Annotated in this window: 43 protein-coding genes (2 of these 43 running past the window's edge); 25 read left to right on the forward strand and 18 right to left on the reverse strand. The window is 66.1% G+C overall.

Annotated features, from left to right (window positions below; translation table 11 throughout):
• The 7 genes from AC13GI_RS14175 to AC13GI_RS14205 form a co-directional block, all read right to left on the reverse strand.
• On the reverse strand, positions 1-1,626 hold the 5' portion of the coding sequence (locus AC13GI_RS14175; protein ID WP_482996631.1) for a M13 family metallopeptidase. 381 nt of this gene lie to the left of the window's left edge; 1,626 of the gene's 2,007 nt are visible here — the first part of the coding sequence; it begins with the start codon at positions 1,624-1,626; its stop codon lies off the left edge, out of view.
• 308 nt (positions 1,627-1,934) lie between these two features.
• Positions 1,935-4,040 carry a M13 family metallopeptidase gene (locus AC13GI_RS14180; RefSeq protein WP_099819018.1) on the reverse strand — a complete coding sequence of 702 codons (2,106 nt, stop codon included), beginning with the start codon at positions 4,038-4,040 and terminating at the stop codon, positions 1,935-1,937.
• A 188-nt stretch (positions 4,041-4,228) separates the two neighbouring features.
• The gene (locus AC13GI_RS14185; protein WP_482996647.1) at positions 4,229-7,159 is read right to left on the reverse strand and encodes a TonB-dependent receptor domain-containing protein; all 2,931 of its coding nucleotides are present in this window, start codon (positions 7,157-7,159) and stop codon (positions 4,229-4,231) included.
• 532 nt (positions 7,160-7,691) lie between these two features.
• The gene (locus AC13GI_RS14190) at positions 7,692-10,544 is read right to left on the reverse strand and encodes a TonB-dependent receptor domain-containing protein (RefSeq protein WP_482996632.1); all 2,853 of its coding nucleotides are present in this window, start codon (positions 10,542-10,544) and stop codon (positions 7,692-7,694) included.
• 183 nt (positions 10,545-10,727) lie between these two features.
• The gene (locus tag AC13GI_RS14195; protein ID WP_482996648.1) at positions 10,728-12,761 is read right to left on the reverse strand and encodes an alpha/beta hydrolase family protein; all 2,034 of its coding nucleotides are present in this window, start codon (positions 12,759-12,761) and stop codon (positions 10,728-10,730) included.
• A 158-nt stretch (positions 12,762-12,919) separates the two neighbouring features.
• A complete protein-coding gene (locus AC13GI_RS14200; protein WP_380651405.1) occupies positions 12,920-15,727 on the reverse strand; it encodes a TonB-dependent receptor domain-containing protein in 2,808 nt (935 codons plus the stop codon).
• A 362-nt stretch (positions 15,728-16,089) separates the two neighbouring features.
• The gene (locus AC13GI_RS14205) at positions 16,090-18,885 is read right to left on the reverse strand and encodes a TonB-dependent receptor plug domain-containing protein (protein WP_380651402.1); all 2,796 of its coding nucleotides are present in this window, start codon (positions 18,883-18,885) and stop codon (positions 16,090-16,092) included.
• Between the two features lie 177 nt (positions 18,886-19,062).
• Between AC13GI_RS14205 and apbC the strand changes: the two genes are divergently transcribed.
• Complete coding sequence (gene apbC / locus AC13GI_RS14210) at positions 19,063-19,956, forward strand: iron-sulfur cluster carrier protein ApbC (RefSeq protein ID WP_257216136.1); 894 nt, start codon at positions 19,063-19,065, stop codon at positions 19,954-19,956.
• Between the two features lie 79 nt (positions 19,957-20,035).
• Positions 20,036-20,602 carry a dCTP deaminase gene (dcd, locus tag AC13GI_RS14215; protein WP_089236335.1) on the forward strand — a complete coding sequence of 189 codons (567 nt, stop codon included), beginning with the start codon at positions 20,036-20,038 and terminating at the stop codon, positions 20,600-20,602.
• Between the two features lie 65 nt (positions 20,603-20,667).
• On the opposite strand, the gene AC13GI_RS14220 is transcribed toward dcd, so the two are convergent.
• From AC13GI_RS14220 to AC13GI_RS14230, 3 genes are read right to left on the reverse strand one after another with little or no spacing between them, the layout of a single operon-like run.
• On the reverse strand, positions 20,668-20,835 hold the full coding sequence (locus AC13GI_RS14220; protein ID WP_025876120.1) for a LiaI-LiaF-like domain-containing protein: 168 nt from the start codon (positions 20,833-20,835) through the stop codon (positions 20,668-20,670).
• Positions 20,836-20,850: 15 nt separating this feature from the next.
• Positions 20,851-21,273 (reverse strand): HIT domain-containing protein, encoded by a 423-nt coding sequence (locus AC13GI_RS14225; RefSeq protein ID WP_032975033.1) that lies wholly within the window; start codon positions 21,271-21,273, stop codon positions 20,851-20,853.
• Positions 21,270-21,941 carry a dienelactone hydrolase family protein gene (locus tag AC13GI_RS14230; protein ID WP_482996633.1) on the reverse strand — a complete coding sequence of 224 codons (672 nt, stop codon included), beginning with the start codon at positions 21,939-21,941 and terminating at the stop codon, positions 21,270-21,272. Before AC13GI_RS14230 ends, AC13GI_RS14225 begins: the two co-directional genes overlap by 4 nt.
• A gap of 207 nt (positions 21,942-22,148) precedes the next feature.
• Here AC13GI_RS14230 and rimO point away from each other — a divergent pair, with 207 nt between their 5' ends.
• Together rimO and AC13GI_RS14240 are read left to right on the forward strand one after the other, a co-directional pair.
• On the forward strand, positions 22,149-23,510 hold the full coding sequence (gene rimO, locus AC13GI_RS14235) for a 30S ribosomal protein S12 methylthiotransferase RimO (RefSeq protein ID WP_099819025.1): 1,362 nt from the start codon (positions 22,149-22,151) through the stop codon (positions 23,508-23,510).
• Complete coding sequence (locus AC13GI_RS14240; RefSeq protein WP_099819026.1) at positions 23,507-24,325, forward strand: DUF3025 domain-containing protein; 819 nt, start codon at positions 23,507-23,509, stop codon at positions 24,323-24,325. The genes rimO and AC13GI_RS14240 overlap by 4 nt, the downstream gene beginning before the upstream one ends.
• A gap of 43 nt (positions 24,326-24,368) precedes the next feature.
• Here AC13GI_RS14240 and greB read toward each other — a convergent pair whose 3' ends face one another.
• Together greB and AC13GI_RS14250 are read right to left on the reverse strand one after the other, a co-directional pair.
• Positions 24,369-24,884, reverse strand: a complete 516-nt coding sequence (gene greB / locus AC13GI_RS14245; RefSeq protein ID WP_099819027.1) for a transcription elongation factor GreB — start codon at positions 24,882-24,884, stop codon at positions 24,369-24,371.
• Between the two features lie 78 nt (positions 24,885-24,962).
• Positions 24,963-26,468, reverse strand: a complete 1,506-nt coding sequence (locus AC13GI_RS14250) for a helicase HerA-like domain-containing protein (protein ID WP_099819028.1) — start codon at positions 26,466-26,468, stop codon at positions 24,963-24,965.
• Between the two features lie 122 nt (positions 26,469-26,590).
• Here AC13GI_RS14250 and AC13GI_RS14255 point away from each other — a divergent pair, with 122 nt between their 5' ends.
• Together AC13GI_RS14255 and AC13GI_RS14260 are read left to right on the forward strand one after the other, a co-directional pair.
• Entirely contained in the window at positions 26,591-28,201 is a 1,611-nt protein-coding gene (locus AC13GI_RS14255; protein WP_099819029.1) for a transglycosylase SLT domain-containing protein, read from the forward strand.
• 23 nt (positions 28,202-28,224) lie between these two features.
• Positions 28,225-28,572, forward strand: a complete 348-nt coding sequence (locus tag AC13GI_RS14260; protein ID WP_099819030.1) for a ribonuclease E inhibitor RraB — start codon at positions 28,225-28,227, stop codon at positions 28,570-28,572.
• Between the two features lie 122 nt (positions 28,573-28,694).
• On the opposite strand, the gene asd is transcribed toward AC13GI_RS14260, so the two are convergent.
• Both asd and AC13GI_RS14270 read right to left on the reverse strand, forming a co-directional pair.
• A complete protein-coding gene (asd, locus tag AC13GI_RS14265; protein ID WP_099819031.1) occupies positions 28,695-29,537 on the reverse strand; it encodes an archaetidylserine decarboxylase in 843 nt (280 codons plus the stop codon).
• Entirely contained in the window at positions 29,534-30,184 is a 651-nt protein-coding gene (locus tag AC13GI_RS14270; RefSeq protein ID WP_099819032.1) for an SCO family protein, read from the reverse strand. Before AC13GI_RS14270 ends, asd begins: the two co-directional genes overlap by 4 nt.
• Before the next feature lie 123 nt (positions 30,185-30,307).
• Between AC13GI_RS14270 and prmB the strand changes: the two genes are divergently transcribed.
• The 14 genes from prmB (at position 30,308) to AC13GI_RS14340 (ending at position 49,281) form a co-directional block, all read left to right on the forward strand.
• Positions 30,308-31,237 (forward strand): 50S ribosomal protein L3 N(5)-glutamine methyltransferase, encoded by a 930-nt coding sequence (prmB, locus tag AC13GI_RS14275; RefSeq protein ID WP_099819033.1) that lies wholly within the window; start codon positions 30,308-30,310, stop codon positions 31,235-31,237.
• A complete protein-coding gene (aroC, locus tag AC13GI_RS14280; protein ID WP_099819034.1) occupies positions 31,234-32,337 on the forward strand; it encodes a chorismate synthase in 1,104 nt (367 codons plus the stop codon). The genes prmB and aroC overlap by 4 nt, the downstream gene beginning before the upstream one ends.
• The gene (locus tag AC13GI_RS14285) at positions 32,330-33,367 is read left to right on the forward strand and encodes a 2-hydroxyacid dehydrogenase (protein ID WP_482996634.1); all 1,038 of its coding nucleotides are present in this window, start codon (positions 32,330-32,332) and stop codon (positions 33,365-33,367) included. The genes aroC and AC13GI_RS14285 overlap by 8 nt, the downstream gene beginning before the upstream one ends.
• Positions 33,368-33,458: 91 nt before the next feature.
• On the forward strand, positions 33,459-34,487 hold the full coding sequence (locus AC13GI_RS14290; protein ID WP_482996635.1) for an aspartate-semialdehyde dehydrogenase: 1,029 nt from the start codon (positions 33,459-33,461) through the stop codon (positions 34,485-34,487).
• Positions 34,488-34,617: 130 nt separating this feature from the next.
• Positions 34,618-36,594, forward strand: coding sequence for a FimV/HubP family polar landmark protein (locus tag AC13GI_RS14295; protein ID WP_482996636.1), 1,977 nt, complete (start codon positions 34,618-34,620; stop codon positions 36,592-36,594).
• Positions 36,591-36,950 (forward strand): VOC family protein, encoded by a 360-nt coding sequence (locus AC13GI_RS14300; protein ID WP_482996637.1) that lies wholly within the window; start codon positions 36,591-36,593, stop codon positions 36,948-36,950. The genes AC13GI_RS14295 and AC13GI_RS14300 overlap by 4 nt, the downstream gene beginning before the upstream one ends.
• A gap of 32 nt (positions 36,951-36,982) precedes the next feature.
• Positions 36,983-37,753, forward strand: a complete 771-nt coding sequence (gene truA, locus AC13GI_RS14305; RefSeq protein ID WP_099819039.1) for a tRNA pseudouridine(38-40) synthase TruA — start codon at positions 36,983-36,985, stop codon at positions 37,751-37,753.
• A complete protein-coding gene (locus tag AC13GI_RS14310; protein ID WP_025876155.1) occupies positions 37,750-38,406 on the forward strand; it encodes a phosphoribosylanthranilate isomerase in 657 nt (218 codons plus the stop codon). The genes truA and AC13GI_RS14310 overlap by 4 nt, the downstream gene beginning before the upstream one ends.
• Positions 38,407-38,574: 168 nt before the next feature.
• Positions 38,575-39,249: a DUF1449 family protein gene (locus tag AC13GI_RS14315; RefSeq protein ID WP_089236317.1), complete on the forward strand. Its 675-nt coding sequence runs from the start codon at positions 38,575-38,577 to the stop codon at positions 39,247-39,249.
• Positions 39,246-41,264, forward strand: coding sequence for a flotillin family protein (locus AC13GI_RS14320; RefSeq protein WP_482996638.1), 2,019 nt, complete (start codon positions 39,246-39,248; stop codon positions 41,262-41,264). Before AC13GI_RS14315 ends, AC13GI_RS14320 begins: the two co-directional genes overlap by 4 nt.
• Positions 41,265-41,346: 82 nt before the next feature.
• On the forward strand, positions 41,347-46,722 hold the full coding sequence (locus tag AC13GI_RS14325; RefSeq protein WP_099819041.1) for a DNA repair ATPase: 5,376 nt from the start codon (positions 41,347-41,349) through the stop codon (positions 46,720-46,722).
• 26 nt (positions 46,723-46,748) lie between these two features.
• Positions 46,749-47,426, forward strand: a complete 678-nt coding sequence (locus AC13GI_RS14330) for a cell division protein FtsY (RefSeq protein ID WP_099819042.1) — start codon at positions 46,749-46,751, stop codon at positions 47,424-47,426.
• Between the two features lie 43 nt (positions 47,427-47,469).
• A complete protein-coding gene (locus AC13GI_RS14335) occupies positions 47,470-48,579 on the forward strand; it encodes a toxic anion resistance protein (protein WP_099819043.1) in 1,110 nt (369 codons plus the stop codon).
• A gap of 6 nt (positions 48,580-48,585) precedes the next feature.
• Positions 48,586-49,281, forward strand: coding sequence for a hypothetical protein (locus AC13GI_RS14340; protein WP_482996639.1), 696 nt, complete (start codon positions 48,586-48,588; stop codon positions 49,279-49,281).
• 54 nt (positions 49,282-49,335) lie between these two features.
• Here AC13GI_RS14340 and AC13GI_RS14345 read toward each other — a convergent pair whose 3' ends face one another.
• The gene (locus AC13GI_RS14345; protein WP_482996640.1) at positions 49,336-50,223 is read right to left on the reverse strand and encodes a LysR family transcriptional regulator; all 888 of its coding nucleotides are present in this window, start codon (positions 50,221-50,223) and stop codon (positions 49,336-49,338) included.
• A 96-nt stretch (positions 50,224-50,319) separates the two neighbouring features.
• Here AC13GI_RS14345 and trpB point away from each other — a divergent pair, with 96 nt between their 5' ends.
• The 5 genes from trpB to glmM all read left to right on the forward strand — a co-directional run bounded on the left by trpB (position 50,320) and on the right by glmM (position 55,481).
• Complete coding sequence (gene trpB / locus AC13GI_RS14350; RefSeq protein ID WP_108264918.1) at positions 50,320-51,537, forward strand: tryptophan synthase subunit beta; 1,218 nt, start codon at positions 50,320-50,322, stop codon at positions 51,535-51,537.
• Positions 51,534-52,214: a hypothetical protein gene (locus AC13GI_RS14355; protein WP_482996641.1), complete on the forward strand. Its 681-nt coding sequence runs from the start codon at positions 51,534-51,536 to the stop codon at positions 52,212-52,214. Before trpB ends, AC13GI_RS14355 begins: the two co-directional genes overlap by 4 nt.
• A 1-nt stretch (position 52,215) precedes the next feature.
• Positions 52,216-53,025 carry a tryptophan synthase subunit alpha gene (gene trpA / locus AC13GI_RS14360; RefSeq protein ID WP_482996642.1) on the forward strand — a complete coding sequence of 270 codons (810 nt, stop codon included), beginning with the start codon at positions 52,216-52,218 and terminating at the stop codon, positions 53,023-53,025.
• 216 nt (positions 53,026-53,241) lie between these two features.
• Positions 53,242-54,117 carry an acetyl-CoA carboxylase, carboxyltransferase subunit beta gene (gene accD, locus AC13GI_RS14365; protein ID WP_025876176.1) on the forward strand — a complete coding sequence of 292 codons (876 nt, stop codon included), beginning with the start codon at positions 53,242-53,244 and terminating at the stop codon, positions 54,115-54,117.
• On the forward strand, positions 54,117-55,481 hold the full coding sequence (gene glmM, locus AC13GI_RS14370; protein WP_099819049.1) for a phosphoglucosamine mutase: 1,365 nt from the start codon (positions 54,117-54,119) through the stop codon (positions 55,479-55,481). Before accD ends, glmM begins: the two co-directional genes overlap by 1 nt.
• Before the next feature lie 72 nt (positions 55,482-55,553).
• Here the strand turns inward: glmM and galE are convergent, their stop codons facing one another.
• The 3 genes from galE to AC13GI_RS14385 all read right to left on the reverse strand — a co-directional run.
• Positions 55,554-56,561, reverse strand: a complete 1,008-nt coding sequence (gene galE, locus AC13GI_RS14375) for a UDP-glucose 4-epimerase GalE (RefSeq protein WP_482996643.1) — start codon at positions 56,559-56,561, stop codon at positions 55,554-55,556.
• Between the two features lie 70 nt (positions 56,562-56,631).
• Complete coding sequence (locus AC13GI_RS14380) at positions 56,632-57,489, reverse strand: polysaccharide deacetylase family protein (RefSeq protein ID WP_099819051.1); 858 nt, start codon at positions 57,487-57,489, stop codon at positions 56,632-56,634.
• On the reverse strand, positions 57,482-57,671 hold the end of the coding sequence (locus AC13GI_RS14385) for a glycosyltransferase family 4 protein (RefSeq protein WP_482996644.1). The gene runs 956 nt beyond the window's last position; only the last 190 of its 1,146 coding nucleotides appear in the window; the start codon falls outside the window, past its right edge; its stop codon occupies positions 57,482-57,484. The genes AC13GI_RS14380 and AC13GI_RS14385 overlap by 8 nt, the downstream gene beginning before the upstream one ends.

A 57,671-nucleotide genomic window follows, 5' to 3' on the forward strand; every position in this document is an offset into this window, starting at 1 on the left:
GAGCAGGGTCCAGGCAGTCTTGTCGGCCGGGGTCCACCAGCTGCGCAGTTCACCCTTGGCATCGACCAGCGCACCCTTGGCGTCGATCGCGCGGGTCAGCTCGTGGCCGACCAGACCACCGAAGCTGCCGAACTTGTCGGCGGCATCGGCCTTGGCGTTGAACACCGGACCCTGCAGGATCGCGGCGGTGACGATCAGCCGGTTCTGCGCCAGGTCATAGGCCAGCGACGGCTGCTGCGGCAGCACGTCCCAGCGGCGGTCGGCGTTGCCCTTGCCGATGCGCTTCATTTCCTCGCGGTGACGCCAGGTCGAAGCGATCAGCATGTTGCCGCCGAACGAACCACGGCCCATCGGCTGCACGCTGTAATCCAGGTCGCGCAGCGGGGTGCCGATCTCGATCTTCAGCGCGGCCAGCTTGGCCTGCGCTTCGGTCTTGGCCTCGGCGCTCATCCAGCTGTTGTTCTTGACCGCCTCGATCTGCACTTCGCGCACCTTGTCGACGATCCACGCCGCCTGGCGACGGTCTTCGGCAGACAGGTAACGCGCGGCGTATTCGCGGCCGACCATCGGGCCAGCGGCCACGTTGATCGCGTCCAGCACGCTTTCCCAGCGCTGCGGCGGCAGGGTCTCGCCACGCAGCACGCGGCCACGGAATTCGAACTCCGCATCGCGGTACGCCTTGGACAGGTAAGGTGCCATCGAGTCACCCACGCGCCAGCGCAGGTAGGCCTTCCACTGGTCCGGCTTGAGCTTGCTGACCATGCCGTCGAGCTGCTTGAACAGCGCCGGATCGGCCAGCGAGACCAGGTCATCGTTGACCCCCTGTGCCTTCAGGAATGCATCCAGCTGCAGGTTGCGGTAGCGGCTGTTGAGGTCCTTGGTGGAGATCGGCGCGTAGTTGTTGAACGGGTTGTTGATGCCCGCCAGCGACTGCGCGTTGCGGGCCAGTTCGGTTTCCAGCGCGATCACTGCCTGCGACTCGGCGTCCAGCTTGGCCGCCGGGGTGCCGGTCAGTGCCAGGATCTGCTTGACGTAGTTGCGGTAGCGGCCCATCAGCGCGACGGTGTCGGCGTCGGTGCGGGTGTAGAAGGCCGGGTCAGGCAGGCCCATGCCGCCCTGCATGAAGTAACCGATGTGGCGGTCCAGTGCCTTCAGGTCCACGTCCGGACCGAAGTTGAAGGCCACCGGGATGCCGACCTGGTGCAGCGCGGCGATCGAGGCGGGAATATCCTTGGCCTTCTTGATCGCGTTGATGCGGGTCAGCAACGGCGCGATCGGGTTGGAACCATCGGCCTCCACTGCAGCTTCGTCCAGGCCGCTGGCCCAGAAGTCGCCCAGCAGCTTCTGCACGTTGCCCTGCGGCGCCTTCATCGAGGCGTCCAGCAGTTCACGCTGCTGCTGACGGCTGCGGTCGACCAGCTGGCCCAACGCGGTGGCGGCGCCGATCTGCGGCACCGGGTTGGCCTTCAGCCAGCCCGCGTTGGTGGCATCGTAGAAATCGCTGCACTGCGCACTGACGGCCGGGGCGCGCGCGGCCTTCTTCTTGGCGGCGAACGCATCGTGGGTCGGAACCAGGGTCGCCAGGCTGATGCCCAGGGCGATGGCAAGCGGACGGAAGTTGGGCATGTAGAACGAATCCGTGATGGATTGAGGGCGGGCGAACTATAGCAAGCCGGGCATGGGCGCGGCATGCACGCATCACGGTGCATCCGCCGGGCATGGCCCGGCGCTACCGGGTGGGTGGCATGGGCGCGGCATGCACGCATCACGGTGGTTCTTCGCGCCATGCGCCGACCAAGGTCGGCCTCTACCAACGGCGCGGACCGGCAGGCCGCCAGTAGATCCACGCCACGCGTGGATGGTTGGCGCCGCAAAAAAACAAAGGCCCGGGAAATCCCGGGCCTTTGCAGGCAAACCGTGGCCTCAGCCGTGGCTTACCAGATCACCACCTGCGAGTCGCCGGTGCGCGACATCGGCGTACCCGGCTTGCACTGGAAGGCCGCGGTGAAGGTCGGCAGGTTCGACGGCGCACCGATGGCACGGAACTGCGCCGGCGCGTGCGGGTCGGTCGCCAGGCGGACCTTGGCGTTCTCCGGGGTGTACTTGGTGCGCCACACGGTGGCCCAGTTGAAGAAGAAGCGCTGATCGCGGGTGAAGCCATCGATCTTCGCGTCTTCCTTGCCGGCCGACGCCTTCTGCAGCGCGTCGTAGGCGGTGGCCAGGCCACCCAGGTCGGCGATGTTCTCGCCCAGGGTCAGATGGCCGTTCACGGCCTGGCCGTCGACCTTGTACTGGTCGAACTGCTTGACCAGCTTGCCGGTCAGGCCAGCGAAGTTCTTCGAATCGGCTTCGGTCCACCAGTTCTCGAAGTTGCCGGTCGGCCCGAAGCGGCTGCCCTGGTCGTCGTAACCGTGGGTCATTTCGTGGCCGATGACTGCACCGATGCCGCCGTAGTTCAGCGCGTCGTCGGCCTTCGGGTCGAAGAACGGCGGCTGCAGGATGGCGGCCGGGAACACGATCTCGTTCTGCAGCGGGTTGTAGTAGGCGTTGACCGTCTGCGGGGTCATGCCCCACTCGGTCTTGTCCACCGGCTTGCCGATCTTGGCCAGGTTGTACTGGTAGTTGAACGCAGTGGCCGCGCGTACGTTGCCCAGATAACTGTCACGGTTGGTCTGCAGGCCCGACCAGTCACGCCACTTGTCCGGGTAACCGATCTTCGGAGTGAAGGTTTCCCACTTGGCGATGGCCTTGGCCTTGGTCTCTTCGCTCATCCAGGACAGACCCTGGATGCGTTCCTTCAGCGAGGCGGCCAGGTTCTTCACCAGCTCTTCCATCTTCGCCTTGGCTTCCGGCGAGAAGGCGACCTTCACGTACAGCTGGCCGAAGGCTTCGCCGGCGTCGCTCTCGATGGTGCCCAGCACGCGCTTCCAGCGCGGCTTCTGTTCCTTCTGGCCATTGAGGGTCTTGCCGTAGAACTCGTAGTTCTCCTGCACGAAGGCATCAGCCAGGTACGGCGAAGCGCTGTCCACGGTGTGGAAGCGCAGGTAGGCGCGCCACACCGACGGATCGGTGTCGCCCAGCGCCTTGCTCACTTCCTGGTGGAAGGCCGGGATGGCCAGCGAGAACTTCTCCGGCGCGGCCACGTTCTGCGACTTGAAGAACTCGGTCCAGCTGAAGTTCGGGGTCAGCGCATCGGCCTCGGCCAGGCTGACCGGGTGGTAGTACAGCGAGACATCGCGCGACAGCTCGACGCTGGACTTGGATGCCTTGGCCAGGCGGGTCTCGAACTTGACGACTTCTTCAGCCTGCTTGGCGGCATCGGCAGCGGCCACGCCGGACAGCTCCAGCACCTTGGCCACGTGGGCCTGGTAGGCCTTCAGCTTGTCGGCCTTGGACGCGTCGGTATAGAAGGTCTTGTCCGGCAGGCCCAGGCCGCCCTGGCTGGCGTAAGCCATGTTCACGGCCGAGTTCTTGAAATCGGCTTCGGCGCCGAAGCCGAACAGCACGTTCTCGCCCTTGGCGGCGCTGCTGCGCAGGTAGTTGGCGATGGCGGCCTTGTCCTGCAGGCCATCGATCGCAGCCAGGTCGGCCTTCAGCGGCTCGATGCCCTGCGCGTTGACCTTGGCTTCGTCCATGCCGGTGGCCCACAGGTCGCCGACGATCTTCTCGATGCCGGCCGGGTTCTTGACCTGCGCGACCTGCTCGGCCAGCTGGTGCTGCACGGCCACCGAGCGCTCGTCGAGGATGGTGAAGGCGCCCCAGCTGGTGCGGTCGCCCGGAATCTCGTTGGCGGCCAGCCACTTGCCGTTGACGTAGTCGCCGAAGGCGGTGCAGGCGTCCAGGTTGCTGTCCAGATCGCTGGCCTGGAAGGCGTTGTAGGCCGGCAGCTTGCTCTCGTCGAGCTTGTAGGTGGTGGCGGCGTCGGCCGCGGCCGGCGTGGAGGCGGTGGCATCCTTTGCCGGGGTTTCGTTCTTGCCGCAGCCGACCAGCGCGGCCGAAACGGCCAGGGTCAGCAGCACGATCTTGGGAGTACGGGTCACTTGAATGGCCTCCAGGCCGAGTGAGTCAGGGAAGGGCCGGGGGAACGGCCGTGGGCCGAACGATACGCCGCCGGCCCACACTGCAAGGGTGTCGAAGGTCATGGCCGGGCGCAAGGGCCTTGCCGGTACCGGAAAAAGACAGACCCGGCAAAAGCCGGGTCTGTCGGGGTACTGCATGTGTTGCTGGATCAGAACTTGTAGGTAGCGCCCATGTACATGTAGCGGCCGATGTTGTCGTACATCGCCGAACCGACGTCGGAGCCGAAGTAGTTCACCGGCGGATCCTTGTCGAAGGCGTTGTCCACGCCCAGGTAGACGTCGATCTTGTCGCCCGGGAAGCGGTAGCCGAACTGGAAGTTGTGGTAGACGTACGAGCCGTTGCGGATCGGGCTGGTCTGGCCCGGGTTGGCCTGGTAGCTCTTCGGCTGCACGCGCAGGTTGCTGCTCACGTAGTTCAGGTCCCACGACGCACGCCACTGACCCAGCGAGTACTTGGTCTGCAGCGAACCGCGCCAGCGCGGGTCGGTCACCCAGGTGACGTTCTCGTCGTACTCGTTCGGGAAGTCCTGGAAGGCCCATTCACGCGACTGCAGCAGGCGGGTACCGACCAGGCGGATCACCGTGTCACCCTCGGCCAGCTTGAACCGGTAGTCCATCTCCAGGTCGACGCCGACGCGACGCGAGCGTGCCAGGTTTTCGTTCAGCGCAACCCAACGGCTGATCGAATGTTCCGGGAAGGTACGACCGCCCGCATCGGTCTTGCCACCGGCCGGTGCGCGCTCGATGAAGCCGCAGAAGCTGTTGTTGATGCCTCCCGGCGAGTCCACGCAACGCGTGGCGTTGGTCTGCGCCGAGACGGCACCGATGGCGTCCTTCAGGCTGATCCACCAGTAGTCCACGGACATGCCGAAGCCCTGCAGGAAGTCGGGCTGCCAGACCAGGCCATAGGTGAAGCTGCGTGCGCGCTCCGGCTTCAGGTTCGGGTTGCCGCCGCTGACACCCGGGCGGGTTGCAGTGTAGGTATCGACCCAGCCCACTGGCACGCCCAGCGCCGAGCAGTTGGCCTGGCGCAGGGCCGGATCAGCTGCCGTATTGGGGCGGTTGGAATTGGTAGCCAGGTAGTTGCAGGGATCGTTGACGGTGGCGAAGTTCTCGCTCTGCGGGTTGTACAGTTCGCCGATGCTCGGCGCACGCACCGCCTGCGACAGGGTGCCGCGGGCACGCAGGGACGGGATGATGGTCCAGTCCAGGCCGACCTTCCAGGTGGTGGTCTTGCCGATGCTGCTGTAATCGGACCAGCGACCGGCAGCGTCCATGGTCAGGTTGTAGATGCCCGGGATGTCGGCCAGCAACGGCACGGTGGCTTCGACGAACGCTTCGCGCACGTCGTACTTGCCCATGCGGTTGGGGATCGCGTTGAGGAAGGTCAGGCCCTGCGCTGCCAACGGATCGGTGATTTCACGGCTCTTCTCGCGGCGGTATTCCACGCCACCGGCCACGCCGACGTCGCCGGCCGGCAGGCTGAACAGCGAGGCGTTGGCCAGCGAGGCGCTGAACACCGACTGCTGCAGGCGCGAATAGTTGAACGAATCGACGTTCATCCAGTCGCGTGCCGCCTGGGTCACCGCGCCATTGCCGAACACCGAGAACGGCACGCAGCCTTCGCGGGCGAACTGCGAGTACACGCGGTTGCCGTTGTTGGGGTTGGTCGCGTTCGGGTTCAGCGTGGTGCGGCAGACGATCTGGCCGGTGGACGGATCGACCACGGTGTCCAGGCCGGCCTGCCAACGCTCGTTGATGCGGTTGTTGAGGTTCCAGCGCTTGACTTCGCTCTGGCCCCAGTTGCCGTACACGTCGTAGGTCCAGTTCTCGGTCAGGTTGCCCTCGACGCCGAGCACGAAGCGCTGGGTGTTGCGCTCCACGTGCTCGCCACGCTGGCCGGCATCGACGTTGAAGCGGCTCAGGGTCAACTGGCTGGCGCCGTTGGCGGCCATCAGCGCGCGCAGCTGCGGCGAAACGTAGGCGTTGTCGCGCTGGATGCGCAGGGTCTGGTCGAACGACGGCTGGGCCAGGAAGTCCGAGACGGTCTCGGTGTACTTGCCTTCGAAGTACAGGCGATGGTTGTCGGTCAGGTCGAAGTTGACGACCGCATTGACGCTCTTGCGGTCGAAGCCGGGCTGCAGATCGGCCACCGAATTGAGGTCGGCGAAGTCGCAGTTGACGCAGCTGGTGGTGCTCGGCATCACGCCGTCATAGCGCTGCGGGCGGTAGGTGCCGTCCGGATTGAACTGGTAGCGGTTGCCCCAGGTCGCCTTGTTGTTGGGCGAGAACGCACCCAGCGTGAAGGTGCCGCCGAAGGAGATCGAGTGGTTGCCGCCGGGGCCGCTCAGCACCGTCTGCGGATTGCTTTCGTTGGAGGGCTTGGTCGGGTCGTAGTTCGGGTTCGGCACCGACACCAGGAATTCGTTGCCGATCGCGCGGTCGCTGCGGACAAAGCGGTCCTGCTTGCTGTATTCCAGTGCGATCGCCGCGCTGCCGCGGCCATTGGCGAAGTCGGTACCGGCCGAGGCGCTGATGAAGGAGCGGTTGAAGCCGCCCTCACTGGCCATGCCGGTCTGGGCGCGCACTTCGGCACCGTCGAACGACTTCTTCATGATGAAGTTGACGACGCCGGCCACGGCATCGGCGCCATACACGGCCGAGGCACCACCGGTGATGACTTCAACGCGTTCGATCCACTCGACCGGGATCGTGTTGACGTCCACCGCCGAGGAGCCGGAGGTCGCGCCGACATGGCGGCGACCATTGACCAGCACCAGCGTACGCGAGGTGCCCATGCCGCGCAGGTCCATCAGGCCCACGCCGGCGGTGCCGATGAAGCGGGTGGAATTGCCCAGCGTGTAGGTCGGGCTCAGCGCCGGCAGGCGCGCCATCAGGTCGCCGATGTTGTTGGCGCCGGTGGCGCGGATTTCTTCGGCGGTAATGGCGGTGACCGGCGAGGGGGTCACGAAGCCGGTACGCGCGATGCGCGAGCCGGTCACGCTGACGCGGTCCAGGTCGATCGGGTTGCTGCCGGAGCTGGCCTCCTGGGCCAGGGCCGGGGCCGCGGCGGCCATCATCAGGCCGGCGAGCAGAGCGTTGGTCAGCGGGTGGCGACCGGGCGTGCGGTGGTGCGTCATCAGGTGAATCCCCCTAGTGGAAAGAGATCGACCACCTCCGTGTGTATGTTATGTGAATGTTCATGTGTCGTCCTGACGTTCATTGAACCTAACATGGGCTTAACGGAAAAAGCATGGTTCCGTCACATTTCTTTGCGGAATAAGGCTTTTTAGATCACCAAATTGCAACAATTACAGTGCCTTAGTCTCAGTTGTGATGAAAAGATCCTGTTTTCGATTCAATATATGAATGGGGTGTTAAGTGTTGCTTTGCGCAAATTGGCGGTTCGCTGGGCAGGGCCTCACGCCTGGACGGGGCTCCGGGCCGCACGGTGCAGGCTGGCTTCCTGTTCTCCCTTGATCCCGTCTGGCGGCCATTGCCAGTCCCGGCGTCTGTCGGGCCTGTGACAGAGGCAGCAGGGGGAGGCAGGCCCTGCAAAAGGAAAGGGCGGCTTGCGCCGCCCTTTCCGGGGTACTGCAGTTGCTGCTGGGATCAGAACTTGTACTTCAGACGCACGAACGGAGTGCGGCCGTAAAGGTCGTACTGGGTGGCGAATGCGGGGATGTTGCCGTAGCGCGCATCGCTCACTCCAGTGGAGATCAGCGGCGGGGTCTTGTCGAAGATGTTGCTGACGCCCACCAGGATTTCCCAATCTTCCTGCGCATAGCTGACCGACGCGGTGTGGTACGTGCGCGAATCGGCCACGATGTCACGGTAGGAGTTCGGACGGCCCTGGTAGGTGTACACCGGATCCAGATCGATGTCTTCGGTCTTGTGGATATAGGTGGTCAGCCAGTTGAACGACCAGTCGCCACGGGTCAGGCTCAGTGCCAGGTTGCCCACGACCTTGGGACGGCCGATGTCGCCCAGCAGTTCCGACGACTCCAGGCCGCTTGCAGCTGCGCTGGAGAACACTTCCTGGGTGTCTTCGATCGTGTAGGTGACCTGCGTCTCGGCCGAGAACTTGCCGAACGAGAAGTCGTGATCGAAGTTGGCGGTCAGGTCATAACCACGGGTGCGCTGCTTGTTGATGTTGATGTACTTGTTCTGGATCTCGGTCACCGCGTACGGCTGGTTGCCCGTAGCCGGGTTGCGGGTAAGCAGGTCGCAGTAGCTGTTCGGGTACACCGTGCCGCCGTAGCAACCGCGCATGATGTTGGTGCTGCCCAGCTGTGCGATTTCATCCTTCACTTCATAGTCGAAGTAGTCGATGGCCACGCTGAGGTTGGCAAAGGTCGGAGTGAACACGATGCCTGCAGTCTTCGCACGCGAGGTTTCGGGGATTAGACCGCTGCCACCGCCGGTGGCGTACACCGTACCGCTGGAGCCGCCGCCCGCGTAGTCGGCGGGAATTCCAGCTGCTGCGCAGTTGGTCTGGTAGGCGCTGTTGGAGCTTTCACCCCAGCGAACGCACGGATCGTTCGCCTGCGAGAAGAAGCCGGTCTGGTTGCCCAGATACAGCTCGTACAGGCCCGGAGCGCGGTAGGAAGTGCCGATCGAGCCACGCAGACGCACCGACGGGATGACCTGCCAGTTCACGCCGACCTTCCAGACGTTGTCCGAACCGGAGACCGTGTCGTACTTGAACACGCGGCCCGAGGCGTTCAGGCTCAGCGATTCAATCGCCGGCAGGCCCTTCAGCAGCGGCACATCCAGCTCGACGAAGGCTTCCTTGACCTTGTCGTTGCCCTTGGTCACATCAGCCGAGGACGAGCCCCAGATGTCGCCGGCGCGCGACAGTTCGCCGGGTTGGTCGTTGATCGAGTAGTAGCGGTATTCCAGGCCGGCAGCAACACCCACCGCGCCCGCCGGCAGTTCGAACAGGTCGCCGCTGACGATTGCGTTGATGGTGGCCTGCTTGTAGATGGTCTTGCCCCAGTCCCAGACGCCCAGCTTCTCGACCAGTTCATCGACCTTGCGGCCGCTGAGGTAGTCCGGATCGAAGTAGTTCACTGCCGGAGGCGCATCGGTGTAATCGAGGTCGCCACTCTTGGAGGCCTGGATGGCCAGATTGCCGTACTTGCCCTTGGAGTGGCTGAAGTTCGCGTTGACTTCCCATGCCCAGGTGTCGGTGCCCTTGAACAGGCCATCAAGCTTGGTGGAGGCATAGAAGTAGTCGACCGTCACATCCTGCTGTGACTTGAACAGCATCACCGGGTTGGCTTCGGTGCGGGTGCCCGGCAGATATGCATACGGGAAGAACTGGCGCCAGGAGAACGTTTCGGTTTCGCGGCGGTTGAACAGGAACTGCGTCTTCCAGTTCACCGAATCGAAGCCGAAATCGGTTGCCAGGTAGACGGTTTTGCGTTCCTGCTGGTTGATGATCTGGCCCTCGCCCCAGCGGGCAAAGTTCAACGGCTCATCGTAGAAGGCCTGACCACGCGCGTAGGTCTGGGTCTTGCGCGGGCGGTAGCCCGGCAGCGGGCCGACAGTGGTGCCATCACCTGACGGCACATAGCGCGTGCTGCCGATGTCGACCACGTTGTGCAGCATGTTGTTGCAGCCGGCCAGCGGGGTGCCGGCGTTGATCGAGCGATCTTCGCGGTCGATCCGGTTGCCGTCCGCGTCCTTGATCAGGTCGTTGCCGCAATTCAAATAGTCACGATCGCCGCGGGTCAGCTCATAGTGCTTGTACCACTCGACGGCTGCGACGACGCTGCCCTTCTCGAAGTTCCAGCCATTGGCCAGCGACGCCGAGAACACTTCACCGCCGCCCTCGGTCGGCACGCGGCCGGTGACGGTCAGTTCCGGACGCTCGATGTTCTTCTTGGTGATCAGGTTGACCACGCCGGCCACGGCATCGGAGCCGTAGATGGAGGACGAGCCGTCCTTCACGATCTCGGCGCGCTGCAGGATGGCGGTGGGAATGACGTTCAGGTCGAAGGCGCCCACGGCACCACGGGTGCCGGCCGGGCCCGGACGCTGGCCGTCCAGCAGCACCAGGGTGCGGTTGGCGCCCAGGCCGCGCAGCGACACGGTCTGCACGCCGGTGCCGCCGTCGACGACGAAGCCGCCGAACTGGTGCGTGATCTGCGTTTCCGCCGAACCGATGGCCGACTTCTGCAGGAACTCAGCGACGTTGACCTGGCCCTGCTTGGCGTTGGTCTCGGCGTTGATGGTGAACACCGGCGAGGTGGTTTCGTAGTCCGCGCGGCGGATCAACGAGCCGGTGACGGTGACCTTGTCAAGGTCCGTCGCACGCTGGGTGGAGGAAGAAGTGCTTGACGCCTTTGCTTCCTGCTGGGTGGTCTCCTGGGCCAGTGCCGGTGCGACCTGGAGGCAGGCCAGCACAGCGAGAGTCAGTGGTACGCGGCTTGGCTTGTTATGGCGGTTGGCGTTGCGCATTTCGGTGTGATCCCCACTTGTTATGCTTCGGTTAATGGAGTGTATGTGTGGCGTAAAGTAAATGCAACATGAATGGATAGGTGTCGTAACTTGTTGTTGCTAAGGGGGAATTCATGAATCCGGGCATTAAAAAACCCCGTCGGTTAAGCCGGCAGGGTTGTTGATCGGGCCCCTCTGCTGGGGTTACAGGCCGCCCGGCCCGCAGTCCTTTGCCAGGTAGTCGGCCATCAGGGTGAGGGTCGTCTGGAAGTGGCGCGGGTACCACGGCATGCTGTGCGGCATGTCCGGGATCAGTTCGAACCTGGCCGGCACCTTGCCCTGCACGGCGGAGTAGAAATTGCGGGCATGGAACGCCGGCGTGCGTACATCGCGGTCGCCGACGAAGGTCAGCAGCGGGATGGTGGCCTTGGCCGTGTTCTGCATCGGGTCCATGCCCTTCACCGTGCGGCCCTGCAGGATGCGCTGCAGGCGGTTCTGGCTCCAGGACGTGCCCAGCCGGCCCAGGTCGGTGACCGGTGCACCGGCGATGGCGCACTGGTACGGCGATGGGCTGCGTACGGTGGCTGCCGCCGCGGCAAAGCCGCCGTAGGAGTAGCCGAAGATCGCGATGCGATCCTTCGCCGCGATGCCTTGCGACACCAGCCAGGCAGCACCATCGTCCTTGTCATCCTGCATCTTCTGGCCCCACTCGCCATCGCCGGCCAGCCACAGCTTGCGGCCCAGGCCGGAGCTGCCGCGATACTGCGGTCGCAGCACGGCATAGCCGCGCGAGGTGAAGAAGGGTACCCAGCCGGACACGTCCCAGCCCGTGTAGTCACGCGCCCACGGCCCGCCGTGCGGGTGCACCAGTGCCGGCAGTGGGCCGTCGCCCTGCTTCCAGCCTGCCGGCAGGTCGAGGATTGCAGGGATCTGCTGGCCATCGCGGGCGGTGTAGGTCACCCAGCGCTGTTCGCCGATCTGCTTGCTGTCCACCCACGGGCGTTCGTTGCCCAGCGGCATCACGTCCTTGCGGTCGGCCAGGATGTAATAGCTCTTCGGGTTGCGGTTGCTTTCGGTGGTGAACAGCACCCGCGAGAGGTCGTCGTTGTAGCCGGTGATGTAGACGGTCAGGCCCGGATAGGCCTTCTGCAGCCCTTCCTGCAGCCCTTTCATCTGCGGGTCGACGTAGATCGCCTGGCGCTGCGGTCCATCGATGTAGAAGCCCAGCACCTGGTTGAAGTTGCTCTTGCGGGTGCCGAGGATCAGCGAGCTGATGGAGAAGGTTGGGTGGGCGGCCAGTGGCTCCTTGTCGAACTCCTTCTTGACCGGATCGTAAAGGCGGGCCTGCACCAGATCGGAAAACTGGTCGGTCAGCACGTACAGTTTGCCGCTGTCATCGTCGATGCCGACCACGTCCACCGTGAAGCGTTCGCTCAGCTTGGTGGTCAGCGGCGCATGTACCTCGAACTGGCCGGCGCTGTTCTTGATCAGCACGCGCTGTTCGAAATCGTCCGAGCCGCTGGATTCGATCTGGGTCTGGGTCACCACTTCGCCGGTGCGCGGATGGAACAGGCCCGGGGTTGTGCGCGAGCTGCCCTTGAACAGCAGTTCGGTCTGGCCGGTGCGTAGGTTGAAGCGGTAGTAGTTGGCCTGCAGGGTGGCTTCATTGAGCTGGTTGATGATGACCCGGTCCGGATCCAGCGGCAGCAGGTGCACCAGAGAAGCGGTGCCGGCCAGTTCCAGGCAACGCAGGGTATCGGCACTGACTCCAAGCGATCGCGTGTTGCTGGCAAAGGCCTCGTCGAACTTGGCCTGGCTGGCGTCGGTCAGGTAGGCCTTGGTCAGGAAGGTCTTGGTGGCGCCGGTACTGTTGCCTTCGCCGCAGCCGCCCAGCTTTCCGGTCCACTCCTGGCGGCTGATGACCAGGTTGCGCCCGGCCTTGAGGGCGCTGGCAGCGATGAACTTCATTCGATCGCCGGACGGGGTGATGGCCACCGGGCCGGCGGCGAGGTTGTCCAGGTTCCAGTTGGCCAGCGCGGTATCGGCATTGTTGCTGCCGGGGGCGGCGATGATGGCGACCAGTTGCTTGCCGTCGGCACTCATCGTGACCGACTGCAGTGCGGGAATCCTGGCGAAATCCTCTGCGGGCAGCGGCGCGGCAGCGGCGTTGCCGATGCACAGTCCCAGCAGCAGCGTGGCGGCGGTACCCAAGCGGGCGGTCTTGTAGCGGGGTTGCATCATCAGAGGTTCCTTGTGGCGAGGCACGGCAACATGACCTGAAGATGAACGAAGCCCAAGGTTCCGTCAACTCGGCCTGAAGGGGGGCACGGTCCGGTGACATCACAAACGAAGAGACCCCGCCGAAGCGGGGTCTCCTGAAGTGCAGGGACCGGCGCTTACTTCTTGCCGAACTCGTACTTGGCCTGCACGTAGACCGCACGGCCGTACGGGTTGTAGATGTTGCTGTTGTACGGCGCACCGATGTTGCCGGCGTAGCTGTGGGCCTGGCCGTCGGGCATCTTGTTGAACACGTTGTTGACCATCATCGACAGGGTCAGGTTGTCCATCGCCTGGTAGTTCACGCTCAGGTTGTAGGTGGTGTACGAGCCCCACTTGCCGGCCTCGTACCCAGACGGATGCACGTAGTCGTAGCCCTTGCCCAGGTACGCCATGCGGTTGGGTGTCTTGCCGATGTAGTTGAAGTACAGGGTGGTGGTCCACTTGTCCTTCGCCCAGCCCACCGCGCCATCTGCGCGCACCTTGGCGTACTGGTCGTAGTTCCACATCGCGTACGGGTCACGCAGCAGGTCCAGGTAATCGTCGCCCGGCTGCGGCTGCAGTTCGCGCTTGATCATGTTGGTGTAGTTGCTGGAGAACTGCAGCGCACCGAAGCGGCCGATGTCCTGCACGTACTTGAAGCTGGCCGTCACCGCCTGCAGGTTCTGGCTGGCGATGTTCATCTTCGGCGTGTAGATCTGCTCCAGCTTGCCGGTGCCGTCACGGGTGATCCAGTCGCTCACGTTCTGGCAGCTGGCCGAGGTGTTGTTGGTCTGGCCGTTGCGGCAGTAGTACTCGGCCAGCAGCAACTGGTCGGAACTGAGGGTGTTGACCTCGTTCTTGATCTTCCAGTTGTAGTAGTCCACCGACACCGACAGGTTGTTGATGGGGGCCCACACGATGCCTGCGTTCCAGACGTCGGCGGTGATCGCTTCCAGATCGGGGTTGCCGGACTGTTCGCCGAACACCGACTCGTTGGCGTACGGGCACCCGACGGTGTCGCTGGGGTTGAAGCCAAGCTGGCCACAGCGGTAGTAGTCGACCGAACTGTTGGCGTAGTAGCCGCTGCGGCCCTGGAACGCGTCGGACAGGCTGGGCGCGCGGAAGGCAGTGCCGTACTTGCCGCGGAACAGCAGGCTTTCAATGGGACGGAATTCCACACCGATGCTGTACGTCGACTTGTCGACGGTCTTGTCGGCGATCTTGAATGCGTCGTAGCGGCCCGAGGCGGTCACGGTCAGCGACTCCAGCAGCGGCATGCGCAGCTCGCTGGTCAGCGCGTAGTTGCTGCGATGGCCGGCGCCGGCGACCGAGGTGGTGCCCCACACGCTGCCATCGAGCAGGCGCTGGTCCGGCGTATACGACCAGCCTTCGCTGCCGGCTTCGGCGACCACGGCCAAGCCCGCATCGCCACCGGGCAGCTTGAACAGCGAACCGTTGGTGATCTGCGCGCGGCCCAGGTTCTGCCAGGTGCGGCTCTTGTTGTAGGTGAAGCCGGTGAAGGTCTGGAAATCACCTGCCGGCAGCGGCGAATAGAACGCGCCCCAGTTCGGGTTGTAGATGTTGTAGCCGTCGTCGCTGACGCCCAGTACCGGACCCAGCACGCGGTCTTCGAAGTAGCTGTCGATCTCGTTGGCCCAGCGCGCGAAGCTGCGCTCGGTCAGCTTGTACTCGCCGCGGCTGAAGCTGGCGCTGTAATCCCAGTTGCCGACGTTGCCACGACCACCGAGGGTGACCTGGTAGGCCTTGTTGCGATCGGTGCTCATGATGTCGCGGTAGCCGGCGGCGCTGATGTCCTCTGGCGCGAACGCGCGCTGCAGGTTCATGTATTCGCCACTGGCCTGGTCGACGAACGCACCGAAGCCGACATCGCTGCCCCAGAAGGCATAGCCCGAACCGGCGTTGTACTGCACCTCTTCCAGGCTGTACAGCGCATCGGCGAACAGCTGGAAGTTGTCGTTGACGTCGAAGGACATCGACGAATAGATCTGGCTGCTTTCCTTGCCGTTCTTCAGGGTCTTGTAGCCGGCACTGAAGGGCGAACCACAGGATTCACCGGTGGCTCGCGTGCCCAGTACGGTGGTGCCGCCGAACTGGCCGGCTACGTTGGCGCAGCGGGTCGGGTCCATCATCACGTAAGCGTTCTGCTGGCCCGGCAGGTAGACCAGGAAGTCGTTGGTCGGCACCTGCGGCGTATAGCCCTGGGTGTTGTTCTGCTTGGTCAAATCACGCTGATAGCCCCAGATCGGGCTGCTCTTCTCGTACTGCACGTTGACCAGCGCGTGGAAGCGGTCATCGAAGGCGTTGAAGCCATGCGCGCCACTGACGCGGAAATCGTTGCCGCCGCCCTCGGTGTGACCGCCGCCGCGCACGTTCAGCACGCCGCCGTCCATGCGGTCCTTGAGGATGATGTTGACCACACCGGCGATCGCGTCCGAGCCGTACAGCGACGACTGGCCACCGGGCAGGATCTCGATGCGCTCGACGATGTCGATCGGGATGCCGCTGAGGTTGTTGAAGGTGTCGCTGCCGTTGTAGAGGGCAGGGTAGGACAGCATCGGCCGTCCATTGATCAGGTACTTGGTGTAGCTCGGGCTGAGGCCGAACATGCCCGAGGCTTCAGCGCCCTGGGTGAACGAAGCCGAGGTCTGGCCGCCCTGCAGGCCGCCGGTGGTCAGCGAGTTCTGCTGCAGCACCTCGGCCACGCTGGTGAAGCCGCGGGTCTGGATGTCCTCGGCGGTGACGGTCAGGACCGGCGTGTGGTTCTCGATCTGCGTCTGCGGGATCAGTGAGCCGGTGACGGTCACGCGTCCGAGATCGGTGGGCGTGTTGTCCTGGGCGAGCGCGATTGCGCTGCTGCTGGCCAGGATCAGGCCGCTGAGGACGGCGCGGGTGAGCGGGTGACGCGGAAAGCCATTGCGAGACATGCGGTACTCCGTGTGGTCGTGAGAAACGCGTTTTCCCTTTCCTGGGAACTCATGGATTGTTCAGCAGCCTGCAGACACAGAAGGGCGGCGTTTTTCGAACGTAACACACGCTTAACTTGTTTTTCGCGGACTTGTCGCGCTCTCGCAATGGCTCGTTGCGAGTTAATAAAAAAATCTTTAAAAACAATATATTGCGATATCGGTACGAATTTGCCGATTGTGGCTTAATGAATAATGCGTAAATGGTTGATGGGTTAACAATCGGGATATTCATGCGCTGATCGATGCACATGCGTCGCCCCAAAAAAAAGGCCCCGCCGAAGCGGGGCCTGGTCCGGAATCAAACCCGGAAAACGACGGGATTACTTGCCGAAGTCGTACTTGGCCTGCACGTACACGGTGCGGCCGTAGACGTTGTACAGGTAGTTGTTGAACGGCGTGCCGGAAGTACCCTGGTAGCTGTGGGCCTGCTGCTCGGGCATCTTGTTGAACACGTTGTTGACCATCAGCGACAGGGTCAGGTCATCCTGCACGCGGTAGTTCACGCTCAGGTTGTAGGTGGTGTACGACGCCCACTTGCCTGCCTTGTAGCCCGACGCGGTGTGGGTGTACTCGTAGCCGTTCAGGCCTGCCAGGTAGTTCGGGGTGTGGCCGATGTAGTTGGCGTACAGCGTGGTGGTCCACTTGTCCAGCGACCAGGCCACCGACGCGTCGGAACGGACCTTGGCGAAGCTGTCGTAGTTCCACATCGACTTCGGGTTGCCCAGCAGGTCCTGGAAGTCCTCGCCCGGCTGCGCCTGCACTTCACGCTTGAGCATGTTGGTGTAGTTGCCCGAGAACTGCAGCGAACCGAAGCGGCCGATGTCCTGCAGGTACTTGAAGCCGACGGTCACGGCCTGCAGGTTCTGGCGGGCCACGTTCATCTTCGGGGTGTACAGCGAGCTCAGGTTGCCGGCCGAATCACGGGTGACCCAGTCAGCCACGTTCTGGCAGGTAGCCGAGGAACCGTTCGGCAGGCCGTTGCGGCAGTAGTACTCGGCCAGCAGCAGCTGGTCGGTGCTGGCCGTATCGACTTCGTTCTCGATCTTCCAGTTGTAGTAGTCGGCCGAGATCGACAGGTTCGCCATCGGCGCCCAGACGATGCCCGCATTCCAGACGTCGGCGGTGATCGGCTCCAGGTCCGGGTTGCCGGCACGCTCGGAGTAGACCGAGACGCTGTCCGCGTAGCGGCAGGCGTCGGTGTTGCCCGGCACGTAGCCCAGCTCGCCGCAACGGTAGTAGTCGGTCGAGTTGGCAGCGTAGTAGCCGCTGCGGCCCTGGAACGCGTCGGGCAGGGTCGGTGCGCGGAAGGCGGTGCCGTACTTGCCGCGGAACAGCAGGCTTTCGATCGGACGGAACTCGACACCCACGCTGTAGGTGGCCTTGTCGACGGTGTTGTCGGCGATCTTGAAGGCGTCATAGCGACCGGAAGCGGTCACCGTCAGCGACTCCAGCAGCGGCATGCGCAGCTCGCTGGTCACCGCGTAGTTGCTGCGATGGCCGTTGCCGGCAACAGCCGACGAGCCCCACACGTCGCCGTCCAGCAGGCGCTGGTCGGGGCTGTAGTCCCAACCTTCGCTGCCGCCTTCGACGACCACGGCCAGGCCGGCGTCACCGCCCGGAAGCGAGAACAGCGAGCCATTGGTGACCTGCGCGCGTGCCAGGTTCTGCCAGGTGCGGGCATGGTTGGTGGTGTAGCCGGTGAAGCCAGCGAAGTCTTCCGGCGCGATCGGCGAGTAGAACGCGCCCCAGTTGGTGTTGTAGATGCCGAAGCCATCCTTGGTGCCCAGCTGCGGGCCCAGCACCTTGTCGGCGAAGTAGCTGTTGATGGCATTGCCGAAGCGCTGGAACTTGCTTTCATCCAGGCGGTATTCGCCACGGGTGAAACTCAGGCTGTAGTCCCAGTTGCCGACCGCGCCCTTGCCGCCCAGGGTGACCTGGTAGGCACGGCTCTTGTCGTTGTTCAGGATGCCCTTGTAGCCTTCGCCGCCGATGTCTTCCGGAGCGAACGCGCGCTGCAGGTTGACCAGCTTGCCCGACGCCTGGTCGTAGAAGCCGCCCATGCCGCTCTTGGTGCCCCACCACAGGTAGTTCGAGCCCGAGGTGTATTCGGTCTTTTCCTTGCTGTAGAGCACGTCGGCGAACAGCTGGAAGTTGTCGTTCACGTCGAAGGTCATCGACGAGTAGAACTGGCCGCTGTCCTTGCCGTTCTTCAGGGTCTTGTAGCCGGCGCCGAACACCGAACCGCAGGACTGGCCGGTCGGACGGTTGGCCAGCACGGTGGTGCCATCGAACTGGCCGGCAACGTTGGCGCAGTTGCTCGGGTCCATCATGTACAGCGCGTTGGTCTTGGCGTCGATGACGGCGAAGTCGTTCGACGGCAGCTGCGCGGTGTAACCGTGGGTGTTGTTCTGCTTGGTCAGATCACGCTGGTAGCCCCAGATCGGGTTGCTGCTTTCGATCTGCACGTTGACCAGTGCATTGAATCGATCGTCCAGCGCCGAGAAGCCGTGTGCGCCGCTGATGCGGAAGCTGTTGCCGCCGCCTTCGGTGGAGGTGCCGCCACGCACGGACAGGCTGCCGCCTTCCATGTGGTCCTTCAGGATGATGTTGACCACGCCGGCGATCGCATCCGAACCGTACAGGGAGGACTGGCCGCCCGGCAGGACTTCGATGCGCTCGACGATGTCGATCGGAATGCCGCTGATGTTGTTGAACGCGTCGCCACCGTTGTACAGCGCCGGGTAGGACATCATCGGGCGGCCGTTGATCAGGTACTTGGTGTAACCCGGATTCAGGCCGAACATGCCAGCGGCTTCAGCGCCCTGGGTGAACGAAGCGGAGGTCTGGCCGCCCTGGATGCCGCCGGTGGTCAGCGAGGACTGCTGCAGCACTTCGGCGACGCTGTTGAAGCCGCGCGACTGGATGGCTTCAGCGCTGATGGTCATGACCGGGGTCTGGGTTTCAACCTGGGTCTGCGGGATCAGCGAGCCGGTGACGGTGATCTTGTCCAGGTTGGTGGCCTTGTCTTGGGCCATTGCCGGCGAGGCGGCAACCAGGGCGGAGATCAAGGCGACAGCGAGGGTGTTGCGACGTGCGGAATTGCGAAGGTCTTTCATGTAGTTCCGTTCAGAGAGCAAATACGAGTACGGCACTGCGCATGCGCCATCGTGCGTGCTGTAGAACCAGCGACGCAGCCCAAAACCAGTGCTTAGCGAACGTAACATGAACTTAACAATCTGTGCACGAATCTGTAGCAATCCTGAATTTCAGTCAGCGTACGTCCAGCTTGTATGATGTTGGGTTCTTCTTATCGATTCACCCCGGAGTCCGCAGTGAACAGTTCTTCCCGTCGTCCGCATGCCAGCCAGGTGCAGAAGGGACTGGCGCCGCATGCGCGCATCCGCAACGTGATCGCGGTGGGCTCGGGAAAGGGTGGGGTGGGCAAGTCGACCACGGCGGTCAACCTCGCCGTTGCCCTGCAGCAGCTGGGTGCGCGCGTCGGCGTGCTTGATGCGGACATCTACGGCCCCAGCGTGCCGGCGATGCTGGGTCTGTCCGGCCGCCCGGAGAGCCCGGACAACAAGAGCATCGAGCCGATGCGTGCGTTCGGCGTGGACACCATGTCGATCGGTTATCTGGTCGAGGACGAGACACCGCTGATCATGCGTGCACCGCGCGCGACGGCGGCGCTGACCCAGCTGTTCGAAGACACGCTGTGGGATGACCTGGACTACCTGCTGATCGACCTGCCGCCGGGTACCGGCGACATCCAGCTGACCCTGGTGCAGAAGATCCCGCTGGCCGGCGCGGTGATCGTCACCACGCCGCAGGACATCGCTACGCTGGACGCGAAGAAGGCGCTGAAGATGTTCGAGAAGGTCGAAGTGCCGGTGCTGGGCGTGGTCGAGAACATGGCCGTGCATACCTGCAGCAACTGCGGGCACGTGGAGCACCTGTTCGGCGAGGGTGGTGGCGAGCGCATGGCGGCGCAGTACGGGGTACCGCTGCTGGGGTCGCTGCCGCTGCAGATCGGCATCCGCGAGCAGGGTGACGCCGGTACCCCGATCACCGCCGCGCAGCCGGATTCGGCCGCGGCCCAGGCCTACCATCGCGCTGCCCAGCGTCTGGTCGAGGAGGTGGGCAAGCGCCCGCGCGCCTCGATCCCGATCCTGTCCTCGCTGCTGTAAGGGCCCGCTGGCGGGGCTGCGGCGGCGACGCCCGGCCCCCTGCTAGAATCCTCGCGCCCCCTTGCACCCAGGACAGAGCATGAGCATCAAGAGTGACCGTTGGATCCGCCAGATGTCCGAACAGCACGGCATGATCGAGCCGTACGAGGCCGGGCAGGTCAAGCAGGTCAACGGCGAGCGCATCGTCAGCTACGGCACCTCCAGCTACGGCTATGACGTGCGCTGCTCGCGCGAGTTCAAGGTGTTCACCAACATCAACTCGACGATCGTGGACCCCAAGCATTTCGATCCGGGCAGCTTCGTCGATATCGTCGGTGACGAGTGCATCATTCCGCCGAACAGCTTCGCGCTGGCGCGCACGGTCGAATATTTCCGCATTCCGCGCGACACCCTGGTGGTGTGCCTGGGCAAGAGCACCTATGCGCGCTGCGGCATCATCGTCAACGTGACCCCGCTGGAGCCGGAGTGGGAAGGCCATGTGACCCTGGAATTCAGCAACACCACGCCGCTGCCGGCGCGCATCTACGCCAACGAAGGCGTGGCGCAGATGCTGTTCTTCCAGTCCGATGAAGTGTGCGAGACCTCGTACAAGGACCGTGGCGGCAAGTACCAGGGCCAGACCGGCGTGACTCTGCCGCGCACCTGAAGGGGGCGCCGGGCGATGCCCGGCGTTCTGCGTGATCACGAAGGCGGCGCTTGCGCCGCCTTTGCTTATTTGCCGCGACCGAACAGGATCGCGATGCCCACGGCCACCAGGCCGAGCGGCCACCAGGTCAGCAGCAGGCGCGACAGGTTCAGGTTGGTCCAGCCCAGATTGCTGGCCAGCATGAACAGGCCGATCAGGATCAGCAGGATGGCGGCGACGATATTGAATCGCATCGGGTCGGCACTGGCTCAGGAATGGGCCGGATATCCTAGCCGTTCCTTCCAGTAGGCGACATGCTGGTCCAGTGCGGCCGGTTCATAGCGGTGCGCCGGGCCGCTGCCCCAGACCGGTCCCGGCCACGCCGGATCGCCGTCGTGGCGGCCGATCACGTGGAAATGCAGCTGGCGCACGATATTGCCCAGCGCGCCGATGTTGATCTTCTCCACCCCGTCGGAACCGTGCAGCGCCTTGCAGGCGCGGTTGAGCTCGGTGCGCAGCTTGTCCTGCTGCTCGCCGTCCAGCTCGATCCACTCGGTCACCCCGGCCAGGCGCGGCACCAGGACCAGCCAGGGGAATCGTTCGTCGTTCATCAGTCGCACTTGCGACAACGGGCCTTCAGCCACCAGCACGCTATCGGTGGCCAGGCGTGAATCGAGTTCGAAATCGCTCATCCAAGATGCTCCGAGAAGAAGTCCAGGGTGCGTTGCAGCGCCAGGGCGGCGCTGTCTGGATCATACGCATGTCCGACCTCGCGGTTGAAGGCATGGTCGGCCGGATAGACGAAGGTCGCCATCTGCGGCAGCTTCTCGCGGTGGGCCTGGATCGCCTCCGGCGGGATGCTCTTGTCCTGCGCGCCGAAGTGGAACATCACCGGGGCCTTCGGCGTCTCATCCAGGAACTGCACGTTGCGTGCGCCGTAGTAGCTCACCGAGGGCAGGCCCAGGCGCAGCGCCGACAGCAGCGCGACGCTGCCGCCCCAGCAGTAGCCGACCGTGCCGACCTTGCCGTGCGGGGCCAGCCGGGTAGCGGCGGCGCGGACCACTTCCAGCGCCTTTTCCATGCCCAGCGCGGTGACCCGTTCCAAGCCATCCTTCACGCCTTCGGGGGTATAGGGCAGGGCATCCGGATCGGCCTCGGGGCCGTCCACCAGGTCGAAGAATGACGGTGCCAGCACCGCGTAGCCCTCGGCCGCGAAGCGTTCGGCCACGTTGCGGATATGCGGGTTGGCGCCGAAGATTTCCTGCACCACCACCAGTGCGCCGCGGGGTTTGCCCTCGGGCAGTGCCTGCCAGGCGCGGACCGGGCCGTAATGCGTGTCCAGGGTGATCCATTCGGACATCGGGGGGTACCTCGTTGCAGGGGGACAGGCGTGCATTGTCGGTGCTGGGCGGGTTAGCGCGATGTCAGCGGCTGTGCGGGATCGGGCGGCTCACACGATTCAGAGGCCGCCGCCCAACCCCGGTATACTGGCGCCCTTTCAGGCCCCGGCCCCCAGGTCCCCCTGCCATGCCGGCAGGGGCCCAGGCCCCCAGAGTCCCGCGATTCCATGTCCCAGCTGAACCCCAAAGTCGGCTTCGTCAGCCTTGGCTGCCCGAAGGCCCTCGTCGATTCCGAACGCATCCTCACCCAGCTGCGGTCGGAAGGCTACGACATCGTCCCGTCCTACGATTCGGCCGACGTGGTGGTGGTCAACACCTGTGGCTTCATCGATTCGGCGGTGACCGAATCGCTGGATGCCATCGGCGAGGCGATGAACCAGAACGGCAAGGTGATCGTCACCGGCTGCCTGGGCAAGCGCCCGGAGCAGATCCGTGAGGCGTACCCGAACGTGCTGGCGGTGTCCGGGCCGCAGGATTACCAGAGCGTGATGGAAGCCGTGCACGCCGCGCTGCCGCCCAAGCACGACCCGTTCGTGGATCTGGTGCCGGACTACGGCATCAAGCTGACCCCGCGCCACTACGCCTACCTGAAGATTTCCGAGGGCTGCAACCACCATTGCAGCTTCTGCATCATCCCCTCGATGCGCGGCAAGCTGGTGTCGCGTCCAGTGGACGAGGTGCTGCGCGAAGCCGAGCGCCTGGTGCGTGGCGGCGTGCGCGAACTGCTGGTGGTTTCGCAGGACACCTCGGCCTACGGCGTGGATGTGAAGTACGCCGAGAAGATGTGGCGCGACAAGGCCTACCAGACCCGCCTGAAGGCACTGTGCGAAGGTTTGTCCGAACTGGATGCCTGGGTGCGCATGCACTACGTCTATCCGTATCCGCACGTCGATGACGTGGTGCCGCTGATGGCCGAGAACCGGATCCTGCCGTACCTGGACATCCCGTTCCAGCACGCCAGCCCGCGCATCCTGCGCCTGATGAAGCGTCCCGGTGCGGTCGAGAAGACCCTGGAGCGCGTGCAGAACTGGCGCCGCATCGCGCCGGACATCACCGTGCGTTCCACCTTCATCGTCGGTTTCCCGGGCGAGACCGAGGCCGAGTTCGAAGAGCTGTTGTCCTTCCTCGACGAAGCGCAGCTGGACCGCGTGGGTGCATTCGCCTACTCGCCCGTCGAGGGCGCCACGGCCAACAACCTGCCGGACGCGGTGCCGGAAGAAGTGAAGCAGGAACGACTGGCGCGCTTCATGGAAAAGCAGGCGCAGATTTCGGCCTCGCGGCTGGAAGCCAAGATCGGCACGGTGCAGCAATGCCTGGTCGATGCCATCGAAGGCGATATCGCCGTGGCTCGTTCCAAGGCCGATGCGCCGGAGATCGACGGCCTGGTGCATATCCAGAACGCCGACCAGGTGGCGCTGCGCGTGGGTGAGTTCGTCGACGTGGAAATCACCGAGAGCGACGAGCACGACCTCTACGGCGATGCACTGCCGCCGACCACGCGCGCGGCCTTCGACCTCAAGGTGCTGTGACCGGGGCGGAGGCTGCTGATGGCGGCCCCCGCCGATTCGTGGCACCGCTGCGCGCGGCGGTGGATCGGTCTGCGTTCGATCATCCGCTGTTTGCCGGTATCGCCACGTTCGGTGATCTGCTGACGGCAGCGGACTGGCCAGGCGTGGTCGATCTGGACGCGCGCCTGACGCTGCCGGGCAAGCGCCTTGTTGAACAGGATGCGGCGTTGCTGGCCGACGGCCTGCACTACGAAACGCGCATTGCCGACGGGCGCATTGCAACCCGCGCGGGCAACTGGCACGACCTGTTCAATGCCTTGGTCTGGGCACGCTACCCGTCGATCAAGCGCGCACTCAACACGCAGCAATGCCGGCACATCGAGCGCATGGCCGCCGGACAGCGCAACCGCGCGCAGGCCGCGCTGACCCAGTTCGATGAAACCGGCGTGGTGGTGCGGGTGCGCGACCGGGCATTGCTGGCAGCCTGGGATGCTCACGATTGGCGCGCGTTGTTCGAACCCATCCATTGGCAGTCAGGGCGGATCGCCATTGCCGCTGTATTTGGTCATGCCTTGATGGAACAGGCGCTGCTGCCGGGCCGGCTGCTGGTGGGAAAATGCATCGTGCTGCAGGGCGATGAAGATGCGGACTGCGTCGGCGCGGTCGCGCAGGCCATCGACGAGGGCAGGGTGCTGCTCGACCCTCTGGAGCTGCGGCCGTTGCCATTGGCGGGCATTCCGGGCTGGCACACCGATCAGACACCAGCCTTCTACACGAACGACGATTACTTCCGCCCACTGCGCGAAGGCCGTCGTTACCCGCCGCCGCTGCTGTAGAGCGCAACCCATGCGCGGCTGAGCGCCACTGCCCGCTGGAGGCTCAGCCCTTGGCCGCAGTCTCGTACTCGACATCGATCACCGCAAAGGTGTGATGGCCACTGGGCAGTTCCACCGAAAACTCATCATCCAGGCGCTTCTTCAACAAGGCCCGCGCCAACGGTGAATCGATGCTGATCCAGCCCAGTCCTGCGTCGGTCTCATCCGGCCCGACGATGCGGTAGCGGCTGGTCTGGCCGCTGTCCACGTTCTCCAGTTCCACCCAGGCACCGAAGAACACCGCTTGCGGATCGGTCGGCGTGGTGTCGACCACGCGCAGTGATTCCAGACGCTTGGTCAGGTAGCGCACGCGTCGATCAATCTCGCCCAGCTGCTTCTTGCGGTAGGTGTATTCGGCATTTTCCGAGCGATCACCCTCTGCCGCTGCGGCGGCCAGCGCTTTCACCACTTCGGGTCGGCGCACACGCCACAGGTCATCCAGCTCGGCCTTCAAGCGTGCATGGCCGGCGGCGGTGATCAGCGCGGTGCTCTTTTCTGCAGGGGGACGCCAACGCGACATGTAATACGGCTTCTCGTACGGAATGAAACAACGACGGCGCGCCCTTGCCGGCGCGCCGCGGAGGTACTGGCGGGGTTCTCAGCGCTTGCCGCCGAAGATGCCACCCAGGATGCCGCGCACGATCTGGTTGCCCAGCTTGGTACCGACCGTACGCGTGGTCTGCTTGGCCATCGTCTCGATCATGCCCTGGCGGCGCTTGGTGCCGAAAATAGCGTCCTTGATCGACTGCCCGAAGCCACCTTCCTGCGCCTCGTCCTGTTCACGGCTGCGCGCAGCCGGCGCATCGGTTTTCTCGACGGCCTTCTGCGCGCGCTGCGCCAGCAGTTCGGCGGCCGATTCGCGGTTGATGGCGGTGTCGTAGCGCGTGCCGACCGGGCTGCCTGCACGCACCTGCGTACGTTCGGTGTCGGTGACCGGTCCCATGCGGCAGCGCGGCGGGGCGATCATCGTCTGCTGCACCGGCATCGGCACGCCCTTGTCCTGCAGGGTGGACACCAGCGCTTCGCCAGTGCCGAGCTGGCTGAGCACCTTCACCACATCCAGCTTGGGGTTCGGCACGAAGGTCTCGGCGGCGGTCTTCACCGCCTTCTGGTCGCGCGGGGTGAAAGCGCGCAACGCGTGCTGCACGCGGTTGCCGAGCTGGCCGAGGATGTTGGCCGGCACGTCGTCGGGGAACTGCGAGCAGAAGTACACGCCCACGCCCTTGGAACGGATCAGCCGCACCACCTGTTCGATGCGCTGGACCAGTGCGGGCGGTGCATCGTCGAACAGCAGGTGCGCTTCGTCGAAGATGAAGACCAGCTTCGGCTTGTCGAGGTCGCCCACTTCCGGCAGCTGCTCGAACAGCTCCGACAACAGCCACAGCAGGAAGGTGGAGTACAGCTTGGGCTTGAGCACCAGCTGGTCGGCGGCCAGGATGCCGATGACACCGCGGCCATCATGGTTGACCCGCATGATGTCGGCCAGTTCCAGCGCCGGTTCGCCGAAGAAATGCTCGCCGCCGTCCTGCGCCAGGCGCAGCAGGGCGCGCTGGATGGCGGCAACCGATTGCGCGCTGACCAGGCCGTACTCGGTGGAGATGTCCTTGCGCTCCTCGGCCACCAGGCCGAGCAGGGCGCGCAGGTCGTCCATGTCCAGCAGCAGCAGGCCGCGGTCATCGGCCAGCTTGAACACGATGTCGAGCACGCCGGCCTGGGTGTCGTTCAATTCCAGGATGCGTGCCAGCAGGGTCGGGCCCATCTCGCTCACGGTTGTGCGCACCGGGTGGCCGAGCTTGCCGTACAGATCCCAGAACACGGTGGGGCTGGCCGCCGGGGCATAGTCGCCCACGCCGATCTCGGCCGCGCGCTTGAGCAGGTTCTCGGCGCCGGTACCCGGCACGGCCAGGCCGGAGACATCGCCCTTCACATCGGCCAGGAACACCGGCACCCCGATCCGTGAAAAGCCCTCGGCCAGGGTCATCAGGGTCACGGTCTTGCCGGTGCCGGTAGCGCCGGCCACCAGCCCATGGCGGTTGCCGAGTTTCGGCAGCAGGGTGACAGCCACATCGTCGGTGATGCCTTTGCCGAGCAGAATCGGATCCATGGTCCAGCCCTTGTGATGAATGTGCCAATGTTAACCGCCGACAGTGACGGGCCGACGGTCGGCTTGCCCCGACCTTGGCCGCGCCGCTACTCTGCCTGCCTGTTTCATACACAGTGCCACCAATGCCCGTTCCTGTCCTGATTTCCCGCACCTGGCCGCTGCTGGCCCTGGCTGGCCTGGTTTCCCTGGCGCCGGAGGCCCACGCACAGCGGGTTTCGGCCCGGGACAAGGTGAAGGTGGATGCACTGCAGCAGCGCATGACGACTGCCGAGAAGCGCTACAGCGATGCCGTGCTGCTGGTGGCCAACGCCGATCCGAAGGGGCGCAACGAGGCCGATGCCGCGCTGGAGGACATGGAAGATGTCATCAGCGAGTGCGTGAAGCAGAAGGGCTGCCAGATGAGCAACATGCTGGCGACCTACAAGCGGCTGCTCAAGCATGACGCCGATGCCGCCGCCGATGATGACGTGGCCGATGAAGCCGGCGACCGCCTGGAAGCCGACCCGGATCATGTCGGCCCGCTGGCTGCCGACGTGCCCGAGGCGGCCCGCGCGGCGGCGCTGCTCAACGACAAGCGCCATGCCTTCGACAACATGGTCGAGTACAACCCGGCCGTGCAGGCTGGCATCCGCCGCTGGCTGACCGACATGCGCCCGGCGCTGATGACCACCTACGAGAACTACCAGAACCTGCGCGCGGTGATGTGGCCGGAATGGGAGAAGCGCGGCCTGCCCGAGGCGCTGCTGTTTGGCATCATGGCCAAGGAATCCAACGGCCGCGTGCATGCGTCCTCACGCGCCGGCGCCGCGGGCCTGATGCAGTTCATGCCGGCCACCGGTCGCCGCTTCGGCCTGGGCCCGGACGGCACCGGTTTCGATACCCGCTTCGACGCGCGCAGCGCCGCCGAAGCCAGCGCGACCTACCTCAACGAGCGCATGCGCGAGCTCAACAACAACGTCGAACTGTCGTTGGCCGGCTACAACGGCGGCGAGGGCCGCGCGGCGCGCGTCTACAAGCAGTACCCGGGCCAGAGCTTCTGGGTGGACAGCGTCTACAACCAGTTCCCCGGCGAGACCAAGGACTACGTGCCGATGGTGATCGCCGCGTCCTGGATCTTCCTGCACCCGCAGCAGTACGGCGTGGAGTTCCCGAAGATCAACGCACAGCCGGCCACCATCCGCCTGGCCCGCTCGACCACGATCTACGAGCTGACCATCTGCCTGGGCAGCCATGGCACCCGCGATGGCTACATGCGCGCACTGCGCAACCTCAACCCGCGCTATGAAGCCGATGGCTGGATTCCGGCCGGCACCCTCATCAACGCCACCAACCGCATTGCCGGCCTGTACGCGCGCAACTGCGTCAGCGGCCCGCGTGCGGATCTGGCCCGCACCCTGATCACCGCCGACCTCAATGCCGCGATCATGCGCCCCAGCGCCGCCAGCTACACCGGCAGCGTGGCCGTGGGCGGGGTGGTGCCGGTGGTCGATCCCAATGCCGCCAGCAGCGTGCCGACCACGCCCGCAGCGCCGGTGGCTGCGCCGCGCCCGGCGCCGGCACCGCGGGCCAAGCCGGCCCGCAGTTACAAGGTCGGCAAGGGTGAGACCCTGGGCCGGATCGCCGCGAAGTTCCAGTGCGATGTGCCGGTGCTGGCCCGCGCCAATGGCCTCAAGGCCCCCGGCTACAGCCTGCGCCACGGCCAGGTGCTGAAGCTGCAGGGCTGCGACAAATAATCTCTCCGCACTCTGGATATCGCATGGACCTCGAAGACACCCGCAACCTGTTCACCAACCTCCGCGAGAACACCGACTGGGACCTGGACGCCCCGCTGCTGTGGGGGTACTTCTTCGTGCACTCCACTGCCGAGCCGCTGCAGGCACTGGGCACCCACCTGCAGGCGCAGGGCTATGTGCTGGTGGAACTGTTCGAGCAGGAGCCGGAAGACGGTGACGCTGCCTTCCACGTGCTGCACGTGGAGCGCGTGGAAGTCCACGACGAAACCTCGCTGGACAAGCGCAACCAGGAACTGAGCGCGCTGGCCACGCAGATGGGCGTGGAAGACTACGATGGCATGGACGTCGGCCCGGCGCCGACCCTGCAGTAACGCCGCATCCGGTAGTGCCGGCCGCTGGCCGGCACTCCGTTGAAGCCATCCACGCATGGCGTGGATCTACTGGCCAAGCGTGAGCCCAGCACGGCTCGGCTCGGCTCGGCTCTACATGAACCTCAGCGCAGCTTCGCCAGTGCCTGGCCCAGCTGCACCGGATGCTCGGCATCCAGATGCGGGGCGAATTCGGCCACGCCCGGCGGCAGCAGCACGATCACGGTCGAGCCGTAATTGAAGCGCGCCATCTCTTCGAAGCGCTGCAGGGTGATGCCGCGGCCACGATAGTCCTTGCGGGTGATGCGGTCGCCGTAATGCGGAATTTCTTCGCCGCTCCACACCGTTTCCACGCCCGACACCAGCAGCGCACCGACCATCACGCTGACCATCGGCCCGAAGCTGGTGTCGAAGTGGCAGACCAGGCGTTCGTTGCGCGCGAACAGCCCCGGCACGTTGTTGACTGCGGCCGGGCCGACGCTGAACAAGCGGCCGGGCACGTGCACGGTTTCGCGCAGGGTGCCGGTCCACGGCATGTGCACGCGGTGGTAGTCGCGCGGCGACAGGTACACCGTGGCATACAGCCCATCGTTGAACGGCTTGGCGTCCTCGGCACTGCCCAGCAGTTCGGCGGCGGTGAAGGACTGGCCCTTGGCCTGGAAGATGCGCCCGGCGTCGATCTTTCCGAGCTGGCTGATGCGGCCATCGGCCGGCATCACCAGGCTGCGCGGATCGGCATCGGCCACGCGCGCGCCGGGTTTCAGCGCGCGGGTGAAGAACTGGTTGAAGGTCGGGTAGCTGCGCGGGTCCGGGTTGGCCGCTTCATCCAGGTTGACGTTGAACTTGCGGGTGACCGTGTCGATCAGCCAGCGCGATACGCGCGGGTTGTCCGAGTACGCCAGCGAACGCGCCATCGAGGACAGCAGGCGGTGGGGCAGGACGTACGTCAGGGCGGTGGTCAGACTCATGGGGCGGATTTCTCGGTCAGCTTCTGCAGGTCGCGGGCGATCGCCGGCGCGTTGAACGGGGGCCGCACCAGGCCGGCAAGCCGGCCCTGCGGGTCGAGCACGGCCAGGCTGGCGGAGTGCTCGAGGGTGTAATCCTCGGGATTCTCGTCGAAGTGCTTGCCCGGCACCTTCTGGAACACGAAGCCCAGCGAGGTGGCAAAGCGCTCCAGCGAGGGGATGTCAGCGGTCGCCGCCAGGGTGTCCTTGTGGAAGCCATGGGCGTACTCGCCCAGGCGCGTGGCGGTGTCGCGCTCCGGGTCGACCGAGACGAACAGCACGCGCGGGCGCAGGCTGTCGGGCAGGGCTTCCCACTGGTTCTGCGCACCGGCCAGCTCGGCCAGGGTGGTCGGGCACACGTCCGGGCAGAAGGTGAAGCCGAGGAACACCAGGGTCCAGTGGCCCTTCAGCTCGCCGGGGATCAGGCGCGTACCGTCGGACTGGGCCAGGTTGTAGTCGGGCAAGGCGCGCGGCTGCGGGTACAGGGTGATCGCTTCGGTGGCCGGCTGCCCGGCCGGAGGCTTCGGCGCGAACACCTGCTGGGCGGCGAGCAGGCCAAGGCCCGCTGCCAGAGCGATCAGCAGGATGATGCCGACGTTGCGATTGAACATGGGATTCCGCCGCAGGAAGTGGCCACCATCATACCGGCTGCGACTGGATCGTTTCTGCCGCAACGGATGCCGGCGCAGGCGGCAACCCCTATAATCGGGGGCCACTTTGCCCGCAGTACCGCCATGACCGCTGAAACGGCCGCCGAACTCCACACGATCATCGATCTGATCCGCTACGGCACCAGCCGTTTCAACGCTGCGGGCCTGACCTTCGGGCACAGCTACGACAATGCCCTGGACGAGGCCACCCAGCTGGTGCTGCACGGCCTGCACCTGCCGCACGACCTCGGCCCGGCCTACGGCCAGGCGCGCCTGCTGCGGGAAGAGAAGCTGGCGGTGCTGGAGCTGTTCCAGCGCCGTATCGACGAGCGCATCCCGGCCGCCTACCTGACCGGTGAAGCCTGGTTCGCCGGCCTCAGCTTCAAGAGCGATACGCGTGCCCTGGTGCCGCGCTCGCCGATCGCTGAGCTGATCGAGTGCGGCTTCGAGCCGTGGCTGGCTGGCCGCGACGTCAGCCGCGCGTTGGACCTGTGCACCGGTTCGGGCTGCATCGCCATCGCCATGGGCCACTACTACCCGAACTGGGAAGTGGACGGCGTGGACCTCAGCGATGATGCGCTGTCGCTGGCCGAAGAGAACAAGGAACGTCTGCAGGCGCACAACGTGACCCTGCTGAAGTCGGACCTGTTCAACGGCCTGACCGGCCGCCATTACGACCTGATCGTCACCAACCCGCCGTACGTCACCAACGACGAGACCGATGCCCTGCCGCAGGAGTACTCCTACGAGCCGGAGATGGGCCTGCGTGCCGGCGACGATGGCCTCGACCTGGTGCTGAAGATCCTGCGCGACGCGCCGCTGCACCTGAGCGAGGACGGCCTGCTGATCTGTGAAGTGGGCGAATCCGAACAGCACCTGATCAAGCTGCTGCCGGAAGTCGATTTCGCCTGGGTCGAGTTCAAGGTCGGCCAGATGGGCATCTTCGCGGTCGAGTGCCGCGAGCTGATCGCCCACAGCGCACGCATCACCGAACTGGCGGCACAGCGCCCGTGAGCTCCAATTCGTTCGGCAAGCTGTTCACCGTCACCACGTTCGGCGAATCGCACGGGCCGGCCATCGGCTGCGTGATCGATGGCTGCCCGCCGGGGCTGGCGCTGGACGCGGCCGAATTCAGCCACGACCTGCAGCGTCGCGCCACCGGCAAGAGCCGGCACACCTCGGCGCGGCGCGAGGCCGACGAAATCGAGATCCTGTCCGGGGTGTACGAGGGCCTGACCACCGGCACCCCGATCGCGCTGCTGATCCGCAACACCGACCAGCGCAGCAAGGACTACAGCAACATCGGCCAACAGTTCCGTCCGGGACATGCCGACTACAGCTACTGGCACAAGTACGGCATCCGCGACCCGCGTGGCGGCGGCCGTTCTTCGGCGCGCGAGACCACCATGCGCGTGGCCGCTGGCGTGGTTGCCAAGAAGTGGCTGGCCGAACGTTTCGGCATCACCGTGCGCGGCTACCTGTCGCAGCTGGGCGGGATCACCCCGGCCGGTTTCGACTGGTCGGTGGTCGAGGACAACCCGTTCTTCTGGCCGCATGCTGCACAGGTGCCCGAGCTGGAGGCGTACATGGATGCGCTGCGCAAGTCCGGTGATTCGGTCGGCGCCTGCGTGGACGTGGTCGCCGACAACGTGCCGCCGGGCTGGGGCGAGCCGATCTACGGCAAGCTTGATGGCGAGCTCGCAGCCGCACTGATGAGCATCAACGCGGTGAAGGGCGTGGAGATCGGCGACGGTTTTGCCAGCGCCATGCAGAAGGGCACCGAACACCGAGACCTGCTGACCCCGCAGGGTTTTGCCAGCAACCACGCCGGTGGCATTCTCGGTGGCATCTCCACCGGCCAGCCGGTGGTCGCCTCGATGGTGCTCAAGCCGACCTCCAGCCTGCGCCTGCCGGGTGAGTCGCTGGATACGGCCGGCAATGTGGTGGAGGTGGTCACCACCGGCCGCCACGATCCCTGCGTCGGCATCCGCGCCACCCCCATCGCCGAGGCGATGATGGCACTGGTGCTGATGGACCAGGCGCTGCGCCACCGCGCGCAGTGCGGCGATGTCGGCACCATCACCCCGCGCATTCCCGGCCAGCTTGATGGCTGATGCGCGGCCGACGGTGTGGGTGAGCCAGCCGCTGATCGACGCGGCCATCGCGCCGCTGCGCGATCGCGTGCAGCTGCGCACCACCGATGCCGTCACCGCCTGGTCGCCGCAGCAGATCGCCGCGCAGCTGGCTGACGTTGACGGGGCGATCATCACCCTCAACGAGCGCATCGGTGCGGCCCAGGTCGCCGATGCCGCGCAGCTGCAGGTGATCGCGAATGTCGGGGTCGGCTACAACAACCTGGATGTCGACGCGCTGAGCGCCGCCGGCATCCTCGCCAGCAACACCCCGGACGTCCTCACCGAAACCACCGCCGATCTCGGCTTTGCCCTGCTGATGGCCACCGCGCGCCGGATCACCGAATCCGAGCGCTGGCTGCGCGAGGGGCAGTGGGGGCAGTGGTCGTTCCAGACCATGCTCGGTGCCGACATCCATGGCAGCACGCTGGGCATCCTCGGCATGGGCCGCATCGGCCAGGGTATCGCCCGTCGCGGTGCGCACGGCTTCGGCATGAAGGTGCTGTACCACAACCGTTCGCGGCTGCCGGCCGACGTCGAAGCCGCGCTCGGCGCCACCTACGTGGACCTGGATACGCTGCTGGCGCAGTCCGACCATCTGTTGACCGTACTTCCGTATTCCCCGTCGTCGCATCACATCATCGACGTCGCCGCGCTGGCGAAAATGAAGCCGTCCGCCACGCTGGTGAACATCGCCCGCGGCGGCATCGTCGACGAACTGGCGCTGGCCGATGCACTGGCCAACGGTCGCCTGGCGGCTGCTGGCCTGGATGTGTACGAAGGCGAGCCGAACGTGCGGCCGGAGCTGCTGGCCCTGCGCAACATCGTGCTGACCCCGCACATCGGCAGCGCCTCGCTGGCCACGCGTACGGCGATGGTGCAGATGGCCGTGGACAATCTGCTGGCCGGCCTTGGCCTGGACGGCAGCCCGTCGCACATGCCGAGCGCGATCAACGCCGACGCGGCCCTTGCCGCGCGCGCCTCCATGGATGAAAAAAGCGGGAAACGATAGGGAACCTCCGCGCATCCATCCGAGGAGGCTCCCCGAACCCAGCTGTCGTGCGTGAGTTTTCCCCCATTCCCGTTTTCGTGAGAGTTCCCCCATGAGCAATGCACAACGCAGCTTCCACGTCGCCATCGTCGGCGCCACCGGTGCGGTCGGCGAGACCATGCTGGCCATCCTGGCCGAGCGCGATTTCCCGGTCGGCACCCTGAGCCTGCTCGCTTCCGAGCGCTCGGCCGGCGGCGAAGTCGAGTTCAACGGCGGCAAGGTCAAGATCCAGGACCTGGCCACCTTCGACCCGAGTGGCGTGGATATCGCCCTGTTCTCGGCCGGCGGCAGCGTGTCCAAGGAATACGCCCCGAAGTTCGCCGCCGCTGGCGCGGTGGTGATCGACAACTCCTCGGCCTTCCGTTACGACGATGACGTGCCGCTGGTGGTGTCGGAGGTCAACCCGGACCAGATCGGCAACCGTCCGCGCGGCATCATCGCCAACCCGAACTGCTCGACCATGCAGATGCTGGTCGCGCTGGCACCGCTGCACCGCAAGTACGGCATCCAGCGCATCAACGTGTCCACCTACCAGTCGGTGTCCGGCGGTGGTCGTTCGGCGCTGGAAGAACTGGGCAAGCAGACCGGCCAGCTGTTGAGCTTCCAGGAAATCGATCCGCAGCGTTTCCCGGTGCAGATCGCCTTCAACCTGATCCCGCACATCGACGACTTCCTGGACAACGGCTTCACCAAGGAAGAGATGAAGCTGGTCTGGGAGACCCGCAAGATCCTGGGCGACGACAGCATCCTGGTGAACCCGACCGCGGTGCGTGTGCCGGTGTTCTACGGCCACTCCGAATCGGTGGCGATCGAAACCCGTGACAAGGTGACCGTGGCCGAAGCGCGCGCGCTGCTGGAACAGTCGCCGGGCATCGAAGTGGTGGATCGTCACGAAGCCGGTGGTTACCCGACGCCGGTCACCCATGCCTCGGGCACGGACGCGGTGTATGTCGGCCGCATCCGCGAGGACCTGTCGCATCCGCGTGGCCTGAACCTGTGGATCGTGTCGGACAACGTGCGCAAGGGTGCTGCCCTCAACGCGGTGCAGCTGGCCGAGCTGGTCGCCGCCGGGACGCGTTGATGGAGAGGCCGGGCAACGCCCGGCCTTTTCTGTAGAGCCGAGCCCATGCTCGGCTCTCCCCAAGCAGCCGAGCATGGGCTCGGCTCTACATGGGTGCGGACCTTGGTCCGCACGCTTTATAGTGTCGCCCATGAATAAACGAGCCAAGGGCGCACGGCGTCCGCTCACCTGTCTCTCCGCCGCGCTGCTGGCCCTGGTCAGCAGTTCGGCCATGGCCCTGGGCCTGGGCGACATCCGGGTCCTGTCCAAGCCAGGACAGCCGTTGCTGGCCGAGATCCCGGTGATCTCCGCCGATCCATCCGAACTTGAGAACCTGCGCGTCGCGCTCGCCTCGCCGGTCACCTTCGAGCGCGTTGGCCTGCAGCGTCCGGCAGGCCTGGTCAGCGAACTGCAGTTCGAATTGACCCGCAATGCACAGGGCAGGGCGGTGGTGCGGGTCACCTCGCAGACGCCCGTGGAAACACCGTCGTTGAGCTTCCTGGTCGAGGCCGACTGGGGCCAGGGTCGGCTGGTGCGTGAGTACTCGGCGCTGGTTGATGCACCGGCCAGTGCACTGGCCGTGGCCGAACCGGAGATCGTCGCGCCGGCCGGCGTGCTGTCGGACACCATCGTCCGCGATGCGCCTGCCGATGCTGCAACCGCAGCCGAGCCGGCACCAGCCACGCCGGCAGCCGTACCGGCTGCACCGCGTCCGCGCGCTGCGGCATCTGCGCCAGCGCCAGCAGCGCCCGCACTGGCCGCAGACGGCAGCGTGACCGTGCAGCGCGGAGAGACCCTTTCGCAGATTGCCGGTTCGCTGGCCCGTGGCAATCAGATCAGCCGCGACCGGGCGATGATCGCGCTGTTGCGTGCCAATCCCGAAGCCTTCATCCGAGGCAACGTCAACCTGCTCAAGCAGGGCGCGGTGCTGCGCATGCCGGGCGATACCGCACTGGCTGCGGTGGATGCGGCCGAGGCAGCCGCGCTGGTTCGCGAACATGCCGCGCAGTGGCGGCAGGCCCGCACCGTGCCACAGCCGGCCGGCGCCCCGATGCCGGTGGCCAAGGCCGACGGCGCGGCTTCTTCCCCGGCTGCGGCCACAGGGGCACGACTTGAAATCGCTCCGGCGCTGGCGTCCGACGCCGCGCACGCGGGCACAACCACCGGCACCACTGCCGGCAGCGAGGGTGACATGCTGGGCAACGAACAACTGCGCCAGGCCAAGGAGGACATCGCCACCCGCGATGCCGAGATCGGCGATCTGAAGCAGCGCGTGGCGGAGCTGGAGAAGCTCAAGGAGCAGCAGCAGTCACTGATCGCGATGAAGGACAATGACCTGGCCGCCGCGCAGCAGCGCTTGGCGCAGGCGCCGGGTGCGCCGGGTGCCGGCACGCCGTGGTACTGGCTGGGCCTGCCGCTGCTGGTGCTGGTTGCCCTGGGCGCCTGGTTGCTGCGTCGTCGCAAGCCCTCGCCGCTGCCGCCGCTGCGCGAGGAGCACGATGCTGCGGGCCTGGCAGCAGCGCTGCCGGCAGGTGCCGCGCTGGATACTCTGGCCGAGCAGGACGCCGGCGCAGGCTTTGCGGCCGACGGTGGGCGTCAGGAACCGGCGATGCCGGCCTGGGCCAGCCCTGCCGACCATGACGCGCCGGATGCGGCAATCCATGCCGATGCCGCGCCGGCCGAGTGGCGGGCGGGTGAGCTTGATGAGGACGCGCTGGCTGAACTGCCTGCAGCGGTGAACGATCTGCCGCGCTGGGACGATGCCGCTGCCCCGGTCGTGCCGCCTGAACCGGCCGAGGTGGCCGTGCCCGACTACGCGCTGCAGGCCGAACAGGAGCCGCAGTTCCGCGGCGTGTTCGATCTGCCTGCCGAACCGCATGAGCATGGGGCGGCTGCACCGATCGACCTGCACGACGACCACGCGGCCGCCGAGGATGCCGTCGGGTCTGCGGCAGGCAGTGGCCATGACTGGACGCCGCGGGTCGGCCAGGAGCGGCTGGAACTGGCCATCGCCTATCTGGATCTGGGCGACGCGCAGACTGCGCGCACCCTGCTGCAGGAGGTTGCCGAAGGTGGCGATCTGCATTGCCAGGCGCAGGCCCGTGAACTGCTCGCCCGTCTGCCATGACCCGCGAACGCCGCCTGGATTACGTTGAATTCGCCTCGAGCGACCCGGCTGCGAGCCGCGCCTTCTTCGAGGCCGTGTTCGGCTGGTCGTTCGTCGATTATGGCAGCGACTACACTGCGTTCGACGATGGTCGCCTGCAGGGAGGTTTCTTCCGCGGCCAACCGCAGCGCGCCAGCGACGGCGCGCCACTGCTGGTGCTGTATGCCGATCAGCTGGCGCCGATGGAAGCGGCCGTGCGCGCGGCCGGCGGGCAGATCGTGCGGACCGTGTTTTCTTTCCCCGGTGGCAGCCGTTTCCAGTTCATCGAGCCCGGTGGCAACGAACTGGCGGTCTGGTCCGAGCGCGACCCGGCCTGAGCGCCGCCCCATCCGCAACATCGAGGTAGCACATGCGTTACGCGCTCGGCGTCGAGTACGACGGCAGCGATTTCAGGGGATGGCAGAACCTGGGCGAGGGCGGACCCAGCGTCCAGGCCAGCCTGGAACAGGCCCTGTCATCGGTGGCCGATACCCCCTTGCAGGTGGTCTGCGCCGGCCGCACCGATGCCGGCGTGCATGGCCAGTGCCAGGTCGTGCACTTCGAGACCGACGTGGTGCGTGATCCGCGCGCCTGGATGCTCGGCACCACCACCCGCCTGCCGCGCTCGATCGCGGTGCGCTGGTGCGTGCCGGTGGCCGATGACTTCCATGCCCGTTTCTCCGCGCGGGCACGACGCTATCGCTACCGCCTGCTCAACCGCGAAGTGCGCCCGGCGCTGGGCCGGCAGACCCTCAGCTGGGAGCGGCGCCCGCTTGATGCTGAGCGCATGCACCTGGCGGGGCAGGCCCTGCTGGGCGAGAACGACTTCAGCGCCTTCCGCTCGGTGCAGTGCCAGGCCCTGCATGCGCGGCGTGAACTGCAGTCGCTGCAGGTCAGCCGCCACGACGACGTCATCGAGGTGGCGGTGCGCGGCAATGCATTCCTTCATCACATGGTCCGCAATATTGTCGGCTCGTTGATTCTGGTTGGCAGTGGGGAGAAGCCGGTGGAGTGGATCGCCGAACTGCTGGCCGGGCGCGACCGAACCGTAGCCGGTCCCACCGCTCCTGCGCAGGGACTGGTGTTCCTGGGGCCGCTGTACCCCGACAACTGGCATCTGCCCGCCGAGGTAACGCTATGAGCCGCTCCTACTACCGTACCCGCATCAAGTTCTGTGGCATGACCCGCGCCGGCGACGTGCGCCTGGCCGGCGAGCTGGGCGTGGACGCGGTGGGCTTCATCTTCGCCCGCGAGAGCAGCCGCCGGGTCGCACCGGCCGAAGCGCGCGCGATGCGCCAGGCGATCGCACCGATGGTCGACGTGGTGGCGCTGTTCCGCAACAACAGCAGGGAAGAAGTGCGCGAGGTGCTGCGCACCGTGCGGCCGACCCTGCTGCAGTTCCATGGCGAGGAAGACGAGAGCTTCTGCCGCAGCTTCAACATGCCTTACCTGAAGGCGATCGCCATGGGCGGGCGCGAGGAGATCAATGCGCGTACCCTGCAGCTGCGCTACCCCAGCGCCGCCGGCTTCCTGTTCGACAGCCATGCGCCGGGCGGCGGCGGCGGTACCGGCGTGGCCTTCGACTGGTCGCGTATCCCCACCGGCCTGCACCGGCCGTTCCTGCTGGCCGGAGGTCTGACGCCGGAGAACGTGCATGACGCCGTGCTGGCGACCCTGCCGTGGGGCGTGGATGTCTCCAGTGGCATTGAACTGGAGCCGGGCATCAAGGACGGCTACAAGATGCGTACGTTCGTGGAGGAAGTCCGGCGCTCCGACTGCGCCGTGCTGGATTGAGACATGGTCACGTCCACGGTGTCCGGTCTTCACATTTGAGCCTGCACACCTTCTTCACATAGGATGATCCCAAGCGCGCTGGCCACGAGGGCCGGCACGAGGATCGACGGAGCCGCTGTTGGCGAGCTCCGAACGGGCGCCTGGCGCCCCCGCCCAGGAAGGCAAACGATGCAGGAATTCCTCACCGTCGTACTCGGTTATCCGACCCTCCCGTACAGCGTCGCGCTGGCGGTGGCGGTTCTGTATTGGGGAATTGCCGCCTTCGGCCTGGTCGATGACGGTTTCGGTGAGGCCGGTGCCGATGGCGCCCTTGAAGGCGATGCCCATCTCAGTGGCCTGTCCGCGCTGCTGGCGCGCTGGGGCCTGGGCGGCGTGCCGCTCATGGTGGTGGTGACGCTGCTGAGCCTGTTCGCCTGGACCCTGACCTACTTCATCCATCTGTACCTGCTGCTGCCGTTGCCCGACCTGCTGCGCTGGTCATTGGGTACCGTCGTGGCGGTGCTCGCACCACTGCCGGCCGTGCCGGTCACCGCGCTGCTGCTGCGTCCCATCCGCCGCTTCCTGCTGCGCCTGCGCCCGGTGCCGCAGGCCTCGCTGCTGGGCCGGGTCGGCGTGGTCGCCTCGCCGAAGGTCGACGCACGCAGTGGCCATGCCACCGTCGATGACGGCGGTGCCGGCCTGGTCCTGCAGATCCGCAGCGACATCGAACTGCAGCGCGGCGAGCGCATCGTGCTGGTCGAGCACGTGGCTGCACAACACCATTACCGGGTGGTCCGCGCCGACGCGGTCGCCCTCGACTTCCAGGACAACCTGCTTCCGGGCAACAAGGAGAATCATCAATGACGTTGGAATCCGTGCTCCCCTTCCTGATCATCGTGGGCGGCGTCCTCGCCCTCCTGCTCGGCGTAGCGGGCCTGTTCAAGGCGTTCTACCGCAAGGTCGACCAGGGCGTGGCCCTGATCGTCAACGACATGAGTTCCACCCCGAAGGTGCATTTCACCGGCGCGCTGATCATTCCCGTGCTGTACCGCGCCGAGCTGATGCGCATTAGCCTGATCACCCTGCAGATCGACCGTCGCGGCAAGGAAGGCCTGATCTGCCGCGACAACATGCGCGCCGACATCGCCGTGGCGTTCTACCTGCGCGTCAACGAGACCCAGGCCGACGTGCTGCGCGTGGCCAAGGCCATCGGCGCCGACCGCGCCTCGGACAAGCACGCGGTCGATGAGCTGTTCAACGCCAAGTTCTCCGAAGCACTGAAGACGGTCGGCAAGAAGTTCGATTTCACCGAGCTGTTCGAGAAGCGCCAGGAATTCCGCGACGAGATCATTGCGGTGATCGGCAACGACCTCAATGGCTATGTGCTGGAAGACGTGGCCATCGACTACCTGGAGCAGACGCCGAAGTCGCTGCTGGACCAGTTCAACATCCTCGATGCGCAGGGCATCCGCAAGATCACCGAGCTGACCGCTGCGCAGAACGTGGTGACCAACGAGCTGGAGCAGAACGAGAAGCTGGCCATCACCAAGAAGAACGTCGAAGCCCGCGAAGCGTTGCTGGCGCTTGAACGCCAGCAGGCCGAGGCCGAGGCGCGGCAGAAGCGCGAGATCGAGACCATCCGTGCGCGCGAGGAAGCCGAGACCGCCAAGGTCCAGGAAGAACAGCGCCAGCTGTCCGAGAACGCCCGCATCGAAGCGCAGCAGGTGATCGACATCCGCGAGCAGAACCGCATGCGCGAAGTGGAAGTGGCCGAGCAGAACCGCCAGCGCGCCGTCGCCATCGAAGCCGAGCGCGTCGAACGTGCACGCCAGCTGGAGCAGGTCACCACCGATCGCGAAGTACAGCTGCAGGGCGTGGAGCGCGACAAGGTGGTTGAGCAGGGCAAGATGGACGTGGCCAACATCACCCGCGAACGCATCTCCATCGACAAGACCGTGGCGCAGGAAGAAGAGCGCATCAAGGAAGTGCGCGAAGTCTCCGAGGCCGACCGCCAGAAGCAGGTGCTGATCCTGGCAGCGGAAGCCAAGGCGCAGGAATCGCTGGTGCGCGAAGTGAAGGAAGCACAGGCCCGCGAGACCGCTTCCAAGCACCGCGCGGTAGAGCTGACCACCCTGGCGCAGGCCGAGCACGAAGCGGCCGGCAAGCAGGCCGAAGCCAAGCGCCTGCTGGCTGATGCGTTCCGCGCCGAGCAGGCCGCACCCGGCCTGGCCGAAGCGCAGGTGCGCGAAGCGTCGGCGCTGGCCATCGAAAAGGTCGGCATCGCCGAAGCGCGCGTGATCGAAGCCAAGGCCGAAGCGAACCTGAAGCAGGGCAGCAACGAGGCGCGCGTGCTGGCCGAGACGCTGCAGGCACAGGCACAGGGCGAAGAGAAGATGGGCCTGGCCCGCGCCACCGCCACCGAATCGCTGGGCAACGCCGAAGCCGGCGTGGTGCAGAAGAAGCTGCTGGCCGAGGCCGAGGGCCTGGTCCGCAAGTTCGAAGCGATCGCCTCGCTGAGCGACCAGGCACGTGGCCACGAAGAGTTCCGCATGATGCTCGACAACAGCCTCAAGCAGGCGCTGGCGTCGATCGAAGCCGGCAAGGAAGTCTCGCGCGAGAACGCCGGCGTGATCGCCAGCGCACTGCGCAATGCCGACATCGACCTGATCGGTGGCGACGGCGGCATGTTCGAGAACCTGATCAAGGCGGTGTCGCTGGGCAAGTCGATCGAAGGCTTCGCCGGCAAGAGCCCGATCGTGCAGGACCTGATGCAGCGCTACCTGGGCGTCAACGTTGCCGACAATGCACCGCGGCAGATCGCCGAGGACGCGGAGACCGTGCCCGTCGCGGCGACCGTTGTGGTCGACAGCGCGCGCTGATCCACCCGGCGATGGCCACCGCCATCGCCCACCCGTGCCGGCCGCATCGACGGCCGGCCGTCCGTGAGCCGGAAACCTGCTGATGTCCGAAACCAAACCGTCCACCGAGTCCGCCGCACCAGAGGCTGCCGGCGATACCGTCGACCAGGCCGTTGCCCAGGGCGGCGCCTATGAAGTCCTGCGACGCCGTCTCGGCGAACAGGGCCAGCGCCTGCAGGCCGTTGCCGAGCAACTGAACCGCCAGCGCCTGGCCGAGTTCGGCGACAGCCGCCTGGAGGTGGTCGGCCGCTTCCGCATCCGCAGCGAGAACAACTGCGTAGGCCGCGACATCGTGCAGGTCGGCCCCGACCGCCTGCTGTTCGGCTACAACGTGTTCATCGGGCTCAAGACCCAGACCCGCATCGAAGATGTGTTCGGCCTGTACCGGCTGGTACAGGGCACGGAGGGCTACGACGTCGCCGCGCTGGAGCTGAAGGGCAGTTTCCTCGACCAGCCCGGCTTCGTGCACGACTTCAAAGAACTGTACGCGTACTACAAGCATGCACGCCTGCTGCAGCTCATCGTGGTGGGCGACAAGCTGCTGGCCTCGTTCCAGATCGGCGAGCGCAGCAGCGACGTGCGCGTGTTCCGCTGGGCGCTGTCACGCGAAGGTGAACTGACCTATCTCGATGCACGTGGCGAGCGTGACATCGCCTTGCCGCCGCCCTTCGATTTCGAATGGACCCGCGCCACGCGCGACCTTGCCGTCAACGGCCGCCACTCGCATCTGAACATCCTCGACACCCTGTTCGTGGAAACCACCGGTGGCGACCTGACCATCAAGGTGGAGAACAACACCGAAACCGGGCAGGGCATCTACAGCGAACCGGTGGAGGACAGCACGCAGTCGCTCGACGACGCCCAGTTCGAGTTTGCCCGGGTCGGCTCGCTGGTGCTGCTGAAAGTGCTGCCCTACCGCGAAACCGAATGGCGCGGACTGATCTACAACACGCTCACCGGCGACATCGTGCGCAACGATGCCATCGTCCAGGCCTGTGTGCAGCTGCCCGAGGACCACGGCATCATCTTCCCCGGCGGCTATTACCTGCAGGGGGGCGAGCACAAGGCGTTCGACGCCTCGATGGATGGCATGCAGTTCAAGCGCAGCATCCGTTCGCCCAACGGCGAGGACGTGCTGTACATCTTCTACGAGCGCGAAGGCGGGCGCTCGGCGCTGTTCGTCTACAACACCATCCAGCGCGTGCTGCAGAACCCGGTGTTCGGCCACGGCTATGCCTTCATGCAGGACGGGCGCATGGTGCTGTTCCATGCCGAAGGCAGCGAGCCGACCCGCATCCATCCGATGCAGGTCTGGCAGACGCCTTTCAGCAGCGATGAGTTCGCCGCCAGCCGTCCGCCCGGCAATACCTTCATGGGGCGCATCGGCAACGCCGAGCTGGTGCGCGGCATCTCCAACCTGTTCAACCTGGCGCGCGAGATCGACGGCCAGGATGTATCGGTGCAGCGCTACCAGCGCCTGGTGGCCGACACCCGGCGGCTTTTCGATGCGCATCATTGGCTGGGCGACGAGGCCTGCGATGGTGCCGAAGCGTTGCTGCGGCAGATCAGCGCCACCGGTGAATCGGTGCTGGACGAATACGAGAAAGTGCAGTCGATCCGCCAGCAGTCGGCGCAGGCGATGGCCGAGGCCGAGAGCACGCACAAGGCGTTGCTGGGCCGGCTGCAGCCGGAAAACTGGAACGAGGTGCAGGCCTTCGTCGAAGCGCTCAACGCGATCACCGCGTTGCGCGGTCGACTGCTGACCATCCGCGAACTGCGCTACATCGATACCGCGCGCATCGAGGCGATGGCCGCCGAACTGGTGCAGGCACACGACCGTGTCGGCGCCGCCACCGGTACCTTCCTCGCCGGCGATGCGGCACTGGCGCCCTTGACCGCTCGCATGCAGGCGCTGGACGACGCCGCACAGCAGGCCGCCAGTGCACGCCAGCTGGATGAGCAACTGGACGGCCTGCGCGGCATGGCCGGTGATCTGGACATGCTGTCCGAGCTGATGGCCGGGCTGAAGGTGGACGATGCGACTGCACGTACCCGCGTGGTCGAATCCATCTCGCTGTTGTACGGGCGCCTGAACCAGGCGCGCGCACGTGCCGAACAGCGGCGCAGGTCGCTGGGCTCGGCCGAAGCCGTGGCCCAGTTCGCCGCCCAGTTCGCCCTGTTCTCGCAGTCGATCACCAGCGCGCTGGCGATGGCCAGCGACCCTGAGCGGGCCGACGAACAGCTGTCGCGCCTGCTGGTACAGCTGGAAGAACTGGAGAGCCAGTTCGGCGAGCACGAGCAGTTCCTCGGCGACATCCTGAGCAAACGCGAAGAGCTGGTCGAGGCCTTCGACACGCACAAGCAGGCCCTGCTGGATGATCGCCAGCGCAAGGCGCGCTCGGTGCTCGATGCCGCCAACCGCATCCTCGACGGCCTGGGCAAGCGTACCGAGCGGTTCGGCACGGCCGACGAACTCAACGCGTTCTTCGCCGGTGATCCGCTGATCCTCAAGCTGCGTGAACTGGCCGAGCGCCTGCGTGCGCTGCGCGACAACGTCAAGGCGGACGATGTCGAGGCGCGCCTGAAGGGCGTGCGCGACCAGGCCGTGCGCCAGCTGCGTGACCGCAGCGATCTGTACGAGGCCGGCGGCAACGTAGTCCGCCTTGGCCCGCGCCATCGATTCAGCGTGAACACCCAGGCGCTGGACCTGACCCTGCTGCCGCGTGGCGAAACCCTTGCCATCCATCTCACCGGCACCGACTTCCTGGAGACCCTGCACGATCCCGAGCTGGATGCGCTGAAGCCGTTCTGGCAGGTGACCCTGGATTCGGAATCGGACGCGCTCTACCGCGGCGAATACCTGGCCGGGTGCCTGTTGCTGGCTGCGGAGCAGGGCCGCGATGGCCTGGACCTGGCCCAGCTGCAGCACGATGCAGCCGAACCCGAAGCGCTGGACCAGCGGGTCCGCGCGTTTGCCGCGCCGCGTTACCGCGAGGGTTACGAGCGCGGTATCCATGACCACGACGCTGCCCTGATCCTGCGCGCGCTGTTGCCGTTGCAGCAGGCCGCCGGACCGCTGCGGCATTCGCCGCATGTGCGTGCGCTGGCACTGCTGTTCTGGGCTGCGCGGCAACGCGATGAGGCCGTGGCGCAGTGGCCCGGCCGGCAGGCCGGTGCAGAGGCGATCGCACGCCTGTTCGGTTCCGATGAGGGGCGTCAGGCCCTGCGCGCGGAAATGGCGAAGGCGCTGCATGAGCATGCACTTGCGCATGCACTGCCGTTCGACGCCGCCGCCGCCGATGCCGCAGCGGCGTATCTGGGCGAAGAGCTGGTCGCCGGCGAGCCGGTGTTCAGCAGCAGCCGCCACGCGCAGGCGCTGTTGGACGCGTTGTCGCAGCAACTGGAGCAGGCGGGCCAGCGTGAAGCGCTTGAACGTGCGCTGCAGCGCTCGCAGGATCCGCTGGCCACGCGCTGGGCGTTGGCCGGGCAATGGCTGCGGGCGCTCGCCGGGCTGCCGGCACAGTCGGCACATGCCGGCTATGTCGAAGAAGCGGCGGCACTGCTGCTGGTGCAGCGACAGCTGCGCACGCGTGCCAGCGATGCACCGCTGCAGGCGGAGGTCAGCGGCCTGCTGGGCGAGCATGCGCGCATCCACAATGGCAGCCTGACCGTGTCACTGGATGATTTCCTGGCACGCCTGCAGCACCACCTGCAGTCCTTCGTGCCGGCCTTCCATGCCTATCAGGCGGTGCGCCAGGGCATCATCGGCCGCGAGCGCGAAACCCTGCGGCTGTCGGAGTTCAAGGCGCGGCCGTTGTCGTCCTTCGTGCGCAACAAGCTGATCAACGACGTGTATCTGGGCGTGATCGGCGACAACCTGGCCAAGCAGATGGGCACCGTTGGCGAGAACAAGCGCAGCGACCTGATGGGCCTGCTGATGATGATCTCGCCGCCCGGCTACGGCAAAACCACGTTGATGGAGTACGTGGCGCATCGCCTCGGCCTGGTCTTCATGAAGATCAACGGTCCGGCGCTGGGCCACGAGGTGCGTTCGCTGGATCCGCAGCAGGCACCGGACGCGACCTCGCGGCAGGAGCTGGAGAAGCTCAACCTGGCGCTGGAGATGGGCAACAACACCATGTTGTATGTCGATGACATCCAGCACACCCACCCGGAGTTCCTGCAGAAGTTCATCTCGCTGTGCGATGGCACGCGCCGCATCGAAGGTGTGTGGCGCGGCCGTACGCGCACCTACGACATGCGTGGCAAGAAGTTCTGCGTGGTCATGGCCGGCAACCCGTACACCGAGTCCGGCGAAGTGTTCAATATCCCGGACATGCTGGCCAACCGTGCCGACATCTACAACCTCGGCGACGTGCTCGGCGGCATGGAAGCAGCCTTCACCCTCAGCTACATCGAGAACAGCCTGACCTCCAACCCGGTGTTGGCGCCGCTGGCCACGCGTGAGATGGCCGACCTGTACCTGCTGGTCGATCGCGCGATGGGCAAGGACGTGTCCAGCAACGGCCTGAGCCATGCCTACAGTGGCGCCGAGGTCAACGAAATCACCGCCACCCTGCAGCGCATGCTGCGCGTGCGCGACGTGGTCTACCGGGTCAACCAGCAGTACATCGCCAGTGCCGCGCAGGACGACCGCTATCGCACCGAGCCGCCGTTCCGCCTGCAGGGCAGCTACCGCAACATGAACAAGCTGGCGGAGAAGATTTCGCCGGTGATGAATGACGACGAGCTGCAGCAGCTGATCTCCGACCACTATCTGGGCGAAGCGCAGCTGCTGACCACCGGTGCCGAAGAGAATCTGCTGAAGCTGGCCGAGCTGCGTGGCGTGCTGGATGACGAGCGCGCGCAACGTTGGGCGCAGATCAAGCGCGATTTCCTGCGCAACAAGGCGATGGGCGCCGGTGACAGTGACGTTGGTGGCCGCGTGGTCGCGCAGCTGGCCGACATCGCCAGTGCGTTGCAGCTGCCACCGCCACCGCCGGCAGAGGTGGCCGTGGTGCCGGAGCCTGCGCCATGGCCGGCCCTGCTGGCAGCGCTGCAGCGCCTGGCGGATGCACGGCCGGCCAGCGCGCCGACCGCTGCCGCACCGCAGCCCGCAGCCACGCCATTGGCCGAAGACCTGCAGGCCGGTCTGGCACCGCTGCTGCAGGTGCTGGTCACTTCGCAGGAGCAGCAGGTGCAGCTGTCGCAGACGTTGGCAGCGTTCGCCGGGTGGGCACGGCAGCAGGTGACTGCCGATGTGGCCACGGCCGACACGCGTCGTCGTCCGCGCGTGCGTCGTGCAGCGACACCGGAAGAACGTGCGCTCGACGAAGCGCTGATGCGCCACTTCTACGGTGAATCATTGCCGCCGGAAACGGTGGCTGATGATGGCCCACGTCCGCCGCCACTTCCGTGACCTGCGTACGCTCCCTGCCCGAACCCATGCTTCCGGCGTGTGCCGACGTAGCCGCGCTGGCTGCGTATGGCAGCCCCTTGCTGCAGCTGCTGGCCGAGCCGACACCGTTGCAGGCCGACGCGGGCGGCGAAGGCCTGGTGGCTGCGCTGGCGCGGATCGCATTGGCCCTGCAGGCCGGCGATCCGGCGCGGCTGCGGCGGCAGGAGGGCTGGTGGGGGCGCCTGCTCGGCCGCGATGTTGCGCGCGAAGCGCAGGCGCAGGCGCTGCAGGCGCAGCTGGGTGTGCTGGCGCTGCAGGCCCGCGAGCAGGCACAGGGCCTCGCACAGCGCGTGCAGCAGCGTGCCCGGGCCATCATCGACAACGATGCGGCTGCCACCGCGTTGGAGGCCTGGGCCACGTTCGGCGCCACGCAGCTGGCGACGCTGGAAGGTGCTGCGCAGGCCGCACTGGCGCCGCGCGTGGACCACCTGCAGCGGTTGGCCACGCTGCGGCGCATCGAAGGCGGGCAATGGCAGCTGCTGCAGGAGCAGGATGAAGCCCTGCTGCAGCGCTTCGTCCGCATCCATGATGTGCTGCTGCCGGCCTGGCGCCAGGCCGCGCTGGCACGCCAGGCTCAGGCGCAGGCTGCACAGGCCACGCAGGCAGCCACGCTGCAGGCGCAGATCGACGACGAAGTGGCCGCTGCTCAGGCTAGACTGCGCTGAGCCGGCCGCCGCTGCCGCTTATCCACTGCAAGGACACTGCCCGATGACCCAGGACAGCCAGAACTCCGGCACGCTCGTGCCCGCCACCACGCCCGTTCCCGAACTTGATGACAGCACGTTGAAGGCCCTCGGCCTGGTCCGCGACGATCTGCCGCGCATCGCCGAAATCGGCCGCGAGCTGGAAGACCTGCGCCCAGGCAACCTGCAGGTGTTCGGCCGTGAAGCCGCCGCACGGACCACGGCCTTCTCCAGCCAGCTGCTGGACCAGGTGCGCAATCGTGACCTCGATGCCAACGGCGAGAAACTCGGGGAAGTGGTACGCATCGCGCGCGAGCTCAAGCTGGATGGTTTTTCGCAGCGCTCGAAGGTGCCCTTGATCGGTGGCCTGATCGATCGCCTGCGTTCTTCCAAGGGCGAACTGGTGCAGAAGTTCAGCGACACCAATTCGCAGATCGAACAGCTGCTCGGCGACGTCGGCGCGCAACAGGCGCTGATGGGCAAGCGGGTGAGCGATTTCGACCGCATGCACGACATCGTCCGCGAGGAGCGTCACGCCCTGGGCCTGTATGCCGCCGCCGGCAAGCAGCGCCTGGCCCAGCTGCAGTCCGAGCAGTTGCTGGGGCAGGGCAGCGAAGACCCGCAGCAGCGCATCCGCCAGAGCGAGATCGACAATGCGATCCGCCTGATCGAGAAGCGCGTCTCCGACCTGCAGCTGATGCAGCACGCGGCTGATCAGTCGCTGCCGATGATCCGCCTGATCCAGGCCAATGCGCTGCAGCTGATCGAGAAGTTCAACACCGTCCGCGACATCACCATCCCCTCGTGGAAGCGCCAGTTCGCGATCCAGTTGTCGCTGGGAGAGCAGAAGAACGCGGCCGAACTGGCCAATGCGATCGATGATGCGACCAACGAGCTGATGCGACGCAATGCCGACCTGATGCGCCAGGCTTCGGTGGACACCGCACGCAGCAACCAGCGCGGCGTGATCGACGTGGCCACGTTGCGCCACGTGCACGATCAGCTGATCGCCACCGTCGAGGAAGTGCGCAGCATCCACCGCGAGGGTATGCAGCAGCGTCAGCAGGCCGAAGTCGAGTTGTCGCGCCTGCGCGAGGACCTGCAGCAGCGCCTGGCGGCGCCGACGGCGTCGTAGGTCGCAATGGATTTGCTCTGTCTTTCCTCCCGCTGTTTCCGCGTTGCGCTGGTTCCTGGCTTGCTGCTTGCCCTGGGCGCGTGTGCGGCGGGAGATTCATCGAACCCCTCCGCAGTGTCGCCCGCCGCTGTTGCCGCGCCTGCCGCGGCCCCGGTCCCGGTCTCTGCAGCGACAGCGGTACCCGTGTCCACTCCGGCAGCGGCCCGCGATGGACTGGCCGCGCTGATCCGCGCCAGCGCGGTGACGTGCAGCAATGCCAGTGCTGGTACCGGCTGCACGGCAGGTGATGTCGACAGCGGCGACTTCTACAACGTCGAACTGTCGCCGGACTGCGGCGACCAGGGATTCTTCGCTGGCGTGGCCGAGGCCAAGGGCGTGGAGACGCTGGACGCGGTACCGGGCAGCGGCAGCAAGGCCTCCGCCACCGCGAAACTGTCGAAGGGGCAACTGGTCTGCGTGCAGGGCATCGGTCGCACCGGACAGAATCCGCTGTTCTATTACGTTGTCGCCATTCCGGCCAACACGGTCGGCAAGTGCAAGGGCAACGCATTGTGTGACACCTATGGCGACAGGCCCATCAGCGGCATGAAGGGCACCAGGGGCGAAGCCTGCCACGTGGCAGCGCCGGGACACTATGCGGGGAACTGCGCGCAGGGCTGGGTCAGCGCAGACACGCTCGAAGTGTTTTCCAGCGGCATGTAATGCCCGTAAAGCGAGGTTCTGCCGGCTGTCGCGTCCGTCTCTGCGCGGCAATCGTCACTGCAGTTGGGCGGCGGCCCAGTCCGCCAGCGCATCCACACGTGCATCGACAGGGCCGTCCGGCCGCGCCATCACCCAGAACCCGCCGGTCGCGGCAAACCCCCACGGTGCCACCAGCCGCCCCGCGGCCAGATCCTCCGCCACCAGCGGCTCTGGTGCGATCGCCGGGCCCAGCCCCGCTACTGCCGCTTCCAGCAGGTAGTACAGGTGTTCAAAGCCGGTGCCCAGTTGCAGCTGGCCCGGATCCAGATCATGTGCCAGTGCCCACGCCGGCCACGCCTGCGGGCGCGAACTGGTATGCAACAGCGTTTCCTGCAGCAGGGCGGACGGCGACACATGGCGCAGCCGATGCGCCGCCGGGTGCGAGGGGGCCACCACCACGCCCACCCGTTCCGGTGCCAACTCGCGCACCTGCCAACCGCGTGGCCACGGCCCCTGCGCCAGCAGCAGCACCGCATCCAGCGTGGCCTGCGTCTCTGTGAAGCTGCCATCCAGGGCCGACCACTGCAGGTGCACGCCGGGCAGGGCCGCCTGCAGGGCGGGCAGCCGCGGAATCATCCAGCGCGCCAGCACGCTGCCGCTGCATCCCAGCACCAGCGCCGGAGAGGCCGCCGGCCGCTGCAATGCGCGCACGCAGTCCTCGATGCCGCTGAAGGCCTCGCTGCAGGCTTCCTGCAGGCGGGTGCCGGCGGCGGTCAGGCGCAGGCCGCGACCGGCCCGCTGGAACAGGGCCAGGCCCAGATGGTCTTCCAGCAGCTTCAGCTGGCGGCTGATCGCGCCATGGGTCACATGCAGCGCCTGCGCAGCGCGGCCAACGCCGCCCAGACGTGCGGTGGCTTCGAATGCCCGCAGGGCATTCAGCGGCGGCAGCAGTGACGTGCTCATGTGAGATTTCCTGACGGGATACGCCAGATAATATCCATTTTCCGGACACAATCCGTGCGCTAGAGTATCCACCTGTCTGAACGACCGGTCGTCTCCATGTCTGCCTCTCCCATTGCCGATTTCCACGCCTTCCCTGACGCCCAGGGCCACTTCGGCCGTTACGGTGGCAGCTTTGTCGCCGAAACCCTGGTCGGCCCCCTGCAGGAACTGGCCCAGGCCTATGACCAGGCCCGTCAGGATCCGGCATTCCAGCTGGCCTATGACCGCGACCTGGCCCATTACGTCGGCCGGCCGAGCCCGATCTACCATGCTGAACGCCTCAGCGACCACGTCGGCGGCGCGCAGATCCTGCTCAAGCGCGAGGACCTGAACCACACCGGCGCGCACAAGATCAACAACACCATCGGCCAGGCGCTGCTGGCGGCGCGGATGGGCAAGAAGCGCATCATCGCCGAGACCGGCGCCGGCCAGCATGGCGTGGCCAGCGCCACCGTCGCCGCGCGGCTGGGCCTGGAATGCGTGGTGTACATGGGCGCTACCGACATCGAGCGGCAGAAGATCAACGTCTACCGCATGAAGCTGCTCGGCGCGACGGTGGTACCGGTCACTTCCGGTTCGGCCACCCTGAAGGACGCGCTCAACGAAGCGATGCGCGACTGGGTCACCAACGTGCAGGACACCTTCTACATCATCGGCACGGTTGCCGGCCCCGACCCGTACCCGCGCATGGTGCGTGACTTCAACGCCATCGTCGGCCGCGAGGCGCGCGAGCAGATGCTGGCCGAGTACGGTCGCCTGCCCGATGCGATCACCGCCTGCGTCGGCGGTGGCAGCAATGCGATCGGCTTGTTCCATGCCTTCCTCAACGACCGCGAGGTTGAGATTGTCGGCGCTGAAGCGGCCGGCGATGGCATCCACACCGGTCGCCACGCTGCCTCCATCGCCGCCGGTCGTCCGGGCGTGCTGCACGGCAACCGCACCTATGTACTGTGCGACGACGATGGCCAGATCATCGAGACCCATTCGGTATCGGCCGGCCTGGACTACCCGGGCGTCGGCCCCGAGCATGCGTTCCTGGCCGACAGCGGCCGCGCGCGCTACGTCGGCATCACCGACGAAGAGGCGTTGCAGGCCTTCCATCTGCTGGCCCACACCGAGGGCATCCTGCCCGCGCTGGAGTCCAGCCACGCACTGGCGCAGGCGATGAAGCTTGCGCGCGGGCGTCCGCGTGACCAGATCGTGCTGTGCAACCTCTCCGGTCGCGGCGACAAGGACGTGCATACCATCGCGGCGCGCGAAGGCCTGGTGCTGTGAGTGCGCTGATGCGCAACAGCAGCGTACTGCTGCTGGCACTCGGTCTGGCCGCGTGCCAGCCGCCGGAGCCGCCCGTACTGGCGCCGGCGGCCAAGGCAACCACGCAGCCTGCGCAGCAGGCCGCCGCCAATGAAGATGTCGACCCTCTGGCGCGCACGCCGATTGATGACCCGCCCGCAGCGGAAGCTGAGGGCGACGACGAGGGCCCGGCCGTGGTCTCGGTGGCGCTGGATCATGCCGGCGAGGTGCTGATCGGGCAGCACTTGAACGATCTCAAGGCACTCGGGCCGTGGACGGCGCAAGGGGCGGTCGAAGCCCTCGGCGGCAGTTGCGAGTATTACGACGGCACGGCCCTGCCGGCGGGCGTGTCGATGATGACCGACGAGGATCGTGTGGTTCGTTTCGACCTCGGCCTTGATCCGGACAGCGGGGCGCCGGCCGAGCAACCCGGCCCGTTTGGCCTGCGCGTGGGAATGACCCGCGCCCAGGCGGTCGCCCGGTTCCCGAAGCCGCCTGTGTCCAGCCCGCATGCCTACGACGGCGAGCAGGGTGAATACCTGACCTGGCAGGATCCGGGCTCGGCCCTCGGCATCCGCGTGGAACTGTTTGAAGGGAGGGTCCTCCAGATGTACTGGGGAACCAGTGAAGCGATTGAACTGATTGAAGGGTGTGCCTGAAATGTCCGTATCCCGACTCGATGCCTGTTTCCAGCGCCTGCGCGAGCAGCAGCGCAAGGCCCTGATCCCCTTCATCACCGCCGGTGATCCGTCCCTGGAAGCCACGGTGCCGGTCATGCACGCGCTGGTCGAGGCCGGTGCCGATGTGATCGAACTGGGCGTGCCGTTCTCCGATCCGATGGCCGACGGCCCGACCATCCAGCGCAGTTCCGAGCGCGCGTTGGCCCGCGGCGCAGGCACCCGCTATGTGTTGCAGGCGGTGGCGCAGTTCCGCGAACGCGATGCGCAGACGCCCGTGGTGCTGATGGGCTATCTCAACCCGGTGGAGATCCACGGTTACGTGGCGTTCGCCAGCGCGGCGGTGGCCGCCGGCGTGGACGGCGTGCTGCTGGTCGATCTGCCGCCGGAAGAAGCCGGCGAAGCCCAGCAGGCCTTCGACGCTGCAGGCTTGGCGCTGGTTCTGCTGGCATCGCCGACCACCAGCGAGGCGCGCGCCGACAAGCTGCTGGCGCTGGCCCGTGGCTATCTCTACTACGTCAGCTTTGCCGGTGTCACCGGCGCCTCCGAACGGCTGGACAGTGACGCAGCCAGTGCACGCCTGCAGGCGCTGCGGGCCAAGGCCAGCGTGCCGGTAGTGGCCGGCTTCGGCATCAAGGACGCAGCCAGCGCGGCGGCCATGGCGCGCCAGGCCGACGGCGTGGTGGTCGGCAGCGCGCTGGTGGCGGTGCTGGCCGACGCGGCCTCTGCCGAGGATGCAGCGCAGCGTGCCGCTGCGTTCCTGGCCCCACTGCGGCAGGCGCTCGACGTGTAACGGTAGTGCCGGACGCTGGCCGGCACCCTCCGTACCCGCCCGCGTGCAAGCGCTGCCGGCCAGCGGCCCGCGCCACCCAACACCTAAACGTACGTCCCAGCATGGTTTTTTCCGCCGGGCCCAAGGCCGGGCAGGGGGTGCACGGGCGGGGAAAGCGGAGCTAGACTGTCCGCCTTTGCGGCTCCCGGGCCGCCCTGAACGGAAGTGTCCTCCCGCATGAGTTGGCTCAGCAAGTTGATGCCGTCTGGCATCCGCACCGACAACACCCCCAGCAAGAAGCGCAGCGTCCCCGAGGGCCTGTGGGAAAAGTGCAGCAACTGCGGCAGTGCGTTGTACCGTCCGGAGCTGGAAGAGAATCTGGAGGTCTGCCCGAAGTGCGGCCACCATATGGCCATCCGTGCGCGTGCACGCCTGGCCGCGCTGTTCGACGCCGACAGCACCACCGAGATCGCTGCCCGCCTGGGGCCGACCGACCTGCTGAAGTTCAAGGACCAGAAGAAGTACAGCGAGCGCATCAAGATCGCGCAGAAGAACACCGGCGAGTACGACGCGCTGATTGCCATGCGCGGCCTGCTCAAGGGCCGTCCGCTGGTGGCCTCGTCGTTCGATTTCGCCTTCATGGGCGGCTCGATGGGCTCGGTGGTCGGCGAGCGCTTCGCGCTTGCCGCCGAGACCGCTGCCGAGATCGGCGCACCGTACGTGTGCTTCTCCGCCAGTGGTGGCGCGCGCATGCAGGAAGGCCTGTTCTCGCTGATGCAGATGGCCAAGACCTCGGCCGCGCTGGGCAAACTGCGTGAAGCCGGACAGCCGTACATTTCGGTGCTGACCCACCCGACCACCGGCGGTGTGTCGGCGTCGTTCGCGATGCTGGGCGACATCAACATCGCCGAACCGCGTGCACTGATCGGCTTCGCCGGCCCGCGCGTGATCGAACAGACCGTGCGCGAGAAGCTGCCGGAAGGGTTCCAGCGTTCGGAGTTCCTGCTTGAACACGGTGCCATCGACCAGATCTGTGACCGCCGTGAACTGCGCGATCGCCTGGCCGACCTGCTGGCGATGCTGCGTCGCGAGCCGGCACCGGAGGAGGTTTGATGGGGAGCCGCAAGTACTTCGGTACCGACGGCATCCGCGGTCGGGTCGGCCAAGGGCCGATCTCGGCGGATTTCGTGCTGCGCCTGGGCAATGCCCTGGGCCGCGTACTGGTCGCCCAGCGCGGCCAGGACGGGCGCCGTCCGATCGTAGTGATCGGCAAGGACACGCGGATCTCCGGCTACATGTTCGAAGCCGCGCTGGAAGCCGGGTTGGTCGCTGCCGGCGCTGACGTGCAGCTGCTCGGCCCGATGCCGACCCCGGCCGTTGCCTTCCTGACCCGTACCCTCGGCGTGGATGCGGGCATCGTCATCAGTGCGTCGCACAATCCGCACTACGACAACGGCATCAAGTTCTTCTCCGCCCAGGGCGAGAAGCTCGACGATGCCACCGAGCTGGCGCTGGAAGCCGCACTGGACGTGCCGTTCACCACGGCCGTTTCCGAGAAGCTCGGCAAGGCCTCGCGTGCACGCGAGGCCGTCGGCCGTTACATCGAGTTCTGCAAGTCCAGCGTGCCGCGTGCGTTCGACCTGCGCGGCGTGCGCCTGGTACTCGACTGCGCGCATGGCGCCACCTACCAGATCGCACCGCTGCTGTTCCGCGAACTGGGTGCGGAGGTCATCGGCATCGGTGCCGAACCCAATGGCGTCAACATCAACGATGGCGTCGGCTCGACCCACATCGACAACCTCGCTGCCAAGGTGCGTGAGACCCGCGCCGACCTGGGCATCGCCTTCGACGGTGATGGTGACCGGGTGTTGATGGCCGATGACCGCGGCAACCCGGTCGACGGCGATGACCTGGTCTACATCCTGGCGCGCGCGTGGCAGGCCGAAGGGCGCCTGCGCGGCCCGGTGGTCGGCACCCTGATGAGCAACTTCGGCCTGGAAAAAGCCCTGGCCGAACTGCAGATTCCGTTCCAGCGCAGCAACGTCGGCGACCGCTACGTGCACCAGGCACTGGTGGAGGGAGGCGGCGTGCTCGGTGGCGAAGCGTCCGGCCATCTGCTGTGCCTGGACCGCGCCACCACCGGCGACGGCATCGTCAGTGCCCTGCAGGTACTGGTGGCGCTGAAGCAGCAGGGAAAGAGCCTGCGCGAAGCGCTGCAGCCGCTATCCAAGGTGCCGCAGAAGACGGTCAATGTGCGCCTCGGCGATGTCTCGGCCAAGGCCACCGTGCAGGCGGAGAGCGTGCAGGCTGCGCTGACCGAAGCGCAGCAGGCGGTATCCGGCCGTGGACGTGCCTTCCTGCGTCCTTCCGGGACCGAACCGGTGGTGCGGGTCACGGTCGAGGCCGACGACGCGACGTTGATGCAGGACACCCTGGACCGGCTTTCGGCGGCGGTCAGGACAGCGGCCGCGGCCTGAGCCCTGTCGCTGCATCGAACCAACAACATGGCCGCCTGTGCGGCCATGTTGCTGTCTGCCGCAGGCACGCCGTCAGGCGCTGCGCGGCATCGCCGTCTGCCATTTCCAGGTATCGCGGCACATGTCCGCCAGGCCATGGCGCGCGGTCCAGCCCAGTTCGCGCAGGGCGAGGGACGGATCGGCAAAACTCACCGCGATGTCGCCGCTGCGGCGACCGGTGATGCGGAACGGAATCGGCCGGCCGATGGTCTGCTCGAAGGCCTTGATCAGTTCCAGCACGCTGTGGCCCTGGCCGGTGCCCAGGTTCAGGGTGATGCTGCGGCGCTTGTCGCGCAGATACTGCAGCGCCAGCACGTGGGCCCGCGCCACGTCTTCCACATGGATGTAGTCGCGTACGCCGGTCCCGTCGCAGGTCGGATAGTCATCGCCGAATACCTGCACTTCAGGCAGCAGGCCGGCAGCGACCTGGGCGATGTAGGGCATCAGGTTGCTGGGGGTTCCGTGCGGCAGCTCGCCGATCAGCGCGCTTGAATGCGCACCGACCGGGTTGAAGTAGCGCAGCGTTGCCGCATGCAGCGTTGTGTCGGCACTGACCAGGTCGGACAGCAGCTGCTCCACTACGAGCTTCGAACGGCCATAGGGCGTCATCGCGCAGGTCGAGGCCGTCTCGGCCACCGGGCAATGGTCCTGGTCGCCGTACACCGTTGCCGACGAGCTGAACACAAACGTGCCTACACCGGTATCGCGCATGGCGCCGAGCAGGGCAAGGGTGCCGCTGATGTTGTTGTCGAAGTAGTCCAGCGGCATCTGCCGCGATTCGCCAACCGACTTCAGCGCGGCAAAATGCAGTACCGCATCGATCGAATGCTCGCGCAGCACCGCGGTGATCCGCGTACGGTCGCGCACGTCGGCCTGTAGAAACAGCGGCGTGATGCCGGTGATGTCGCCGATCCGGCCGATCACCCCGGCGTCGCTGTTGCACAGTGAATCGACGACGACCACCGTATGGCCCTGCTGCTGCAGTTCCACACAGGTGTGGGAGCCGATGAATCCAGCGCCGCCGGTAACCAGAACGTTCATTTCCTGTAGTCCTTCCACTCTGTTGGAGCTTCCTTGCCGAAGCCGTGTCAGCCCAGTGCTGGCAGCGCCATTACGGCCCCGGCACCATCTTCTTCTGCCGCGCCTTGAAGCCATTGAACAGCGGTGCGATCAGCGGGTTGTAGCTCCACGCGATGCGCTTGCGCAGCCAGCTTGCCGGCCGGTTGCGGATGGCGAAGCGGTAGATGCGCTCGGGATCGCCGCCGACCACGTTGCGTCCGAACGGATGGGTGGTATGCAGGTAGCGGAACCCCTGCTCACGCGCCACTTCGATGTAGTCCTGGTCGAAATCACCGTACGGCCAGCACAGCGTGTCCGATACCTCGCCCAGCTTCTCCAGCAGCACTTCCCTGGCCTTCGACAGGTCGCCACTGATACCGGCACGGCGCTGGGCGCGGTCCAGGTCCTGGCGGCGCAGCCAGCGCGTGTGGGTGTGGGTATGGCAATGGATCTCGAAGGTGCCCGCCTCGATGGCCGCACGTGCTTCGCTCCAACGCATCATCACTTCGTCGCTGCGGCCCTGCTTGTAGATCAGGTCCTCGCAGGCGCGGTGTTCGGGCGTTTCCGGCAGCGTGGCGCCGGTGATGCCGGCATGCGGACGCATCGGGCCCTCGTGCATCCAGCCGGTCACCACGAACACCACCGCGTGCATGCCGTACTTCTGCAGGATCGGATGGGCGTAGACCCAGTTGTCCAGGTAGCCATCATCGAAGGTGATCACGATCGACTTGCGCGGCACCGGCTTGCCAGCCAGGAAGCCGGCGTACTGGTCCAGCGTCAACGACGTCCAGCCGGTGCGCGCCAGCCAGGCGATCTGGCTTTCGAAATTCTCCGGCGACACCGTGATCATGCCGGGCGAGTTGCTGACGTGATGATGCATCAGCACCGGTACGGTTCTGGCATTAGCCATGACCCAGCTCCTTCATCCATTGGTGGTAGTAGTGTTCGGTGGCTTCAGCGTGGCCTTCGGGGCTGAAACGCTTGGCGCTGCGGATCCAGTCCCAGCCGGAACGTCCCATCTGCCGGCGACGCTCGGGATCGTCCACCAGCAGCCGCAGCGCGCCCGTGAGGGCGGCGCTGTCACCCAGCCGG

This window comes from Stenotrophomonas sp. 82F1, assembly GCF_056861525.1.

Bases quoted from the DNA above. Each gene is read 5' to 3' on its own strand.
- AC13GI_RS14185 (WP_482996647.1), bottom strand. From the start codon at position 7,159: ATGATGGCCGCCGCGGCCCCGGCCCTGGCCCAGGAGGCCAGCTCCGGC.
- AC13GI_RS14190 (WP_482996632.1), bottom strand. From the start codon at position 10,544: ATGCGCAACGCCAACCGCCATAACAAGCCAAGCCGCGTACCACTGACT.
- AC13GI_RS14195 (WP_482996648.1), bottom strand. From the start codon at position 12,761: ATGCAACCCCGCTACAAGACCGCCCGCTTGGGTACCGCCGCCACGCTG.
- AC13GI_RS14200 (WP_380651405.1), bottom strand. From the start codon at position 15,727: ATGTCTCGCAATGGCTTTCCGCGTCACCCGCTCACCCGCGCCGTCCTC.
- AC13GI_RS14205 (WP_380651402.1), bottom strand. From the start codon at position 18,885: ATGAAAGACCTTCGCAATTCCGCACGTCGCAACACCCTCGCTGTCGCC.
- apbC (WP_257216136.1), top strand. From the start codon at position 19,063: ATGTTGGGTTCTTCTTATCGATTCACCCCGGAGTCCGCAGTGAACAGT.
- dcd (WP_089236335.1), top strand. From the start codon at position 20,036: ATGAGCATCAAGAGTGACCGTTGGATCCGCCAGATGTCCGAACAGCAC.
- AC13GI_RS14220 (WP_025876120.1), bottom strand. From the start codon at position 20,835: ATGCGATTCAATATCGTCGCCGCCATCCTGCTGATCCTGATCGGCCTG.
- AC13GI_RS14225 (WP_032975033.1), bottom strand. From the start codon at position 21,273: ATGAGCGATTTCGAACTCGATTCACGCCTGGCCACCGATAGCGTGCTG.
- AC13GI_RS14230 (WP_482996633.1), bottom strand. From the start codon at position 21,941: ATGTCCGAATGGATCACCCTGGACACGCATTACGGCCCGGTCCGCGCC.
- rimO (WP_099819025.1), top strand. From the start codon at position 22,149: ATGTCCCAGCTGAACCCCAAAGTCGGCTTCGTCAGCCTTGGCTGCCCG.
- greB (WP_099819027.1), bottom strand. From the start codon at position 24,884: ATGTCGCGTTGGCGTCCCCCTGCAGAAAAGAGCACCGCGCTGATCACC.
- AC13GI_RS14250 (WP_099819028.1), bottom strand. From the start codon at position 26,468: ATGGATCCGATTCTGCTCGGCAAAGGCATCACCGACGATGTGGCTGTC.
- AC13GI_RS14255 (WP_099819029.1), top strand. From the start codon at position 26,591: ATGCCCGTTCCTGTCCTGATTTCCCGCACCTGGCCGCTGCTGGCCCTG.
- AC13GI_RS14260 (WP_099819030.1), top strand. From the start codon at position 28,225: ATGGACCTCGAAGACACCCGCAACCTGTTCACCAACCTCCGCGAGAAC.
- asd (WP_099819031.1), bottom strand. From the start codon at position 29,537: ATGAGTCTGACCACCGCCCTGACGTACGTCCTGCCCCACCGCCTGCTG.
- AC13GI_RS14270 (WP_099819032.1), bottom strand. From the start codon at position 30,184: ATGTTCAATCGCAACGTCGGCATCATCCTGCTGATCGCTCTGGCAGCG.
- prmB (WP_099819033.1), top strand. From the start codon at position 30,308: ATGACCGCTGAAACGGCCGCCGAACTCCACACGATCATCGATCTGATC.
- AC13GI_RS14285 (WP_482996634.1), top strand. From the start codon at position 32,330: ATGGCTGATGCGCGGCCGACGGTGTGGGTGAGCCAGCCGCTGATCGAC.
- AC13GI_RS14290 (WP_482996635.1), top strand. From the start codon at position 33,459: ATGAGCAATGCACAACGCAGCTTCCACGTCGCCATCGTCGGCGCCACC.
- AC13GI_RS14295 (WP_482996636.1), top strand. From the start codon at position 34,618: ATGAATAAACGAGCCAAGGGCGCACGGCGTCCGCTCACCTGTCTCTCC.
- AC13GI_RS14300 (WP_482996637.1), top strand. From the start codon at position 36,591: ATGACCCGCGAACGCCGCCTGGATTACGTTGAATTCGCCTCGAGCGAC.
- truA (WP_099819039.1), top strand. From the start codon at position 36,983: ATGCGTTACGCGCTCGGCGTCGAGTACGACGGCAGCGATTTCAGGGGA.
- AC13GI_RS14310 (WP_025876155.1), top strand. From the start codon at position 37,750: ATGAGCCGCTCCTACTACCGTACCCGCATCAAGTTCTGTGGCATGACC.
- AC13GI_RS14315 (WP_089236317.1), top strand. From the start codon at position 38,575: ATGCAGGAATTCCTCACCGTCGTACTCGGTTATCCGACCCTCCCGTAC.
- AC13GI_RS14320 (WP_482996638.1), top strand. From the start codon at position 39,246: ATGACGTTGGAATCCGTGCTCCCCTTCCTGATCATCGTGGGCGGCGTC.
- AC13GI_RS14325 (WP_099819041.1), top strand. From the start codon at position 41,347: ATGTCCGAAACCAAACCGTCCACCGAGTCCGCCGCACCAGAGGCTGCC.
- AC13GI_RS14330 (WP_099819042.1), top strand. From the start codon at position 46,749: ATGCTTCCGGCGTGTGCCGACGTAGCCGCGCTGGCTGCGTATGGCAGC.
- AC13GI_RS14335 (WP_099819043.1), top strand. From the start codon at position 47,470: ATGACCCAGGACAGCCAGAACTCCGGCACGCTCGTGCCCGCCACCACG.
- AC13GI_RS14340 (WP_482996639.1), top strand. From the start codon at position 48,586: ATGGATTTGCTCTGTCTTTCCTCCCGCTGTTTCCGCGTTGCGCTGGTT.
- AC13GI_RS14345 (WP_482996640.1), bottom strand. From the start codon at position 50,223: ATGAGCACGTCACTGCTGCCGCCGCTGAATGCCCTGCGGGCATTCGAA.
- trpB (WP_108264918.1), top strand. From the start codon at position 50,320: ATGTCTGCCTCTCCCATTGCCGATTTCCACGCCTTCCCTGACGCCCAG.
- trpA (WP_482996642.1), top strand. From the start codon at position 52,216: ATGTCCGTATCCCGACTCGATGCCTGTTTCCAGCGCCTGCGCGAGCAG.
- accD (WP_025876176.1), top strand. From the start codon at position 53,242: ATGAGTTGGCTCAGCAAGTTGATGCCGTCTGGCATCCGCACCGACAAC.
- glmM (WP_099819049.1), top strand. From the start codon at position 54,117: ATGGGGAGCCGCAAGTACTTCGGTACCGACGGCATCCGCGGTCGGGTC.
- galE (WP_482996643.1), bottom strand. From the start codon at position 56,561: ATGAACGTTCTGGTTACCGGCGGCGCTGGATTCATCGGCTCCCACACC.
- AC13GI_RS14380 (WP_099819051.1), bottom strand. From the start codon at position 57,489: ATGGCTAATGCCAGAACCGTACCGGTGCTGATGCATCATCACGTCAGC.